At 55.1% G+C, this 54,457-nt stretch carries 77 protein-coding genes and 4 tRNA genes (2 of these 81 running past the window's edge); 4 read left to right on the forward strand and 77 right to left on the reverse strand.

What is annotated here, in order from left to right:
* The 20 genes from V5G20_RS17720 to terL form a co-directional block, all read right to left on the reverse strand.
* Positions 1-1,013 carry the 5' portion of a baseplate J/gp47 family protein gene (locus tag V5G20_RS17720; protein WP_338461535.1) on the reverse strand. 43 nt of this gene lie to the left of the window's left edge, so the window shows 1,013 of its 1,056 coding nt (coding positions 1-1,013); the start codon lies at positions 1,011-1,013; its stop codon lies off the left edge, out of view.
* A gap of 2 nt (positions 1,014-1,015) precedes the next feature.
* Entirely contained in the window at positions 1,016-1,435 is a 420-nt protein-coding gene (locus V5G20_RS17725) for a DUF2634 domain-containing protein (protein WP_338461537.1), read from the reverse strand.
* Positions 1,416-1,874, reverse strand: a complete 459-nt coding sequence (locus V5G20_RS17730) for a DUF2577 domain-containing protein (protein WP_338461539.1) — start codon at positions 1,872-1,874, stop codon at positions 1,416-1,418. Before V5G20_RS17730 ends, V5G20_RS17725 begins: the two co-directional genes overlap by 20 nt.
* Entirely contained in the window at positions 1,840-2,895 is a 1,056-nt protein-coding gene (locus tag V5G20_RS17735) for an XkdQ/YqbQ family protein (RefSeq protein ID WP_338461541.1), read from the reverse strand. The genes V5G20_RS17730 and V5G20_RS17735 overlap by 35 nt, the downstream gene beginning before the upstream one ends.
* Positions 2,892-3,548, reverse strand: a complete 657-nt coding sequence (locus V5G20_RS17740) for a LysM peptidoglycan-binding domain-containing protein (protein ID WP_338461543.1) — start codon at positions 3,546-3,548, stop codon at positions 2,892-2,894. Before V5G20_RS17740 ends, V5G20_RS17735 begins: the two co-directional genes overlap by 4 nt.
* A 137-nt stretch (positions 3,549-3,685) precedes the next feature.
* On the reverse strand, positions 3,686-4,021 hold the full coding sequence (locus V5G20_RS17745) for a PH domain-containing protein (protein WP_338461545.1): 336 nt from the start codon (positions 4,019-4,021) through the stop codon (positions 3,686-3,688).
* Positions 4,022-4,083: 62 nt separating this feature from the next.
* On the reverse strand, positions 4,084-5,940 hold the full coding sequence (locus V5G20_RS17750; RefSeq protein ID WP_338461547.1) for a phage tail tape measure protein: 1,857 nt from the start codon (positions 5,938-5,940) through the stop codon (positions 4,084-4,086).
* Between the two features lie 170 nt (positions 5,941-6,110).
* Positions 6,111-6,476: a phage tail assembly chaperone gene (locus V5G20_RS17755; RefSeq protein WP_338461549.1), complete on the reverse strand. Its 366-nt coding sequence runs from the start codon at positions 6,474-6,476 to the stop codon at positions 6,111-6,113.
* A gap of 63 nt (positions 6,477-6,539) precedes the next feature.
* The gene (locus V5G20_RS17760; RefSeq protein ID WP_338461551.1) at positions 6,540-6,980 is read right to left on the reverse strand and encodes a phage tail tube protein; all 441 of its coding nucleotides are present in this window, start codon (positions 6,978-6,980) and stop codon (positions 6,540-6,542) included.
* 16 nt (positions 6,981-6,996) lie between these two features.
* On the reverse strand, positions 6,997-8,046 hold the full coding sequence (locus V5G20_RS17765; RefSeq protein WP_338461553.1) for a phage tail sheath subtilisin-like domain-containing protein: 1,050 nt from the start codon (positions 8,044-8,046) through the stop codon (positions 6,997-6,999).
* A gap of 41 nt (positions 8,047-8,087) precedes the next feature.
* On the reverse strand, positions 8,088-8,438 hold the full coding sequence (locus V5G20_RS17770; RefSeq protein WP_338461555.1) for a hypothetical protein: 351 nt from the start codon (positions 8,436-8,438) through the stop codon (positions 8,088-8,090).
* A gap of 117 nt (positions 8,439-8,555) precedes the next feature.
* Positions 8,556-8,975 (reverse strand): HK97 gp10 family phage protein, encoded by a 420-nt coding sequence (locus tag V5G20_RS17775; protein ID WP_338461557.1) that lies wholly within the window; start codon positions 8,973-8,975, stop codon positions 8,556-8,558.
* Between the two features lie 12 nt (positions 8,976-8,987).
* The gene (locus tag V5G20_RS17780) at positions 8,988-9,356 is read right to left on the reverse strand and encodes a hypothetical protein (RefSeq protein WP_338461559.1); all 369 of its coding nucleotides are present in this window, start codon (positions 9,354-9,356) and stop codon (positions 8,988-8,990) included.
* 16 nt (positions 9,357-9,372) lie between these two features.
* Complete coding sequence (locus tag V5G20_RS17785) at positions 9,373-9,762, reverse strand: hypothetical protein (RefSeq protein WP_311068301.1); 390 nt, start codon at positions 9,760-9,762, stop codon at positions 9,373-9,375.
* Positions 9,763-9,797: 35 nt separating this feature from the next.
* Entirely contained in the window at positions 9,798-10,019 is a 222-nt protein-coding gene (locus V5G20_RS17790) for a hypothetical protein (protein ID WP_338461562.1), read from the reverse strand.
* Positions 10,020-10,070: 51 nt separating this feature from the next.
* Positions 10,071-10,982, reverse strand: coding sequence for a major capsid protein (locus tag V5G20_RS17795; RefSeq protein ID WP_338461564.1), 912 nt, complete (start codon positions 10,980-10,982; stop codon positions 10,071-10,073).
* 56 nt (positions 10,983-11,038) lie between these two features.
* Entirely contained in the window at positions 11,039-11,629 is a 591-nt protein-coding gene (locus tag V5G20_RS17800) for a hypothetical protein (protein ID WP_338461566.1), read from the reverse strand.
* A gap of 75 nt (positions 11,630-11,704) precedes the next feature.
* Positions 11,705-12,535 carry a phage minor capsid protein gene (locus V5G20_RS17805; RefSeq protein WP_338461568.1) on the reverse strand — a complete coding sequence of 277 codons (831 nt, stop codon included), beginning with the start codon at positions 12,533-12,535 and terminating at the stop codon, positions 11,705-11,707.
* A 70-nt stretch (positions 12,536-12,605) separates the two neighbouring features.
* On the reverse strand, positions 12,606-14,081 hold the full coding sequence (locus V5G20_RS17810) for a phage portal protein (protein ID WP_338461570.1): 1,476 nt from the start codon (positions 14,079-14,081) through the stop codon (positions 12,606-12,608).
* 5 nt (positions 14,082-14,086) lie between these two features.
* A complete protein-coding gene (terL, locus tag V5G20_RS17815) occupies positions 14,087-15,424 on the reverse strand; it encodes a phage terminase large subunit (protein ID WP_338461572.1) in 1,338 nt (445 codons plus the stop codon).
* Between the two features lie 228 nt (positions 15,425-15,652).
* Here terL and V5G20_RS17820 point away from each other — a divergent pair, with 228 nt between their 5' ends.
* On the forward strand, positions 15,653-15,856 hold the full coding sequence (locus V5G20_RS17820) for a hypothetical protein (RefSeq protein ID WP_338461574.1): 204 nt from the start codon (positions 15,653-15,655) through the stop codon (positions 15,854-15,856).
* 254 nt (positions 15,857-16,110) lie between these two features.
* Positions 16,111-16,665 (forward strand): recombinase family protein, encoded by a 555-nt coding sequence (locus V5G20_RS17825; RefSeq protein WP_338463480.1) that lies wholly within the window; start codon positions 16,111-16,113, stop codon positions 16,663-16,665.
* Between the two features lie 141 nt (positions 16,666-16,806).
* On the opposite strand, the gene V5G20_RS17830 is transcribed toward V5G20_RS17825, so the two are convergent.
* From V5G20_RS17830 to V5G20_RS18005, 37 genes are all read right to left on the reverse strand, one after another.
* Entirely contained in the window at positions 16,807-17,187 is a 381-nt protein-coding gene (locus V5G20_RS17830) for a phBC6A51 family helix-turn-helix protein (RefSeq protein WP_338461576.1), read from the reverse strand.
* Positions 17,188-17,621: 434 nt separating this feature from the next.
* Positions 17,622-18,527, reverse strand: coding sequence for a hypothetical protein (locus V5G20_RS17835; RefSeq protein WP_338461578.1), 906 nt, complete (start codon positions 18,525-18,527; stop codon positions 17,622-17,624).
* Positions 18,520-18,702: a hypothetical protein gene (locus tag V5G20_RS17840; RefSeq protein ID WP_338461580.1), complete on the reverse strand. Its 183-nt coding sequence runs from the start codon at positions 18,700-18,702 to the stop codon at positions 18,520-18,522. Before V5G20_RS17840 ends, V5G20_RS17835 begins: the two co-directional genes overlap by 8 nt.
* 172 nt (positions 18,703-18,874) lie before the next feature.
* Entirely contained in the window at positions 18,875-19,669 is a 795-nt protein-coding gene (locus V5G20_RS17845; protein WP_338461582.1) for a hypothetical protein, read from the reverse strand.
* A gap of 360 nt (positions 19,670-20,029) precedes the next feature.
* Positions 20,030-20,560, reverse strand: coding sequence for a hypothetical protein (locus V5G20_RS17850; protein ID WP_338461584.1), 531 nt, complete (start codon positions 20,558-20,560; stop codon positions 20,030-20,032).
* Entirely contained in the window at positions 20,557-21,351 is a 795-nt protein-coding gene (locus V5G20_RS17855) for a hypothetical protein (protein ID WP_338463481.1), read from the reverse strand. Before V5G20_RS17855 ends, V5G20_RS17850 begins: the two co-directional genes overlap by 4 nt.
* Positions 21,348-21,752: a sigma factor-like helix-turn-helix DNA-binding protein gene (locus tag V5G20_RS17860; protein WP_338461586.1), complete on the reverse strand. Its 405-nt coding sequence runs from the start codon at positions 21,750-21,752 to the stop codon at positions 21,348-21,350. Before V5G20_RS17860 ends, V5G20_RS17855 begins: the two co-directional genes overlap by 4 nt.
* A 14-nt stretch (positions 21,753-21,766) precedes the next feature.
* Positions 21,767-23,035, reverse strand: coding sequence for a DNA cytosine methyltransferase (locus V5G20_RS17865; RefSeq protein ID WP_338461588.1), 1,269 nt, complete (start codon positions 23,033-23,035; stop codon positions 21,767-21,769).
* 673 nt (positions 23,036-23,708) lie between these two features.
* Complete coding sequence (locus tag V5G20_RS17870; protein WP_338461590.1) at positions 23,709-23,936, reverse strand: hypothetical protein; 228 nt, start codon at positions 23,934-23,936, stop codon at positions 23,709-23,711.
* Positions 23,933-24,736 (reverse strand): site-specific DNA-methyltransferase, encoded by an 804-nt coding sequence (locus V5G20_RS17875; RefSeq protein ID WP_338461592.1) that lies wholly within the window; start codon positions 24,734-24,736, stop codon positions 23,933-23,935. Before V5G20_RS17875 ends, V5G20_RS17870 begins: the two co-directional genes overlap by 4 nt.
* Complete coding sequence (locus V5G20_RS17880; RefSeq protein ID WP_338461594.1) at positions 24,736-25,332, reverse strand: hypothetical protein; 597 nt, start codon at positions 25,330-25,332, stop codon at positions 24,736-24,738. The genes V5G20_RS17875 and V5G20_RS17880 overlap by 1 nt, the downstream gene beginning before the upstream one ends.
* Entirely contained in the window at positions 25,332-26,483 is a 1,152-nt protein-coding gene (locus V5G20_RS17885; RefSeq protein WP_338461596.1) for a hypothetical protein, read from the reverse strand. The genes V5G20_RS17880 and V5G20_RS17885 overlap by 1 nt, the downstream gene beginning before the upstream one ends.
* Before the next feature lie 86 nt (positions 26,484-26,569).
* The gene (locus tag V5G20_RS17890) at positions 26,570-26,854 is read right to left on the reverse strand and encodes a 3D domain-containing protein (protein WP_338461597.1); all 285 of its coding nucleotides are present in this window, start codon (positions 26,852-26,854) and stop codon (positions 26,570-26,572) included.
* A 110-nt stretch (positions 26,855-26,964) separates the two neighbouring features.
* A complete protein-coding gene (locus V5G20_RS17895; protein ID WP_338461599.1) occupies positions 26,965-27,516 on the reverse strand; it encodes an SAM-dependent DNA methyltransferase in 552 nt (183 codons plus the stop codon).
* A 39-nt stretch (positions 27,517-27,555) separates the two neighbouring features.
* The gene (thyX, locus tag V5G20_RS17900; protein WP_338461601.1) at positions 27,556-28,344 is read right to left on the reverse strand and encodes an FAD-dependent thymidylate synthase; all 789 of its coding nucleotides are present in this window, start codon (positions 28,342-28,344) and stop codon (positions 27,556-27,558) included.
* Complete coding sequence (locus tag V5G20_RS27140; RefSeq protein ID WP_422387977.1) at positions 28,344-28,622, reverse strand: hypothetical protein; 279 nt, start codon at positions 28,620-28,622, stop codon at positions 28,344-28,346. The genes thyX and V5G20_RS27140 overlap by 1 nt, the downstream gene beginning before the upstream one ends.
* Positions 28,623-28,833: 211 nt before the next feature.
* A complete protein-coding gene (gene dut / locus V5G20_RS17905; RefSeq protein ID WP_422388004.1) occupies positions 28,834-29,358 on the reverse strand; it encodes a dUTP diphosphatase in 525 nt (174 codons plus the stop codon).
* Positions 29,359-29,743: 385 nt separating this feature from the next.
* Positions 29,744-30,067 carry a hypothetical protein gene (locus V5G20_RS17910; protein ID WP_338461605.1) on the reverse strand — a complete coding sequence of 108 codons (324 nt, stop codon included), beginning with the start codon at positions 30,065-30,067 and terminating at the stop codon, positions 29,744-29,746.
* A 13-nt stretch (positions 30,068-30,080) separates the two neighbouring features.
* Positions 30,081-30,365 carry a hypothetical protein gene (locus tag V5G20_RS17915; RefSeq protein ID WP_338461607.1) on the reverse strand — a complete coding sequence of 95 codons (285 nt, stop codon included), beginning with the start codon at positions 30,363-30,365 and terminating at the stop codon, positions 30,081-30,083.
* Positions 30,366-30,582: 217 nt separating this feature from the next.
* A complete protein-coding gene (gene nrdJ / locus V5G20_RS17920; RefSeq protein ID WP_338461609.1) occupies positions 30,583-32,892 on the reverse strand; it encodes a ribonucleoside-triphosphate reductase, adenosylcobalamin-dependent in 2,310 nt (769 codons plus the stop codon).
* Positions 32,889-33,092 carry a hypothetical protein gene (locus V5G20_RS17925; RefSeq protein ID WP_338461611.1) on the reverse strand — a complete coding sequence of 68 codons (204 nt, stop codon included), beginning with the start codon at positions 33,090-33,092 and terminating at the stop codon, positions 32,889-32,891. Before V5G20_RS17925 ends, nrdJ begins: the two co-directional genes overlap by 4 nt.
* A gap of 91 nt (positions 33,093-33,183) precedes the next feature.
* Complete coding sequence (locus V5G20_RS17930) at positions 33,184-33,396, reverse strand: hypothetical protein (protein ID WP_338461613.1); 213 nt, start codon at positions 33,394-33,396, stop codon at positions 33,184-33,186.
* Positions 33,396-33,923, reverse strand: a complete 528-nt coding sequence (locus V5G20_RS17935) for a crossover junction endodeoxyribonuclease RuvC (RefSeq protein ID WP_338463482.1) — start codon at positions 33,921-33,923, stop codon at positions 33,396-33,398. The genes V5G20_RS17930 and V5G20_RS17935 overlap by 1 nt, the downstream gene beginning before the upstream one ends.
* Positions 33,910-34,515 carry a 3'-5' exonuclease gene (locus V5G20_RS17940; RefSeq protein WP_338461615.1) on the reverse strand — a complete coding sequence of 202 codons (606 nt, stop codon included), beginning with the start codon at positions 34,513-34,515 and terminating at the stop codon, positions 33,910-33,912. The genes V5G20_RS17935 and V5G20_RS17940 overlap by 14 nt, the downstream gene beginning before the upstream one ends.
* Positions 34,515-34,730: a hypothetical protein gene (locus tag V5G20_RS17945; protein WP_338461617.1), complete on the reverse strand. Its 216-nt coding sequence runs from the start codon at positions 34,728-34,730 to the stop codon at positions 34,515-34,517. The genes V5G20_RS17940 and V5G20_RS17945 overlap by 1 nt, the downstream gene beginning before the upstream one ends.
* Positions 34,730-35,692: a hypothetical protein gene (locus V5G20_RS17950; RefSeq protein WP_338461619.1), complete on the reverse strand. Its 963-nt coding sequence runs from the start codon at positions 35,690-35,692 to the stop codon at positions 34,730-34,732. The genes V5G20_RS17945 and V5G20_RS17950 overlap by 1 nt, the downstream gene beginning before the upstream one ends.
* A 17-nt stretch (positions 35,693-35,709) precedes the next feature.
* Entirely contained in the window at positions 35,710-37,836 is a 2,127-nt protein-coding gene (locus V5G20_RS17955; RefSeq protein ID WP_338461620.1) for a DNA polymerase, read from the reverse strand.
* Between the two features lie 62 nt (positions 37,837-37,898).
* A complete protein-coding gene (locus V5G20_RS17960; protein ID WP_338461622.1) occupies positions 37,899-38,489 on the reverse strand; it encodes a hypothetical protein in 591 nt (196 codons plus the stop codon).
* A complete protein-coding gene (locus V5G20_RS17965) occupies positions 38,486-38,905 on the reverse strand; it encodes a hypothetical protein (RefSeq protein ID WP_338461624.1) in 420 nt (139 codons plus the stop codon). Before V5G20_RS17965 ends, V5G20_RS17960 begins: the two co-directional genes overlap by 4 nt.
* 2 nt (positions 38,906-38,907) lie before the next feature.
* Positions 38,908-39,306 (reverse strand): group I intron-associated PD-(D/E)XK endonuclease, encoded by a 399-nt coding sequence (locus V5G20_RS17970; protein ID WP_338461626.1) that lies wholly within the window; start codon positions 39,304-39,306, stop codon positions 38,908-38,910.
* Positions 39,264-39,533, reverse strand: a complete 270-nt coding sequence (locus tag V5G20_RS17975) for a hypothetical protein (RefSeq protein ID WP_338461628.1) — start codon at positions 39,531-39,533, stop codon at positions 39,264-39,266. The genes V5G20_RS17970 and V5G20_RS17975 overlap by 43 nt, the downstream gene beginning before the upstream one ends.
* A gap of 18 nt (positions 39,534-39,551) precedes the next feature.
* Positions 39,552-40,340, reverse strand: coding sequence for a hypothetical protein (locus V5G20_RS17980; protein ID WP_338461630.1), 789 nt, complete (start codon positions 40,338-40,340; stop codon positions 39,552-39,554).
* Positions 40,341-40,401: 61 nt separating this feature from the next.
* Entirely contained in the window at positions 40,402-40,563 is a 162-nt protein-coding gene (locus tag V5G20_RS17985) for a hypothetical protein (RefSeq protein ID WP_338461632.1), read from the reverse strand.
* Positions 40,564-40,956: 393 nt separating this feature from the next.
* Positions 40,957-41,169 carry a hypothetical protein gene (locus V5G20_RS17990; RefSeq protein ID WP_338461634.1) on the reverse strand — a complete coding sequence of 71 codons (213 nt, stop codon included), beginning with the start codon at positions 41,167-41,169 and terminating at the stop codon, positions 40,957-40,959.
* Positions 41,170-41,186: 17 nt separating this feature from the next.
* Positions 41,187-41,744, reverse strand: coding sequence for a hypothetical protein (locus tag V5G20_RS17995; RefSeq protein WP_338461636.1), 558 nt, complete (start codon positions 41,742-41,744; stop codon positions 41,187-41,189).
* Positions 41,741-41,890: a hypothetical protein gene (locus tag V5G20_RS18000; RefSeq protein WP_338461638.1), complete on the reverse strand. Its 150-nt coding sequence runs from the start codon at positions 41,888-41,890 to the stop codon at positions 41,741-41,743. The genes V5G20_RS17995 and V5G20_RS18000 overlap by 4 nt, the downstream gene beginning before the upstream one ends.
* Positions 41,891-42,102: 212 nt before the next feature.
* On the reverse strand, positions 42,103-42,708 hold the full coding sequence (locus V5G20_RS18005; RefSeq protein ID WP_338461640.1) for a hypothetical protein: 606 nt from the start codon (positions 42,706-42,708) through the stop codon (positions 42,103-42,105).
* 175 nt (positions 42,709-42,883) lie between these two features.
* Here V5G20_RS18005 and V5G20_RS27145 point away from each other — a divergent pair, with 175 nt between their 5' ends.
* Both V5G20_RS27145 and V5G20_RS18010 read left to right on the forward strand, forming a co-directional pair.
* A complete protein-coding gene (locus V5G20_RS27145) occupies positions 42,884-43,084 on the forward strand; it encodes a helix-turn-helix domain-containing protein (protein ID WP_422387978.1) in 201 nt (66 codons plus the stop codon).
* A 104-nt stretch (positions 43,085-43,188) separates the two neighbouring features.
* The gene (locus V5G20_RS18010; protein ID WP_338463483.1) at positions 43,189-43,353 is read left to right on the forward strand and encodes a hypothetical protein; all 165 of its coding nucleotides are present in this window, start codon (positions 43,189-43,191) and stop codon (positions 43,351-43,353) included.
* Between the two features lie 101 nt (positions 43,354-43,454).
* Here V5G20_RS18010 and V5G20_RS18015 read toward each other — a convergent pair whose 3' ends face one another.
* The 20 genes from V5G20_RS18015 to V5G20_RS18110 all read right to left on the reverse strand — a co-directional run.
* Positions 43,455-44,435 carry a toprim domain-containing protein gene (locus tag V5G20_RS18015; protein WP_338461642.1) on the reverse strand — a complete coding sequence of 327 codons (981 nt, stop codon included), beginning with the start codon at positions 44,433-44,435 and terminating at the stop codon, positions 43,455-43,457.
* On the reverse strand, positions 44,419-44,706 hold the full coding sequence (locus V5G20_RS18020; RefSeq protein WP_338461644.1) for a hypothetical protein: 288 nt from the start codon (positions 44,704-44,706) through the stop codon (positions 44,419-44,421). The genes V5G20_RS18015 and V5G20_RS18020 overlap by 17 nt, the downstream gene beginning before the upstream one ends.
* 65 nt (positions 44,707-44,771) lie before the next feature.
* Complete coding sequence (locus V5G20_RS18025; RefSeq protein WP_338461646.1) at positions 44,772-46,121, reverse strand: DNA helicase; 1,350 nt, start codon at positions 46,119-46,121, stop codon at positions 44,772-44,774.
* Between the two features lie 252 nt (positions 46,122-46,373).
* Positions 46,374-46,589: a hypothetical protein gene (locus V5G20_RS18030; RefSeq protein ID WP_338461649.1), complete on the reverse strand. Its 216-nt coding sequence runs from the start codon at positions 46,587-46,589 to the stop codon at positions 46,374-46,376.
* Between the two features lie 197 nt (positions 46,590-46,786).
* Positions 46,787-47,566, reverse strand: a complete 780-nt coding sequence (locus V5G20_RS18035; protein ID WP_422387979.1) for an ATP-binding protein — start codon at positions 47,564-47,566, stop codon at positions 46,787-46,789.
* Between the two features lie 292 nt (positions 47,567-47,858).
* Positions 47,859-48,011 carry a hypothetical protein gene (locus V5G20_RS18040; RefSeq protein WP_161785235.1) on the reverse strand — a complete coding sequence of 51 codons (153 nt, stop codon included), beginning with the start codon at positions 48,009-48,011 and terminating at the stop codon, positions 47,859-47,861.
* An 82-nt stretch (positions 48,012-48,093) separates the two neighbouring features.
* The gene (locus tag V5G20_RS18045) at positions 48,094-48,507 is read right to left on the reverse strand and encodes a hypothetical protein (protein ID WP_338461652.1); all 414 of its coding nucleotides are present in this window, start codon (positions 48,505-48,507) and stop codon (positions 48,094-48,096) included.
* Positions 48,485-48,838 carry a hypothetical protein gene (locus V5G20_RS18050; protein ID WP_338461654.1) on the reverse strand — a complete coding sequence of 118 codons (354 nt, stop codon included), beginning with the start codon at positions 48,836-48,838 and terminating at the stop codon, positions 48,485-48,487. Before V5G20_RS18050 ends, V5G20_RS18045 begins: the two co-directional genes overlap by 23 nt.
* The gene (locus V5G20_RS18055) at positions 48,813-49,256 is read right to left on the reverse strand and encodes a hypothetical protein (RefSeq protein ID WP_338461656.1); all 444 of its coding nucleotides are present in this window, start codon (positions 49,254-49,256) and stop codon (positions 48,813-48,815) included. Before V5G20_RS18055 ends, V5G20_RS18050 begins: the two co-directional genes overlap by 26 nt.
* Positions 49,249-49,599: a hypothetical protein gene (locus V5G20_RS18060; RefSeq protein ID WP_338461658.1), complete on the reverse strand. Its 351-nt coding sequence runs from the start codon at positions 49,597-49,599 to the stop codon at positions 49,249-49,251. Before V5G20_RS18060 ends, V5G20_RS18055 begins: the two co-directional genes overlap by 8 nt.
* On the reverse strand, positions 49,596-49,859 hold the full coding sequence (locus V5G20_RS18065; RefSeq protein ID WP_338461660.1) for a hypothetical protein: 264 nt from the start codon (positions 49,857-49,859) through the stop codon (positions 49,596-49,598). Before V5G20_RS18065 ends, V5G20_RS18060 begins: the two co-directional genes overlap by 4 nt.
* Positions 49,795-50,205, reverse strand: a complete 411-nt coding sequence (locus V5G20_RS18070) for a hypothetical protein (protein WP_338461662.1) — start codon at positions 50,203-50,205, stop codon at positions 49,795-49,797. Before V5G20_RS18070 ends, V5G20_RS18065 begins: the two co-directional genes overlap by 65 nt.
* A gap of 582 nt (positions 50,206-50,787) precedes the next feature.
* The gene (locus tag V5G20_RS18075) at positions 50,788-51,447 is read right to left on the reverse strand and encodes a hypothetical protein (protein ID WP_338461664.1); all 660 of its coding nucleotides are present in this window, start codon (positions 51,445-51,447) and stop codon (positions 50,788-50,790) included.
* 18 nt (positions 51,448-51,465) lie between these two features.
* Entirely contained in the window at positions 51,466-52,215 is a 750-nt protein-coding gene (locus V5G20_RS18080; RefSeq protein ID WP_338461666.1) for a DUF3102 domain-containing protein, read from the reverse strand.
* Positions 52,216-52,396: 181 nt separating this feature from the next.
* A complete protein-coding gene (locus tag V5G20_RS18085) occupies positions 52,397-52,894 on the reverse strand; it encodes a helix-turn-helix domain-containing protein (RefSeq protein WP_422387980.1) in 498 nt (165 codons plus the stop codon).
* A 72-nt stretch (positions 52,895-52,966) separates the two neighbouring features.
* A complete protein-coding gene (locus tag V5G20_RS18090) occupies positions 52,967-54,010 on the reverse strand; it encodes a tyrosine-type recombinase/integrase (protein ID WP_338461668.1) in 1,044 nt (347 codons plus the stop codon).
* A 180-nt stretch (positions 54,011-54,190) separates the two neighbouring features.
* Positions 54,191-54,267, reverse strand: a tRNA-Arg gene (locus V5G20_RS18095).
* A gap of 6 nt (positions 54,268-54,273) precedes the next feature.
* Positions 54,274-54,347 (reverse strand) — tRNA-Cys (locus V5G20_RS18100).
* A 4-nt stretch (positions 54,348-54,351) separates the two neighbouring features.
* Positions 54,352-54,427 (reverse strand) — tRNA-His (locus V5G20_RS18105).
* Positions 54,428-54,449: 22 nt separating this feature from the next.
* A tRNA-Trp gene (locus V5G20_RS18110) sits at positions 54,450-54,457 on the reverse strand (it continues 66 nt past the right edge of the window).

The raw sequence follows: 54,457 nt of genomic DNA on the forward strand, positions 1-54,457 counted from the left end.
GGAACCGTTAGATTTCCGGTGCTGCCGTTCACCTTGAGGTTCGCGTAGTCGATCACGCCGTCCACGTCGAGAATCATGTTCGCAATCCGCGAGATACGGATCACCGTCTCCTTAAACGCAATGGCCGTCAGGTACGCGGACAAGCTCGCCCGCACCGCGCTCGTCACCGTTGCGATAGAGGTTCCGGGCTTTACCGTGAGTGTCGCGGTTACGTTGATCGGTAGCTCGGTCGCAGCCGCAACCGTTACCGTAGCGCCAATGGGCCGGACGGCCTCGATATGGGCCGCGACCTCCGCCACTTTCGCCGGGGTGGGCGCGCGCTTGTTGCCGTCAATGACCACGACCTTGACCGTTCCGTTCCCGGCCCATAACGGATAAATGCGGGCCTCACCGATTCCGGCGACCTCCATCGCCCACGCACGGTAATGGTTCGCGTTGCCTGACGTGATCGGACGGCGGGCGCGGTCGAAGTAGCGTTCGCGGAGCGCCTCGTCCGTTTCCTCGTCAACACCGCCAGCGAACGGCTTTTCGTTGGTGACCGCCGTTACTCCGGTCAGGTTGCCGGTCGTCAGTTTGATCGCGCCTGCCGCGACGTTACCGTTCTTGCCGCCGACCTTGGCCTCCGCTGCCACCGTTGCCCTTCCGTTCGTGATCGTCACAGCCGCTTTTGTGACGAAATAGATCGGTTCGAGACTGTCCGTCCACACTTCGGTTCCCGCGTCAATGACCGAGCCATCCACGCCCGAGAACGTGACTTCGCCGGTCGCTTTAACGGCAGGCTTCCGTTCAAGTCCGAGGGCGGCCGCCACGCGTTCGAGGTATTCGCCGGTCGCGGTGTCCGGCATTCCCCGGTCGAGCGTCACGTCCAACTCCATGTACGCTGTCTCAAACTCGACTGCGGCGGGTCCCGTTAAGTCGTACGTGACCGAGCCGGGCCGCTTGTCGATGTCCGCAGGGCTCGCGTCGAGCATCCGCTGGTGTATCACATCTTTCGTTTGATCTTCGTAAGCCACCGCTATACCGTCACCTCCTCCGTGATTGTTGTGCCGTCCGCCGTATCAACGAAAAAAGAGACGTACAGACCGTCTCCTTCGCGTGTGATCTTAAAGTTGTATACGTCAGTAATCCGGTCATCGACCAAAAGCGCTTCCTGGATCAAGCGCGGCATTTCTGCGTTGAGGAGTTCGATCGGCAGGTCTTGACCGATGAGGTCTTCGATTTCTGCTCCGTATAGATGTTCGTACCCGTATATCGGATACCGGAACCTGGCCGTCATAATCGCCTTGCGAATCGCCTGCCGGATCGCGGCCTCGCCGTCGATAATACCGCCGATCTCGCCCGTTTCGAAGTCAAGCGCGTAAGTCCGCGAGGGCTGCGGTGTGGGCGCGACTTCGACCGCGCGTTCTTCCGGTGGTTTAAGTGGACTCAGCGCCATTGTACGTCACCACCCGGTCTAAGATTACGTAGGATTGCCCGTCATTCATGGACGCAACGAGCACGCGGTCGCCCGCCTTTAGCACGTCTTCGAACTGGAGTTCAACGTACGAATATGTCCACGCGAGCGACCCGGTGCTATCGTTATCGCGCGGCTTCGGTTCCGTGTCGCCAACGTCGCGTTCCGTGTCCTGCTCGTGCTTGATCGTTACGATGCGTTTGTGTCGCGTTAAGTGTTCGGTCACTACGAGGTCGTCCGCTTCGAGGTCCAGCGCCATATTATCGATACGGATGCGGAGGTCGGGCGGCGGGGAGACGACCGTGGCGAGCTCGAACCGGTCGTAGTTGTTATAGCCGATCTGGCGGATGATCTGAACGAGTTGGCTCGCGCCGGAGCCTTCGATCCTATCCGATACCTTTCGCGTTGAGGATGAGGTCAACTTTGTCGTCCGCTCCTTTCCGTCGCTTCCGTTTTTCTTCCGGCGGCTCCTCGTATTCCATAACGGGCAGGTCGTCCGTAGCGCTCAACGTCAGCGACATCCGGTGTGTGCCGCCGCTAAACGTGTGCGAATCGGTTGAAACGTAGAATCCGCCGACCAGTCCCGTCATGGACTCACGGACATAGATCGCGGTGCCTGCGGTCACGTCCGGGTTGCCGAGCGCGTCAACACGGGCGGTATCGTCGATTGTGCCGAGTTCCGCGAGAAGTTGTTTGGCGCGCTGCTGCACCTGCGAGGCCGTCATGTCCGGGTCTACGTTTTCGAGGTGCTGCATGATGCCGAACCGTTTTATGAGCGCGTCGTCCTTCACTACCGCGATAATCGGTTTCTTGTCCGGGTCGCCGCCGATCACCTTAACCTGCGTCCGCATGTCCTCGATGGACTGCGCGTAGGACGCGTCGATGATGTTCCGGCCATTTTCGAGCACCCACCGGACGATCTGTTCCTTGCGCTCGAGGAGTTGCAACCGGCCTTCGCGCGAGGTAATAAAATAGCGCCTACCCGTCTGCTTTCGCGTGTAGGTAAGCGCCGTTATCATCATTTCCCACAACGATTTGTCGCGGAGGATCAACTTCGGCATCACGTAACCGGTGTTCGCGATCGTCCCCGTCGGAATCCCGAAGTCCGCGCACAACCGCTTGACGATCGCACTCGCGGTCATATTACGGAAGATGCGCGTATCCTGGTTGCGCGTCAGGTACGTGTTCTCGTCGTAAGCCGTCACGCTCATTCGGCCGCGCGCGTCAATATCGAACGCGAAGACCGGGCCGCGGAATAGCTCGCGCCCATCGTACAGGAGCCGGAGCTCTTTTCCGTGTTCAATCCGCCGGGCCTGCGTCCGACCGTCCGTTGTGTTGACGAGCGATACGTCGAGCTTACGCGCCGCCTGCGTAATGTCGCCCGACCACGTTACGGATTGGACGGGTAACGGGGTCCCCTCGTACAATACTTCGATATTCATGCGAGCACCAACTTTTGTCCCGGATAAATACGGTTAGGGTCCGGTCCGATAACGGACTTGTTTTTCGCGTAAATCTCCGGCCATTTCTTACCGTACCGGAGCGCGATCTTCGTCAGGTTATCGCCGGGCTTTACCGTGTAGGTTGACGGGACTTCGCGCGTGTTCGGTCGAGTTGCTTGCGTGCTGACTTTCGCCTTGTTCCCGGTAATCTCGACCTTATTCACATCGACGAACACGTACTCTTTCAGTGTAAGGTCGAAGTAGATGTCGCCGGGGTTACCGGCGCGCTCTGGCTCGTAATTGAACGAACGGATCGTGACCGCGACGTTAATCGGTGTGCCCGTGATGGTCAGGCGGATGGGGCGGCGCGACTTCATCCAGCGTTCGAGCGTTTCGACGGCGGACCAGGGCGCGGGTATCGCCTCGTACTCGCAATAGGACGGGTTGTAATCGCGCGGGAAGAACGAGGAAAAAGAAAAGTCCCGCAAGTTGGCGTCACCAATAACGGTGTATTCGCCTAGTTGCAGGACGTTGACTTCCTCATAGCCGTGCGAGGATGATACGGACACGGAAGGCGGATTTACTGGGAGTTGAAGTATCTCCGCGCCGTTGTTATAACTTAGCCAGAATTGAATGTTGGACAGAAAGATCACCCCCTACTCTCTTTCCGTGACGATTCTTACAAGGCTTACATTCAACTTCCTCGCCATCTATATTAACAATCACTATCTCAATACCTTTACGTTTTCCCATAGAGCCTTTAAGTCTCGCCACCTCCGTTGTTTAGCCTTCACGTGCAAATATGTTTTGTAAGAGTACGATAGAACTCGTTTGGATCGACGTCTTTTGCAAGGTGAATGTCGTACTCTCTCTTTTTCGTAACAATTGTAAACTCATGGCCGATCGAGAGTATTTTCCCCCGCTCCATTTCTACGGACTCGACATTATCGTAAGGGATTGAAATGATCGCTCGTTTATTTGATGAGATTGCCTTATCAACAAAGATTACTCGCTTATTTGTGAGGCAGATGAAATCTTGGACTAACTTATAGTGTCCAACAATTTCTTCACCCTCAAACAGAAGGTCGTTTATTTCGAGTTCAGCCTGTTTTTGTCCGAAGAACACAAAGCATCGCCTCCGCTGTCATTTTCTATATTTTAGCAATACGAAGGCGAATTTAAAAGGTTTCACGCCGTTTGTCCTCCGGCTCTGCTTATCTCTCTCGCAAGCGCTCGCGCGAACCGATCAATGTCCGCCTCTTCTCGCACGACGATTTGATCCGCAAGTTTTGCGATAGTAACTCCGCCACCACCGCTAGAATACCTCTCGTTTTCGCCGGACGTTAGCACGCGCTCTCCTTTGTGCAGACGCGCCACGTATCCGTCATAGGGCACGTACGAAAGACCGCCCGCATGCGACCCGTCAATATCGAAATTTCGCGCTTGGCGGAACTCGGTCATCTTCCGTTGTTGTACGGAGTAGTCCATCGCCATTTCCGGTATTTGAGGAATCGTAATACCTACGTGTTGGAGCACGTTGTTCATCGCGCTAATCATGCGGTTGAGATGGCCGATGACCCAGTTTACGCCCGTTGCAAACGCGTTCTTGAGCGCAACCCATAAGTCGCTCGCGGACTGTTTTACCGTGTCCCAATGCTTCACAAGGAGGTAGCCTGCACCAACAAGCAACCCGATTCCTGCAATGACAAGTCCGATGGGGTTTGCCATCATCACGATGTTTAATGCTGCTTGTGCTGCCGTGATCCCTAGCACAGCCGTTCTGTAAGCCAACCATCCGGCAGTAAGACCGCCCACCAACGGACCGACCACGGACAGTACGTTTATAAGCGTGCTTCCCCACTCCTGCGCCTGCTTGCTCCCGAGCCACTTATTCAACTTCTCGGTTAAATCAGCCGCTGACAGCGCAAGGTTTTTAATCATAGGCATTAACGGAGTAAGGGCGGAAATAACCAGTGTCTCCATCGCGCCCTTAAACTGCTCGATAGCGCCTTTCGCGTTATTCATCTTCTCTTTCGCAACGTCGAGCGCAGACACTTTCGTCATTTCCGCTTGGAAGTTCCGAACACCTGCCGCTCCCTCGTTGAACAAGATCGTCGCCGCCCGGATAGCATCCGCACCGAACATCGTTTCGAGCGCCATCATACGTTGTTGATCCGTTAAGCCGCTGAGTGACTTACGCAAGATTCCTGCGATTTGTTCGAGGCTTTTCAGTTTGCCTTTCGCGTCGAAGAACGCGTTCGCTCCCGATTGCGTCATCAGTCCGAGCTTCTTAAACAGGGCGATCTGCTCTTTCGTCGTCGGCTGCAAGTTCGACAGCATTGTTTTCAACGACGTACCGGCGTCCGACCCTTTTAACCCGTTGTTCGCGAACAGACCGAGCGCGGTATTCGTGTCCTTGAACGACATACCAACGCCCGCTGCGACCGCAGACACCATCGCGAGTGAGTACCGGAGTTCCTGAACGCTTGTCGCGGAGGCGTTCGCTGTTCCCGCGAGAATGTCCGAAGCCTGCGCGGCTGTCATGGCGTCTCGTTTAAACGCATTTAACGCGGTCGACATGATCTCGGCGGCATCCGCTAGGCCGAGTCCGCCAGCCGTCGCGAGGTTTAACGCTGCTTCCAATCCGCCCGCACGGACTTGCGCAGGCGTCAGACCGGATTTTAACAACTCCTCGATACCTTGCGCGGCTTCGAGCGCGCTGTACTTCGTTTGTGCGCCCATATCCAATGCCAGCTTCGACATCTGCCCCATTTCCGCACTGCTTGCGCCGGTCAGCGCCTTAATGCTGGACAATTGCGCCTCGAAGTCCATCGCTTTGTTCACGGAGGCGAAGGCGGCAGCTACCCCAGCTGCTGCCGTTGTGACTACGCCTAAGCCCGCAGCAACCGCCCCTAGTGCCGCAGATACTCCGCCAAAGGACGATCGGCCGACGCGACCGGCTACCGACATCTGATTAGTAGCCCGACGAAGGGGCGCGGTCATGTTGTCGACAAGACGCAAGCGCGCGACAAGATCGTACGCCATTCGTTACCTCCTTTCCGCCTGCTGACGTGCTTCCTCTTCTTCCTCAAACGCAAGTAACATGCTGGCGTACATGAACGCCCTCGATCCTCTAGGAGCGTTGTATACTTCGTGTGGCGGAATGCCGTGGCGTTGAAAGATCGCGTGGATTAACAACGCCTCGCCCCCGCCCTTTATGAGTTTTTTGCCTTAGCGATGAGGTCTTCTTGATCGAAGCCGGAAATGGCCATGATTTCGTTTACCAACTTGACTTTTTCTCCGGGCAGTAAAGCCTTTTTAATGACGGTCAACGGGTCATCCGTTTGAAACTTAGCGAGCAACTCGCCGTTGGACCAGTCGACATAAGGGGTCCCTTCTTTAATGAGCAGGAGCGTCTGCTTTTCCTCGTCAACTTTCTTTCCAAAAGTTGCGCGTTCCGTAATTTTCTTAATCTCGTCGTCGTTCAAGGCACGAACTCGGATTGTACCGAGACCTTTTACCTCAACATCTTTCTCCGGTTTTGTATCCCGATCAAGCAGCGCTCGCAGCAAATCGTCCATCTATCTCATCCTCCATAGGGTTGTTTTCGAAAGGAAAGCGAAAGGCGGCCGAAGCCGCCAGAATTATTCAGCCGTAATCGCATCGAGCCACTCGACGCCGTCAAACACGAATGGCCACTCTTGCTCAACCATCGAACCGTGTTCGAATTTCATGATGTCAATTTTAGTGAACTGAACGCCCTTTAAGCGTACGCGTTCGTAACCATACGCCTCTGGATCGTCGAGTTTCATGACCAACTCGCACACGAACGCGCCTTTGCGATCGTCAGTAACTTGCGCGACAGCCCTCGCTAAGTCAGAGGTGATTTTGTAGCCGGAAATTGTACCGGAATACTCAATGCCCACGACCTTGTTACCGTCGGCACGTTTGCCGGACCGTTTAATCTTTTCGTACTGGAGGTCGGCGGTAGCTTCAGCGGTATGGAAGTTGCTCAACCACTGTCCGTCCATCCAGATTTCGCCGAATTTACCGTTTATGGTTCGTGTAGAATCAAGTGGTGCCATCTATCTTCACCGCCCTTTATACGTTAACTGTCAGGAAAATCCGCTCGATAGAATCGACGTGCGCGAACGAGATCAGCAGGTACACCGAATCGCCCACGGAGTCATATTCGGGATCGAGCATTACAACCGGCCCCATCAGGACGTTGCTCGCCTCCAGCCGCTCAAGGTACGCCTTGATCGCGGAGATGAGCGCCGCCTGCCCGTCCGGGTTATTATCGATCTTGCCAATGTAAGCGTCCGCCGCCGTCTGCGTAATGTCGGTCGCAATCGCCTGCCGAGCGCGAATCACTCGGATTTTCTTACCGGAAGTTACGAGGCCCTGAACGACCTTGACCTTTTCGCCGTCGTTAATCAGAATGAGCGACCCCGCCTTGAGTGCATCGCGTACCTGCGTCGGCGTCAAGCGCTTGTTAACGTCGTTGAGCGCCACCTGCGCGTACGTGATCGACTTGTTGATCGCCGTCCCAGCGATAAGGCCCGCGAGGTAAGGCGCGTATTCTGCGGACGTGTACGTTTTTCCACTCAACGTTCCGCCGACGATCAGGTTCGCGATATAATCGTGCTTCAAACGTGCTGATCGCGCGTTCCCTTGCGCTGGGTCTGCGTCTTCGTCCGCCGATCCACCCGCCACAAACATAAAATGCTTACCCTCCGTCCGGTTCCGTTCGACCCATGCTTTCGTCAGGTCTTGTTCGGACGCGTCCGCCTCCTGGTCGAAAACGAACACGTTGAACGGACGCGAATCGAAAGCATCGCGCATGTCTACGTAGTCGGTCGGTTGAGGATCGGCAGGCATCGTATAGACGAGCACTTCTTTCGCGCCGCCCATAAGGACAAGCCGGATAGACGCGATGTTGTCCGCACCGAACAGGTCCTGCGCCTCTTTCTCCTTGCTTACCGTGTAAAACTGCTTGACCGCCGCGTTAGCCCCGTACTTGAGTAACGGGATGGCGACGATACCTCGCGCTCCGCCCTTGATCGCAGCCGCCGCAGCCTCTACGAAGTTAATGTATAGACCGGGTTCAATCGGCAGGTCAGTCGGACTCCACGATCCGCCTTGAGCCATCTACGAATCACTCCTCGCTAGAAAATAAAAAGGCCGGGCTTTCACCCGACCGGAATCCGCAATTCATAGCGCGGATAAACGTGCATGATCTTGTCGTATTGCTCTTGCGTCCGCGCCTCGCGCACCTCCGTCTGCAACACGCCCGCGCACGCCCATAGCCCGCTCTCCGTCCGAAACGCCGCCCCGTACCCGAAGCCGTTCGTCCGGATATACCGGAGATTCCCCGCAATCGGAATCAGCGTCGTCCTATCGTTGATCTTACGTGATACCGCGTCCATCCGTTCGATGACGGTCGGCGAATCGGCGCCGTAGATCACGACCTGGTACGTACGATCAACACGATAGTGGTACGCCGTCTCCGACTCGGTATCCGTCGTGAGCATGCGTACCACTACGTTGTCCTTCGTCGGTTGCGTCGGCACCTCGTACTTGAGTTGCGCGTTTGACGGCAGGGCGGACTTGACGTACGAGCCGACGGACGCGAGTTCGTTCATAAGCGCCATCGGCCGTCACCATCCGTCCTTTTTGAGCTCCACCTTGATCTCGTTCTCGATGTCGCGCGCCCACTTCTTTCCGTACTTTTTGGCGGGAATCTCGAGAAACTTCGCTTCGGTGCCGGGCGTGGTCGGATTCTGGATCGCGCCTTTTACTTCGTGCAGGTAATAGGCGTAATTGAACCGCCCGCGTCCGGAATCCTCGATAGCGACGGCGCTAACCTCACCGACCATATCGAGGCCGTCTCCGTCAATCCGCGTATCAATTCCGCGCCGGAGTGTCCCTTTGTCCAGCGGAGCTATGTCGGTCGCTTCCTGCCGCCATTCGTCCAGGGCGTCGTGCATGCCGCGTTTGGCTGCGCGGAAGACCGTCTCGGGCGCCTTTTCGAGCGCCTGCCGGAACTTCGCGAAATCTACCGTTAGTTCAAGCGCCATTTCTTCGCCTCCTCACACGTTTACGACCGTCAGGATCGCCTTACCGTTCAAGCCCCGTTTGATCTCGATTGATATGGGCGTATAGGTACGGGCGGCTCCCGTTTCGTCCGTGAACGTAATGGTGTCCGTAAGTCCGAGCGCACTTCCCGTGGCGGGATCAACCGGAATCTTATCGAAGTAGATTTGCGCGACCGAAACGACCTCTTGCGCGGTGACGCCGTGTACGCCGCCTGCACCACTTGCCGACCGGACCAACTTCGTGCCCTCCTGGATGCGGCAACGCAATTGGTACGGCGTGCCCGGAATCGGACGGTCCCATTCGTCGGTGCCGCCGGTCGCTGGCGTAATCGTAACGGTGTTCTTCAACGGAATTAACGCCATGCCGCAACACCCCGCGTCATAGGACGGTCCACCCTACGCGCCGTTTCGCCGGTTTCGGCATGTCCGGGTTTTCCTCCGCAATCAAATCGAGCGCCGCCTGCGGGATCAAATCGACAAGATCACGCGCGGCCTCACGGAAGTTGAACGAGGCGACGCCGGACAGCGAGAACGATTGGACGCCGCGCTGTGCCTGCACCATCGTATCGTTGAACGCGGTCGCGAACGCTGCCGCTGTTTCGTACACGGCCGCGTCCGGTATCACGTAGGTCGGGTACTTGACGGAGAGCGTACGAGAGGCGACGTTTAGTATCCGTTGTTTTTTCGCATCGTCCGCGTCCGTCCAGTCCTCGTTATCTACGACCCACTCCGCGATATAAGCGTTCGCGTCCGTTACATTCACCGCCATTCGCGGTCACCTCCGTAGATTCCGCCGTCAGGCGGTTATTTGCCGGAGGATTTGCGCGGGGCCTTCGGGGCCGGGGCGGGTTCCTCCGTTTTGGGTTCGGGCGTATCACCGGTCGCGTCAATATATCCGTAGTTGTTTACGAGTACATTTCGCGTCGCTTCGTCCTTCACTTCGGCGACTCCGTTCACGAACGGAACGCCTTCGGTAATGCCGTTGTACTGCGCGTTCGGCGTTTTAATCGTGTAGATCGTAACCACCTCCGAAAATAATAGGGGCGATCATAAGGACCGCCCGTTATCTACCGTTTATTACGCCTTTTTGAGTACGCCCTTCAAGCGTGCAGCCGCTCTCGGGTGAAATACGGCCATCCCCGCATACCATTCGATACGCGTACGGAATACCGGCTTTTCATCCAATTCACCCAGGTCACGAACGCTTACGCCCCCGTTTTGGAGTCCGGACACATATTGCTCCGCACCGAATTTCACCGCGTAAATAGAACCGGTGTTAGAGGCGGTTCCTTGTGTCTCGTTAAACCCGATGATCTCGTTACCGATATTGTCCGTCTCGATAACGCGGATCGGGATTCCGCCGTAAGTCATGACCGGACGGCCGAACGCATCATACTGCGACTCGCTGTAGCCGTTGTGTCCCTGAATCACGCGCTTAATTTCGCGACGCATCGCCTTGGAAACGAACAGTGCGTCAGGCTCGCCCTCTACCGCGTCGATCAATTCATCGAGCATCGTGATAGTGAGTTCTGCGCCGTCAGCTCCGGCGGAAATTACTTGATTTCCGGTCAAACGCTTTTTCAAGCCGTCGAACCCTTTCGCATTAACGGCCTGGTCTCCGTTAAAGTATTGGTTCGTGATAGCCAGCGCAAGGGCTTTCGCTTTCATGTCCGTATGGATCGCGCGAACCTCGTTCACGTTGGAGCGAGTCTGGATGATAAAGCGGTCAACGTCAACGTCGCCACCCGCGATGTACAGGCGTTCGGACGCCGGGTTGATTACGCCCTCAGATGCTACGTATCCTTCATTAACGTCACGAAAACCAACGCCAGGCAGCGCGCCCTCAACGTTATACGCGTACGCGTTCCCGCTAATCTCCATCTGCGGAAGCATTTCCAAGAAAGAAGATGTGCGTGCGAACGTTTCGATTACTCCGCGTTGCAGGGTATCTTGCGAGAGTTTCGCTGCTTCGGTAAGAGTCAATGCCATAGTTAAATCTCTCCTTTAGGTTTGATAGAAAATAAAAAGACGCCAATCAAGGCGTCTTATTTAGAGCCGTATCCGGCCATAAACAACTGCATGGGATTTAAACTGTTGAGATCAACCTTTTGTTTATCTGGCGCGTTCGTGTCGTCGCCAATTTGTTGCTGCGTTTTTTTCGCGAACAGACCTTTTTTCTCTGCGGTCGCGATCCATTCCAACTTTTGCTCGACCGTAAAGTTTGCGGGAATCAAGTCGCGGAAATCCTCGGGAATATTTTCGAGCTTCGCATCCAGTAATTGAGAAATGACGCTTTCAAGCTGCTGTACCCGTTGCTCGGTAGTCTCTGCCTTTGTCTTGAACTCCTCGGCCTGCTTTGTAGTATCTTGGTAGAGTCGCTCGTATTCGCCGCGCTTCTCAGCTTCCGCCTTTTCGCGATCCTGCTTCTCTTTTAGCAACTCTTCAAGCTGGCGCTGAACATCCTTAAACTTCGTATTTACCTCATCGAACCGTGTTTTCGGAATCATAATTTCGGGCTTCTCGGTCGTTTCCGTTTGTGTTTCGGTGTTTACCGTCTCCGCAGACGTTTCGGAATCTTCCGCGAAATATTGAATGTCCATAGGGAAACGGAATTTAATCGACTTTGTTACAGTCATCTCGATACCTCCATTCGTTTTTAACGAGCTACGCCTCGGTATTTGCGTCTTTTAACGTCTTACGCCAGGACACGCCTACTCGACCGGTTTCCTCACCGGCGTTACTACGTGTTTGCAATTCGGGTGAAAGATTTCACGTCCGCCCCGCAAATCTCCGAGATACGGGTAATTGCCGGGAGCGTCCGGGACTAACTTTACGACCTTGCCTTCCCAATTCCGGCAGGCGTCCGTCGCCCCATGTCGCGAGATCACGCCGTAAAACGCCTCGCGTGCCACGCCCTCGTTGATCGTCGCCTCCATGTGTGCCTCCATCGTCTTCGTTCGCGTCACCATATCAACGTAAACTTCCGGCCTCCATCGCCTACCAGCCGCGTCAACGATCCCGGTATTCACGGAGTCACCGAGTTTCTTCCGCAGTCCATCGAGAATATCGCGACTGATAGTACGCCGCCCGTTAACACCTCGCGCCATGTTCGCACGCATCGAATCAGCGGTGACTTGCCGGACAGCCGCGCGGACCTTGCGCTCGACGTTTTGTGTTACCGCGAGCAAATCCGCCTGCGTGTCCGCGATCACTGCGTCAACCATCGCTCTATTCATGCGGTTAAATTTCGCTATTGAACGGGCCTCCTCGAACGTTTCCGCGACACCTAGCGCGAAGATTGCCGCTGCCACTCCGTCCGTCGCCGCCTTCGGGATGTTCGCCGCGACCCACGCCGCTGATTCTTCGTTCAAAGACGCGAGGATACGGGCGACCTCCGCGAGTGCCGCTTGCGCTTGGGCACGCGATATGTCCGTCAGGTCCAGCCGTTCGAGTTCACGGAGGATGTCGGAGACGGCGCGTTTATAGGCGGAGACGAGGTGGGCGATTTCGTATTCGTAATCCGGACGGGGGATTTCGCGCACTAGCGGTCACCGCCCCGCCTTTGCGTTGTACCATAAGACAATCGCGAGGGATAACGCGATGGCTACGGCCTTAATCCGTTTCATTCGCGCCACCTCCCGGCTCATTAAAAACGGACGAGTCGACGAACTCTTCTTCCGCCGTGATCCGTTTCAATTCTTCCTCGACCTGCTCGTCCGTCAGTCCATCGAGAATCTTGATCGCCGTACGTTGGCTAATAGTTGCCTTTCCGCCTGTCCTTACGCTCATGATGTTCGCCATCTCCATGTCATCGTCCGGCAGTCCGTCCTTGAAGTTGATTTTCGGCCATGTCGGCTTGTAATCGAGTTTATTTGGCGATTGGGCGTGTTCCAATAACTGAGCGATGTAAAGGACGTTCTTTAGCCCCTTGTCGTAATACTGGCGCTTGCGATTAATCTTCGCGAGCAGACTATTCATCCGCCACTTGATCGAGAGACCGGAGGCCCCGCTTGTGCCCGAATTGTCTTTGCCGAGAGCTACGGCCGGTAGTTCAGCAGCAGTCAGTAGTAAGTCAATCAAGCGCTCCAATTCCTTGAAAGCGGCCTCTAGTTGACCATCCCAGGTGATGTACTTCGGTGGGGCATCTTCCTTGCCGTCAACCTCGAACACTTTCATCGAGCCAACGTGGAAAAACGGCCTTCCGTTCTCGTCGACCTCCATCAATCCGGAAGGAATCGCGATTGCAGGGTCCGCGTGCTTATCGAGGATAACCGCGATCTGACTCAAGCGATTGTTGATCTCGTCAAAAAGCGAAATATGCTCGGTCAAGTCGTCTACGCCTTCCCATGAATCATCGAACGCGAAATTCGGCACGTGAACGACTAGCGGATACGGAACACCCGTTTCAACTTCTTCCCGCGCCTCCGTGACTTCCGCGTAAATCTTCCATGACACGACTTCGCTATCCACGTCCGTATTTAACGCCGTCATACGGAACTGCCGCTTTACGATCTTGCCGGGATAATGCGACTCCACTCGCAGAATCCATTCAAGGTTACGCTCGTCACCTACCGGAATAGGGATCGCGATGTGATACGCAACGATACGCTTCTTGTTCCCTGGCAATGTTTCCGGAAAAACGTAACTTGCGTCCTGCACCTCGATAACTGGACGGAACGGATCGACCGTTTCCGGAAGCTGTCCGCGCCAGGTCTGCGCCCACTTGATCTTGTAAAACGTGTCCCCGCGATAGGAGTTGCCGAGTGCCGCCTCGTAGTTCGTAATGTGGAGGTCGTTCTCCTCGATCAATCGCTCGATTGCAGCTTGCTCTGCCGAACTCTCTTTACCTGCGGAAATGGTCGGCGTTTCTCCGAACAAAAAATCCGCGCTCTTCTTAGCGATAACGCCCGGAAGATTCGCGGAGATATAGATAAGATCACGCTGCGTTTTCGATAATCGGTTATGAACTCGCTCGAAAACGTCGTGATGAAGTCCCTGCGCCAGCTTTTTATTGTCGCGGTAACGCTTGATCCGCTTTTCGTGTTCTAGCGGCGGGAAGTATTCCCCTATCGTAAACAGTCGTTCCACCTCCGTTATAGTCCGTTTGGTTTCGTGTAGAAGGCGCGTCGTTTCGGTCGTGTTCCGCCTGCTAAATCGACCGCTCCCGCAAGTGCGTCCGGCAGGTCATCGTACGTACCTCCGGGGAAATGTTCGAGTTGTTCGATAAGCAATCGGTGGCTACGGTTAAAACGCAAAAAGCCGTTTTCGACCAACGGCTCAAGCGATTCGATCCGCTCCTCTTTTTTCTTGCGCGAGATAATAGGCTTTAGGCGCGTTCCGTAAATCCGTTCGCGACCTAACCGCTCCTGTAATTGACGGTAGAGGTCGTGCTGCGCTTGGACGGTTTCAACGCCAAACGACCGGTGACCGAACTCCCTGATCTTCTCGACCGCCTCCTCCAACGCTACGTGCGCCGGGCACCTCTTGGCCCACGCGTCCAGTACGTAGAGGATGCCGGTTTTCCTGTCGCGACCTACCGAAACAATGGCGTTATAGTCCGCCCGCTTCGATTTCCCGAACGCAATGTCCCAAAACGCGTAAACTTCGAGTGATAGACCGATCAAGTCCGACTCGTCGTAATAGCGGAATTTGTCCGGCACAAATATCTGCGATTCTTCGTCGATTGGCGTGTTCTGATACTCGGTCGAGAACGCCTTCGAGCCGTTGTCCCACTTCCATTTCATCAGTTTCCACAACGGCTGAACGTCCGGCCACAGTACGGAAGCACCGCGATCCATTTCTGCCTTGTTTGCGTGGTAATATGCCTCCGCATCGTCCGCTCGGTTAGGGTTTTCCGCGTTGAGATAGATGTCGCGGCACTTCTCCCACAGGTCCATCCGCTCCGGCTCGTCAATTAACGCTTTGAACAAGCGCGATTTGAAGTCGGCACGATCCAGTACGTACCGCAAGAGCGACTCCGCGTGAACCATCGTTCCCATGAATACGATAGCGGTCTTCTTTCCGGCCGGGTCGCCCAACGGCATGACCGTCTGCGTAAACCAGTCACGCATCTCTTGGCGGAGTTCGGCCGTATTCGTATTCTTCTTCGACTCTAGGTCGTCGCATATAATCAAGTCCGGACGGTATCCGTTCCAGTTCCGACCGCGAAGCGCCTGTCCGGTAGATGCCGCCTGTACGAGCGTCAGGAGCCGCTGCTCATCGTTATCTCGTGCTTCCCACGCGATGAACTCGGACGTGTTATCCTTCGGATTCACCTGCTGCTTCGGGTGGAGCAACGGACCAAAATCCTCGCGGAGTTTCGCGTTCGATTTCAACTGATTCGCGAGCCAGTCGAGGTTTGACGTCGCGACCGCTGGCGTCTCGGAGATGATAATGATGTACTGACGCTTGCGGAACACGATCTCGTGCAACGGGAACGCCTTCGACAGATACGACGATTTGGCGTGCGAACGTGGCGCGGCCCATCCGATTTTCGCGTTGAAATCTCGGGTGGATACCGCGCTCATAACGTCGCATAGTTCGTGGTGGAAGGCCGGAGCCTCTTCGATAGGACACGGAATCCAGTTACCGGAGTTGTCCGGGTTGTACATTTCACCGAAATATTCGTACGCGAAGTAGAGGAGGTCGACCTCGGCGCGGTGAATACGTTCGAGACGTTTGATTTCCGTAATCCAATCGCGGAGTCGGACGGCTTCGTCCGCCGTTATCGTGCCCGCTTCGAGTTTCTTGCGGAGTTTATCGCGACCCAACCGCAGGGTATCGATCATTTCCTGGCGCGCGTCACGTCCGATCCATTTACCGTTTACCCACGCGATGGGACACCGCTCCTTTCTTTAGCGTAATAAAGTCAAAGTTAATTTTTGATGCGCGGATTTTTCCGGCGCCTGTCGCCGGGGCAAAGAGGGGGTGCCGGGGGTGGTGGCCCCAACCGTTCCGAAAACGGTCGTTTATGGGAAACCGCACAGCGTCGCGCTTGCCCAACGGTTTTATCGCATTCTTCCCATCCCATAACCCGTTCCAAAATCAAATTCCCGATATTGAACGACGACACCGTTTATGGTACGATTGGAACATAAAGGAAACGGAGGCGATCGCGATGATCTTCGGCTATGCCCGCGTTAGTACACAGGACCAGAACCTCGACGCGCAAATCGACGCGTTGAACAAGTACGGTGTCGACCGGATATACCACGAAAAGATGACCGGTAAAACGAAAGAACGCCCGGAACTAGAGGAGCTTCTAAAGGTTCTCCGCCCAGGCGATAAGGTTGTCGTGTACAAACTGGATCGAATATCACGCTCAACGAAACACTTGATCGAACTGGCCGAGCGATTCGAGAATGTCGGCGTCGACTTCGTTTCGATCCGCGACAACATCGACACATCCACGGCAATGGGACGGTTCTTCTTCCGTATGATGGCGAGCATAGCCGAGTTAGAACGAGACATCATCGTAGAACGCACGCACGCCGGTCTGGAAGCAGCCAGAGCGCGCGGTAGAAAGGGCGGCCGCCCGTCAAAGAGCGCGGATAAGATCGCCCTCGCGCTCGACATGTACGCGAGCAAACGGTACACTATTGAGCAGATAACGGAAGCGACCGGTCTCAGCAAGACGACACTATACCGATATATCAACGTAAGGGCTCAATGACGGGCCCTTTTCGTTTGGCCCCGAAAATTTTCGGAGGGGGGTCGCGCGTCAGAAGCATGCAGCGGACGAAATTGCGCAAAATGTAAAGTAACGTAAACCTATTTCTCGCGAATTCCTACATTATATGACCGTAAAATCACGCTACTTTACATCGTCCATTTCCGCGACCATTCGTTTAAGTTCCTCTAAATCTGGAACCTCCGTTGTTTTCTTCGTCTCCACTTCGAGTTTATCCGTTAACATACCGGCCACCTGCAGGATTAGTTTCGCGGCCGCAGCATTCTTATCAACGAGACTCGTTTCATACATCGCGTCCAATACGTCCGGAACAAGTTTGCTAACATTCCGCGCAGTTTGTCGCCTCAATTCCGCATCGAAATCCGGCTGCCTCATCCAGTCATACAAAGTTTGGCGCGATACCTTGCACTCTTTAGCGATCTCATCCATCGTTTTGCCGCCACGCTTAGGTTGCGACAAGTAACCAATCGCCACTTTTTGCTCGGGCGTTAACTCTCTAGCCATCGGGACCATCCGACCTCCTCTCGTAAAATAGAAAAGCGCGGAACCGGTGCGGCGCCGCGCGGATCATGTTCGTATATACTTCTTCGAGTATGCTAAAGAGGAAATACCTTGCGCCCGGCCTTCGGCCTTGCGCCCGATCCGGCTCTCGCCGTCTCGGTGTCAGCTATCCTTTACCGCGTAATATTTTACTTGTAACTTCTTCGCGAAGAATAGATGATGGTGCAAGGCGTCAGCCGTGCACTCGGCGTTAGCCGATTGGTACGTTTCTTCTGCGTTTGTCCTCTTAAAGACTAAGAATAAATTTGACCCCCTAAAACGTCAAAACCCTTGCGGCTGTAAGGCGGAAGGCCGTTTTTTGAGCCTCGCAAAATGCCCGATAGATGCCCGATTTTCCTCGCAAAATGCCCGATAGTTTTGTTCACAAATTCGGGGGCCTACCGTTTGTGCCCCCGAAAGTTATTCCGAATACTGAACATCTCGCGAAGTGTCGGATCGGGTACGCCATTCTTCCGGTAGAATACAAACGGGTTGATCTTGTAGTACTTCGCGTTCCCGTGCGTTACTTCCGCGAACACGCATTGATCGCCGAATTTTAATTTCCGCAGCTTGCGGTAGACCGTCTTTTCATCTACGCCAGCCAGTACAGCAATGTCCGCTTTGCTCATCGGAATGGTCTGCTCGACTTCCTTCTCGTATGGATTCGCGCATATCGTATTCGTTTCGAGGTGAACAAACGGGAGCAGCTTGTAGATGAAACCGAGGTCTTTCGCATTTACCTCGTTATACAGCGCCTTAACACGCGCGACAAACGATTTGACAACGTTCGTATTCTCGGTCTTCCCCTGGAAGTGATAGCGCGGATTCAACCGGTACCTAACGTCTGCCGCCGTTTTGTCTTCGTGTATGATTTCGTGCGTAATCATTTCGCGGAGGAACTCGTTGAACGCCGTATCCTTCAAGCGCAGCGTCCGCATCATGTCCGCTTTGGTCATCGCGGTATTATCCGGATTTTCCAGTATTGCGTCGTAGTTAACGTAGCATTGCAAATACAAAAGGTACCCGCAATGCTTATCGGATACCTTCTCGATAACTTCCTGTATATTATCCATGTGGGCGAACGTAAACTCGGGTGAGCGACCCTTCTCGGCGATTTCCTTACGCGCTGCCGCCTCTATCTGGCGTTTGGACCGGACGACGTGCGTGTCGGTCGGAACGATCATGACGTCGCGCCCGGCTTCGTCTTTCGTGAAGGTGACGCCATCGTACCGTTCCTGCGTCTGCGTTTTCCGCTCGATCAGCTTTCGCGCCCACGTTAAGTCGCGTCGGCTTTCGTTACTCATTCGCGGTCACCTCCAGGCGTAGGATTCCCGCGATCTCTAGCGCAGTGGATTCGGTTACTTCTACCGTATCAAACCACGTTTTATTGTCGTACGTAACCGACAATTGCTCGACGGAGTCATCTTCCGTCACAATATCGATAATTGTCCCCTTGTAGAGTACCGCAAAATACTTCATCCAATCGCTCCCCTTCACGATATTTTCCCGACAATGATAAAAGCACGGGCGCAGCGAGTGTCGGGGATATCTCGCGTTCGACTGCGCATGTCTAGCGCCCGTTTAGCGTAAGGACAACGCAACCTAAATAAAGCCCCCAACCGTTAGGTCAGGAGCCCTCGTTTAGCCTGCGTTATTCTCGCGCAACCAGCCGTACATAGCACGCGTTTTTCGGTAGATCAACGAGATTCGCGCCCTCGTCGAAGATAACCACGGACACGCCACGGAATAGACCGCCTCGCCGCGCCTCTTCATCCGTACATACATGCGGCATATCGAGTTCGCGCGCGATATACTCCTTGACCTCCCGGTATGGAACGACCAACATCGCCGATTCAAACGTCTTGACCGCTGCAACTGCGCTAGTCGTCGCGCCCTCACAGCGTTCGTATTGTATCGTGGAGTTTGTGCGGTTGTGCAGCGCATTATATACCGCGTCAAACACGCGGAGATTAATGTCGCGCTCGCGGTAGTATTTACCGGTTATCTCGCGTACGGCCGCGATATATCGGTCCCATTCCGATGTGCTACCGATGATTCCCCGCCTTGCCGCCTCCTCCAACGCCTTCAACGCGCGCACTGCCGCATCAGCTTCGCGTCGTAGCGCCTTCAATCCCGTTAGCGCGTCCGATACGTCTACGTTGAGGCGGAGCGTGATGTCTCGTCCGGGACCGACTCCGGTTGTTGGCGCGTTAAGGCCGCCGTTGTCAGGCGCGATAATCTCGGCTACCTTCCGCGCCCATTCGCGGTCTTTCTCTTTAACGTCCTCGTCCAAATCGTTATACGGCACCCAATACGTTTCCCATCTCTTTCGACGGTCTTCGGAAACTTCGGGGGCTACCGCTTTTGACCACGCTATCCACTGTTCGTGTTCAAGCGCAGCCAGGGATTCGATTAGTTCGTTCGACTCGCGCGGATTTTCCGCCATGTCATAACGCTCCTTTATCGTTTATTTGGCGCTAGGAATCCGCGCCCTAACGTAAACAAAAAGAAAAACACCGGTGCGCGACCGATGTCCTTCGTTATGCTTGCGTAAGTTAAGCGCCATTGATTGGTGCTTGCGGCTCAACAGCGCGGAAAGCCGGGATCAAAGACTCCGTCAGTTTGCGCTCAGTTGCGCGGGGCGCTACGGCCCGTGCGCTGACGGTCGCATACGTGTGGTGACCGGCGGATTGCTCCGCTAAGGTACGGTAATTTTGCGCCAGTAGGCCGTAGCCGACCGGCGCTGTATGAACTACGCGCCTCCCCTAACGGTTCATCGGCGCGTCCTCTTGCGGAATTCTCACCTTTATAGCGCAAAAATATCGGGAATAGTCGTTAGTTCTCGTATGTTATACGAAACGACTTCGCCCGGACGCGTGTCCTTACGATACTGTTCGCGCCGTTGCTTGTTCCGCGATTTCACCGTACGATCCATGAACGCATTCTCTTTCGGGCTCCGTTTTCTTCGCGCAGGCTTGCGGTAGCACTTGCCGTCCGTGGCTTCGAGACTGGCGGCCTCTTCGCGATCGTCGCGGTTCGTCCGGCGCTCGATCTGAATCTCGCTAAAGAACGGGTATTCCGCGTGTTTCGCTTTCCAAACGGACGGGTCCGTCAACTCCTCGTACAGTACCGCATCCGCCAACCGTTCCAACTCGGCCGCGTCCGGTCGTTCGCCCGTTGAGGCGACGTATTCGTCCGTCAGGGCTCCGATGATTCGCATTCGCTCATGTCGCGGAATGGGATTGGCGCGGTTGGATGCAATTAGCTCCGTGACGGCTGCGGAAAAGGCCGCTTTGTAATCGGGATTGCCGCGAAAGTGTTTTTTGCGGTTGTTCATTCGGACGCCTCCCCGGATTCGTCGTAATTAACGAAGCACCCGCACCCGCCGATATCTTGCATGTCGACCGGATTCTTCCGTTCGATGTCTTCGCGTAGTTCGCGAAGAGAATACGGACCAGTTACGCCTTTTCGCGTCTTCTTCAAGATGGTTACGTCCTTTCCGAGGTATTGGCGGATGGCCTCCTCGTTGGCTTCGCACTGAGCGAACCTGTCCGGCAACTGTTTGAGTAGGTTCGCGAAGTGGCCCTGTCCGGCGCGACAGCAGAATCCGCCGCAATTGTTGTGTACAAAGCCCATCTCATACAGTCGCGGACGCCTTATCCCTAATCGCTCTAGCTCCGTCAACATCTCGTCTTTCGTCACGTAAGGCTCCTCGGCCATCGGGAACTTGACCGTATACGGTAGCCAATTCTTTGTTGGTGCTGCGATCCGGTGCGATTCAGTCCAGTCGATGCCGAGATATAGGACGCATTCATCCGGAGCAAAATGTTCCTCGATCCACTTTCGCGCCGGTTTTTGTTTTAGTTCATGCGAGCACGGTGCTAGTCGGGAGTTTCCGAGAAAACGCTCGTCTCGATAGACCTCCCACGGAGTACGCCCGTCAGCAATCCGGACGAGTTCCACGCCCATTTCAGCAGACGTCTCGTCTAGGAAGCGATACAGGCCCTCATCCTCAATTAGCGTATCTGTAAACAGGAGGATGACGTTCTCCTTACCGTGCGCCTGGATAACGCGTTTTGCTGCCGCCCAACTTCCGATTCCTCCCGAGTACATCACGATATGTTTCAAACGATTGCCTCCCCATCGGTTGTTTCCCGTTCCCACATTTCGTTCCGCGTCAACTCGCCATAATTCCACCGGCTGTAAACCGCCGCAATCCGATTCAACCCGGTAATAACGAGCCGACTCGCGCGCTTCCGTCCGCTTTCGAGGCCCATCCGTGCGCCCACGTCCTCTAACGTCAGGTCCTCGACGTAATACAAGCGCAAGGCCTCCCGTTGGCGCGGCGTTAACCCGGCCGCCTCGATCGCGCTGGCAAGGTCGATCAGGACGTCGCACGCCGCGTAATCGCCGCGTTCGAACCGACGCGCGCCCAACCGGTGCACGTCCGAGAGGAGCGCGTCGACGCCCTCCCGGTCGTTTAACGCGTACTTGACCGCTAGTTCGCGGTGGCCTTTCGTTGTGTCCACGCGACAGACGCCCATTACGCGCTCACCTCCGTTCTCAAGCGTTCGCCTATTACGCTTGAGCGGAGTTGTTCCGCCAGGGCAATTCCGAGCAGATACGCCACTCTCGACGCCACCCCGTTGCCGACGATCCGATATTGCGCGGATAACGAAAGGTCGTCCGGCAGCACGTACCAGTCCGGCACGGATTGGATGCGGAGGCACTCGCGGACGGTGAAACGGCGTGGCGCTTGCGGGTGAATTTCCGCGTGATCCAATCGGCAGGTATTGACGGTGCGGCCCGGTCCGTCCATATCGGCAACGTACCCGCGTTGATTGGACAAACGTTGACGCGGTTTCACCGTTGTTGCCCGCGTTTGTACGTGGTTCGGCGGATAGAAACAATTCGCGCCGCCCGGCACGCCGTGAACGCCAGCGACTATTGCCTTTGCTGGCTCATCGAGAGCGGATGCGGTGTGTCCGGGATACTCTTTCGCGGGGACGCCTCCGGTGTGATTCGTAATCTCCACCGTCTGACAACGGAACTGTGTCGTCACCGTCGGCCCCGGCTCGTTCATGTCCGCGACACGTTCCACCTTCTTCACGTTTTTTCCGCACGTGTCGGATGGCTCCGGCAAATCCCCGATCACATCGCGCAGCACTTGCGTCCGGTAGTCCTCCGGTCGCGGTTCCGGAAACTCAAACGCAAATCCTAGATCAGCGCGGATGCCGACGATAAACACGCGTTCCCTCTTCTGCGCTACGCCGTAGTCCCAGGCGTTGATCAGCCGCCAGGACACGCGGTAGCCGATTTCCTCGAACTTCGCGAGCAACGCGTCGAACGTCGGGCGGTGCTTCTTCGTTATCAGACCCTTTACGTTCTCGAATATGAACGCTTTCGGCCGCTTGGCCTCGATAATCCGCAGGTACGCCCACACGAGCTTGCCGCGCTCCCCGTTTTCGCCCGCGCCGGTTCCCGCGACGCTGTAGTCCTGACAAGGCGGGCCGCCAGCAATTACGTCAGTGTCCGGAATGTCAGCGGGATCAATCGCGGTAATGTCGCCGTGTACGATATGGTCGCCGAGGTTATGGCGATAGGCTTTCACCGCGTTCTTATCGAAGTCGTTGGCCCATACGAGATTGTAACCGGCAGCACGTAGGCCGACCGCCATTAGACCGCCCCCTGCGAATAGTTCCGCGACAGTTATGTCATTGGACGGGAGTTGTGGTGTTACGTCAAACGTCATGTACTCGCTCCTTTCGATATAAGAAACTGGAGGAAGCGCTTGACAATGTGTTGGGTTCATAGTCGCGCTAATAGTCCCGGCCGGTCCATCCCATTCAGCTCTTGAGTAAAAAGCCGGGGACTTATACTTTGTGAGATTATCGCGAATCTTCCTTAACCTGTCTGGTAGTAATTCGTAGGGTACATCCTTCCAGTTACCGCCATCGGGCACAAATCTAGCCACTTCGGAATCTACAAATGGAAGAGGCTGAAATACGTGATTCGGAATATGAGCCAGTCAAACCGCCCCCATTCGTCATATTTCGTGTTCCATGCGCTAAATGTCGCGCTTATCGTGCTTGCATGACCTGCGTTTTTTCGCGTATAATGGCAGATAATCGTTAGATGATCGGAGAGTGTCCGTCTTATGCCGTTTATACCGTATAACTTTCGCGCGGGCGACGAGCTGCCCGCCATTACCGTCGATAAATTCGGGCGCCTTTATCTCAACGCCGTCATGCGCGAGAAACTCGGAATTGTGTCGGGTCAACCGTTCAAGTGTCACGTTGCGTACGACCCGGACACGGGCAACATCGGAATCGCGCGGCCCGGCGAAGTCAACGTCGGCGACGAGGTGAGTCCGGCCTCCTTCGACGGCAATCGTTACTACGCGTCTGTTCGCGGGTTCATTCGTAAGCATAACGTTAGGATCGGAAAATACGTTTATATCGAACGCTCAAACAATTGGTACGCGTTCAGGCACGTTGGCCTCGATAGTCCTGACGAGATAATCGAACTGCTCCCGAAGAGGAAACGGAAGAATCAGGCGAAGGCGTAGCCGTCTCTATGCGTTCTAACGGCGTCCGATCATCGTATGGTTTTCCGTTAAGCGCGTCGAGGCGGCCGTAAAAGTAGCCCATTTCGTACCAATAGCGGAGGTCGTCGGTGGTGGCGGAGACATTTGCGCCGCGAGAGCGGATCACTCGGTGGCCTCCTCGGAATGTACGGCTTCCAGACGTTTGTTAGCGATCTCGATGTACTCGCGAGAGATTTCGAACGAGATGAAATTGCGATTGAGCCGGGATGCGGCCACGCACTCTGTGCCCGATCCGCAGAAAGGAACTAGAACGATGTCACCAGGATGAGTGTGAACCTTAACCAAACGCTCCGCTGCCTTTTCTGGTTTAGGCGTAAGATGCTTACTAGCAAGATTGTTTTTACTTGTGTTAAAGGTCGCCTCAGAAATGTCTGTCCAAACATTAGCAAGGCGCTTGTACTCGCTTTTGATGTACTCGTCAGCTCTCTTTCCGTTAGTTAGTTTGTAGCCGTAGCTGTTCTTACCTCTCTTTTCGTCACTGTATTGAAACTCCTGAATCCACTTGAACTTTTTGTTATCTTTCACGTACCACAGAAGCTCTTCGCGAGTATATAACCAACCCTTCCTAGTCCCCAAGCCTCGTTGTTTTTTCCAAGTGATCACGTCCTTGAAGTAGAACTTTGTATTGAGTTTAGGGATAAAATCAAGGAGACTCTGCGATTTCTCCCCGATCCCACACCATACATAAATGCTTGCTGAGTCTTTGCACACACGATAGAACTCTCGAACAAGCTCTTCTGTAAACGGGTTCGTTCTGTCCCACTCAGCATTTACGACGTTAGTATAAGGTGGGTCCGCGATAATTAGATCAATGGAGTTGTCGGGGATCAGTTTCACGCCCTCAAGACAATCGATCTGATAAATCCGATTCAATTCGAGACTTCCGAGCAATTTCTTTTCCGCCACTAAACCGCCTCCTTCCGCGATATGTCCGCCATGATCTCATCCACCTGCGCATACAATTCCGCCAGGCTCCCGTTATTGTCGATCTCGTAATCGACCGCGAACGAATCGACGTGCTGCTCGGTTTCGTGCGTGAGCGTATCGTCATCGAACGTGTCGCCCGCGTCGATCATGCGCTGGATTCGCGTCTCGTCCGAGGCGTTTACGCGGATGATGACGAAGCCTTCCGCGCGGAGGCGTGCGACTTCGTTCGGCTGCCTAACGTCTGTGATTACGATTCGAATAGGATTAACCGACTCACCGATGGCGCGGTCATAATCGGCTAGATCGTTTTCTAGCGCGATGTGATCGCCTATTTTCCGCATGGTCGCGTTGATCCACACGTCCGGATCGAACGCCCGCATCGCCTGCCCCACGCCTTGCAAAAGCGCGCGGGGCTTTCGGTCATTAGCGAACTGATCCGGAAACAACTCACGGCAGACCTTACGGATGCCGTCACCGAATGCGAACCGGACGAATCCGTATTGTTGCGTTAGGTGGGCGGCCACGGCGTCCTTGCCGGAGCGCATCCGGCCGGTTAGCGCGATTTTAACGGACATTAGGCGGACACCTCCTCGCGTGAGTCGTCGATTACTTTGACTTGGTTCACTCCGAACCATTTTCCGCAAGTCGTTTTGTATCCGATTCCGTAGCCTTCGTCATCACGGTGCGGCGCGCGATTCCCTGTAACGAACGTCTTTCCGGTCAGTTTACTTTCTACAACGTCCCCAATGCGAATCTCCGTCGGCTGCGGCGCGCTCGTATATTCCGTTGGCACCTCGAGTCCAAGCGCTCGGCGCAACGCGATTGCGCGTCCGATGTGCGAGTTGAATACGTCGCCGGGCGCACATTTTGCGATCCCCTTAAACAGCGTCACGCCGCCTTTCGTAAACGTACGGTAGCCGTTAGTTGGACGTACCAATGCGACAACAGTCCGTTTATCGCGGTTCACTACGAAGTCAACTCTATAGAAGTCACCGCGTACGTTCGCGGACCCTTCGAGCAAAACGTCCTCATCCGTACCAATCGCAGTCAGTTCCGCCACATCCGCCTTCGCCCGTTCCACGATCTCATCGCGCAATTCCTGCGCCGACTTCGATTTCGGATGCGCGACCGCGAGCTTACTAATTTCCGCCTTCACCGCGTCCGCAACCGCCTGTACTGCGTCGTCCATTGACGCAACGGTTACGTGAATGGCCGGGATGGTTATCGTGATTGGGGCGGATGGTTCGGCGACTGGCGTAAGGACGACGTACTCTTTCTCGAGAACGGTTCTACCGACGTTTGAAACAGGAAGACCGACCAATCCGTAACGCACGATAGTAAGAACGTCCCCTTTATCGTATTTGCCGTCTGTCGTGCTGGGATTGACGATCAACACACGCTCACCAACGCGCGCCTTCCGTTTCTCTTCGCGGTACCGCACGCCGTCGACGATGACGGTCGAGGTCGGTTCGAGGACAACGTACTCTGCTGGAATTGGCGAGGCCGCAATATATCGCTCCTGAACGGCCTGAACGCGGTCCTCCTTCACTGATTTGACCGTTAGAACCTCGCCTTTTCGAACATCTGCCGCGACAAGGTGCGCGCTCGGAATCCAATCCACAATCTTAATCCGTTCCCCAACGTCAGCCCTACGCTTCACTTCGTTATACTCACGCTGCACACCGTTTTCATCCGTCAATACCGTCACATTCGTTTGTTTCGCCATTACCCGATCAACCTCCGATTTTTTTTATTTGCGCTCGTTGGCGCTATCATAGAGATTACCGTTTGCCCTCGACTGTTCCGCGCACCCTACGGCAATTTTACGGACACTAACGCCTTCTTCCGACCGAACCGGAGCGCCTCCGAACGGTCCGCGATATACACGTCGAGCCTACGCCCTTTGATCGCGCCACCACGGTCGAGGCACGTTCGCTCACCAACGCCCGCAATGAGGACGCGCGTCCCGAACGGGAGCTCCGGCGGGCAGGCGGCGGTTACGCCTTCGCGGACTCGTGCGCCCGATGCCGTGATTCCGTATGCGGGATGGCCGGGCGCCTTACCGGTTGATTCCGGCCCGGATGTGTACGCGGTCACTTCGTACGTTTCCGCCAGTGGGACGGACGTTGCGACCGAGAATGCGGTGAGCAATGCGTGGATTAGCGTGATGGTTGCGATGGTTGCGCGCTCCTTTCGTAAACATTTTGTTAAACTGGCTTTGCCAGTACTCGGTACCTCGTATCGGTTTGCCCTTTAATCCAAACCGTCCAAAGGACTTCCATCGTTGGCGCGCCGCCCTTCTTGCCAAAAAGGAAGTCTGGCCGCCATGTCAGAGGCAGGACCCACGTTGGTGGGTGATCTGCAAACAGCTTGGCTCGTTTGGCTGCGTGCCAATATTGTGACTTGAGCAGCATTGCCACTACCTCTGCCCCCATACCGATAGCATGCCGGATGAACGCTTCGGACTCCTGAAAGGGTGGGTTTGTTATGATTACCGGAGCCAGCAGCTTGTCCTCAAGTAGAAAGTCCCTGCCGCCTATTCCGTATCCCGTTTCGCGAATATCGGTTGATACTACACGATGTCCGTACTCTGCGATCACTTTCGCCATATGACCCTCGCCGCACGCGCATTCCCATACGTTATTGGATTTAGGGAGTTCTAAAAACTGCATCAACGCATGTGTTACTTCTGGCGGCGTTGGGTAGTAGTCCAGCTTTCTCCGATCTTTCGCGCTGCGGTTTGCCAATACATCAGTCATATTGATTTTCCCTCCCCATTTAACAACTGTTATCTCTTGTTAAACCGCGTCAAAATACGGTTCCGTCCACGGATCGACCGCGACGACTGCCGCACGGAGTTGTTCCGCCAGTTCCGCGATCTCCCACTGAGCTCCGCGCCCCTTGCGCCGTTTACCGTAGAAATCGAGCAGCGCACGGAGGTTCGCCGTCATCGTCAGGTTGGTTGCGGCGGCGTTCGGAAGGACCATACGGGCGTCTTCGGCGGGGACTCCGGCAGCACGCAATTGATCGTACGCGGCCTGGATAAACATCATCGCTTGCATGAACGCATCCTTCGCGGTGAGCATTTCGCTTACTTGCTTATCCTCCGTGACACTCGGCGGCACCACGTAATCGAACCCGCCCGTCTTATCGTCGCTGCCGAACCGCACATACCGCTGGCTCTGTACGCTGAACGAGAATCCAACGCGGTGACGTGTGAGTTGCGCCAGGAGCGCGCGGCTGACGCCTTCAATCGCGAACGTGTACGTGATGTGTTCGAGCGTTGACGTGTGGCCGCTGCGCGTGATGTGGCGGAACAACCGGTCGGCTTCCGTGCCATCCTCGCCGTCTGACGCGGATTGACGGAAATACTTATCGCCCTCTTTTTCGAAGATTTCCGATGGTTTACCCGCGCTGTAGCAAGTACGGATCGCGGTAAGAGCAACGATTTGGCCGTCGGTAGCTTCAAGGTGCTTGCCGTTAACCGTAAAATTATACCGCAGCGCATCGATCTCGTTTTGAGTCGCGAAGTCTTCGCTTAGTTTCGTATGCGCGATCAACGTCACGGACATTTGCGTTTCGGCCATTAGCGCGCCTCCTTTACGTGTTTCCACGTTCTTCTGTGTTTGATCTGTTGTATAGCCTTCTTCGAAACACCGTAATCTAGGGCGATGTGAGTATAGGGGCGAGTGTCTTTTAGGATTTCTCTAACGTCGTTCTCCGTTAATTTTGCCGATGGAACACGCTCTCCTACGGGTTTACGACCCTTTCGAATCATATCCTGAGTGTTATCTTTTGGGGTACCAGCTTGAAGATGGTTAGGGTTAATACATTCTGGGTTGTCGCAGAGGTGCATGATATACATTCCCTCGGGTATCTCTCCGTGTTCTTGTTCGTAGATATATCGGCTTAATCGATAGAATTTCCCGTTTCTCGTTATAACAGGGTAACCTCCGCGATGCTTCGGTTTAGCATGACTCGTGCAAATCCAACAGCCGTTCTCATCGATTACGTACTTTATGGATTTTAAATGTGAGGTTCGTTTTGGTGGGGTATATTTCTCTTGATACACAAACTCAGGACACTCCGGTTGACCCAAACGAGCCTTCACCTCTCTCTGTCTCTGTCAATTCGTCTGTTACGATAAAGGACGCTCTCGGAACTTCCGCAATAATTCCCTGCGCGATGCGGTCGTATTTGCGGACGATATATGATCCGAATGGGTATTGGTCATCATCGCTAATCTCACTTCCGTTTACGGTGCGCAGGTAGTTCGTCCACGGGTCTTGTGAGTCATCATCTTCTTCCGTGTTCTCTATGAGTACGCAAACCTCGCCGCGAAAGTCAGCGTCTACCGTACCCGGCGCGTTCGCCACCCGCAGTTTCGTCTTCGCGCTAACCCCCGAGCGCGGCCGAATCTGCAACTCGTAGCCAGGCGGCAGTTCAAACGCGAGGCCCGTGCGGACCTTCACCGTTTCGCCCGGCGCGATGACCACGTCCTCAACCGCCACAAGATCGAAGCCAGCCGCTCCCGCCGTCGCGTATTGCGGGATCACCGCGTCGGGGTGCATCCGTTTTACTTTTACCGGTAGATTACGCATAAGCTCCCTCCGTTCGATTTCCGCAAGTCTGCGGAATGTTTGGTGGTAACGTTCCAGCACGTTTGCACCCGCTTGTTGAAAGCGATCGCCTCCGCGTAATTTCTCGATGAGATCGCGTTGTTCTTGCGTTAGGCCGTACGACATTGGCGTGCCTCCTTAAAGTTGTATCTTTTCTAGGTACTCTACACGCCAGATGAGAAGATAGGAAAACAGGCCGATCTTCGTGATAGATTCAAGCGCGACAGTGAACGTATCGTACGTTTTCTTCGCGGTATCCCTAATGTCGCACTCAGACTCGTGGATTAGTGATGGTAAGTTTCGCTTAAAAACGCACGAAAACGTTTGATACACTTGATGGTATCCCGTTCTTGTCGTTGAAACCACGTTACTGTCCGATCTCTTTCACAACGAAAATCTTTCCGCGCTGTCCGACGATTTGGTACTTCGACGTGTCGAACTTGGACATGTCGGTGATCTGGACTTCGTGATAGGTTTCGTCAAGTGAACCGGAGAAACATGCGTAGCTTATAGCGATAACGAAAGTCGCAGATAAAGCGCTGATTGCCCCGCAAATCGTGCCTCGTACGCGCTTTTTCTCGACGAAAAAACCCCACGCAAGTAAACCGAGACAGAGCGTAAGCATAACTGCAGCAACCACGAGACCAGACAAATCTCCTATCGCTTGTGTGTACGTATTCAAAATTTCCACGTTACCACCTCCGTTAATGTTTCGGCCGGAGCCGGTAGGAGCGCGTGGGGCGCTCCCGGTTTAATTGCGAGTGTACTGACGTTTTAATTCCGCGGCCTCTTCGTCTGACATTCGCTTCGGCCCCCTGCCTTTTAGAGCGCTTGTTCCACATGAACTCGATGAGATCGCGCTTGATTTCGAAATATGACATCGCGTAGGTGAACAACTGGTCGTATACATAAAATCCGAGCCAGCCGATTCCGCCAATTCCAACCGCAAACACAATCCAGAACGCGACGGTTTTCGCTATTTCAAACACGGTTTCGCCTCCTTATCGCTTTTCTAAAAGAACGTCCCCGTCGTCCATTCTTATATCAATGTCTGTCGTCATACATCCAGCGTCGTAGCTTTCCCATACGAAAACGCTGGCATCTTGCGGTAAATTGCTTAACGCTTCAATTAACTCTTTGACCGTCAACGCAACCACCTCCGTTATGATTACGGCCGAAGCCGGTGAGCGCCGGGTGGCGCCCGCCTTATCTAATCGCGCAAGCCCCGCCCTCGCACGTCATCGCGGAGACTTCCTCTTGCGCCTTCTCGTACGTTGCTAGATCGCCCTCATACCGTTGCAGCACCGCAGGATCAAACGGTCGCATCCGCGCCTTCAACTCCTCGTATTGATCTTTCGTAATCGCCTCGTACGGTGCGAGCTGATACGTTCCGCCGTCGAGCGCCAGGAACGATACGCCAACGAAATTGTCCCAGTTATCGTACACGATCCGTTCGACCTCCGGCCATTCATGCGGGCGCACCGTAATCGTGTTCGACGAGTTGTGCTCGGTGTAATACCGCTGGAACCGGAAGTACGTCTCGAACTGTTCCGCTGCGCTCACGTCATCTTTCGTTCGCGTTGCGCCGGACGCTACCGGGAAGTCAATGACGAGCGTTCGCGCGTTCGCCATCCGTTCTTCTTCCGTTTCGCCTGGCGTTCCCACTTCGGGATGGACCGGCCATCCGAGATCGATCACGGCGCGCGCCAACGGGTCGGCCGCGTTGATGCGGATGCGGCGGATGTAATACGGCGAGTGCGACCAATGGAGTCCGGACGATACTCCGCCCGCGACCTGCGACAGCGTGCCTTCCGGTTTGACCGTCGTTACGAGGAGTGGCGCATTGACACGGAGTTCCTTCGCGTATTTGTCCGCCTCTTCGCGTGCGACTGCGCCGAGCAATTCGATGAGATCGCGCTCTTGGCGTTCGGAGAGCCCGGCGGCGGCTACCGCATCCTTGACGCCGGTTAGCGACGTACCGAGCAGTCTATCGCGCTGCTGAACCGCGTCCCAATGCGGAATTTCGAGCGTAACGAGCGTCATGCGGAGGCCAGCGCGGGCGGAACGGCGTTGCGCGTCAACGAGCGCGGGGATGTCGAGGTATTTTGCGCCGCCCTCTCGGTCGCGGACGAATTGCATCAGGTTAACCGTGGTCAAGTTGCAGACTCCGTATGAGTCGAGGAGTATTTCCGCACATGGGTTAAGCCCTTCCGCGTTTGGACGCCTTCTCCGCGCTTCTTCGAGGTTGATGAATCCCGGCTCGCCCTCGCCCTTCATGATCTCAAATACGAGGTTTAACGTCTCACGGTCCGGCTTCGCCTCGAACGCAATCGAGTTGTTACTCATCCGGCGATGGTCGAGTCCCCAGCGCCCGTCTCCGACTACGTTTATATCGTACATCCAGTCCGGACAAATTCCGCGCTCTTCGAGCATGTCGCGAACCTTCCGGTGTTGTGCGAGCTGCTCCTCCGTCCAAATCCCGTTAATTCCGTACTTGGCGAGCAGACACTCGTAATCGTCCGCGTCGAACAGGAAGATTTCAGCTGTCCTGCGCACGCCACCGACCACTACGTTCGCGCCGATGAGGTTTCCGATATCGAGCACGTGGATCGGACGGACGCGGTGGTAGCCAGTAAAGTCACGGTCTTCGTAACGAACCGCGAGTATTCCGTATTTGTCCGGGTATGCGGGTTCTAATGGCTCTAACGTCGGATCAATCTCGTTTTTTAGTACGCGGTCGATGCCCGCGAACATCTCCGCGAGTGGTTCGTGACCCGACGCCGTGCCTCCGAACGTATTCAGGCGCTCACCCTTCGGTCGGACGGAGTTGTATGAGATTTTGACGGTATGGACGTGTTCGTAACGTGGCTCCGTCAGGACGTCGAAGTAGTAGCGCAGGGCCTCGACCCACCCCTCTTTCGAGTCACCGACGTAGATTTTCGCGTATCCGTTATCGAGCTCGGTGATCTTCGTCCGTTCCAGGCGGCGCTCCTTCGGTACCGGCTCATACGGTGCGTTAATCAGCGTCACATTTGTGCGGATCGGAGCGAGTCCTGCCGCCATCTCTCGCGTACACTTGAAGCCGACGCCGGTGCCGACGAGTAGCAAATAGAACAGATCGCCCATGTCCGCCCACGAACGGATATTCACGAACGAGCAGTTGAAGTTCGCCAGTGGATATTTCTCCGCGACTCCGCCTTCTGCGCCGCCAACCCACATCGTCCGTCCGCTCAAGAACTGGCGGAGATTGAACATGTTATCGAACAGCGCTTCCGCCTCCGCCCGCAGTTCCTCGTACGGCACCGCGAATCCGATTTTATCGTAATGCTTGGCGGCAAGCCCCACGTTATACTCGACCGCCCTCCGGCAAGTCTCGCGCCAGTTCTCGCGCCGCCCCTTATCCGGCAGCCATCGCGAGTACGTTCGGTAGTACACGAATTGAGCCAACTCGTTCATGTGCGGCGGGGCATCCGGATATTTTCCGATAAATTCGTCCGTCAATAGTTGCGTAATCATTCGTTCGCATCGTCTCCTTCGCGTATATAGCGTTCGTTATCGTTAATCGCGTCGATCAGCGCGTGCCTGCGCGTCACCAAGTCGAAGTACCTCCGCCTCGCCTCCGGTATCATCCGCTCCACTTCCACCAGTTCCTCGCGCAGATACCGGAGATTGCGGACGGCGAACGGGGCCGACCAGTCGTCATGTGGGCGGGTCACGGCGTGGCGGGCGCTCCCGGCGGAAATGGTCCGTCATCGTCGCGCTCGAATAGCGTCTGCCACCACAACGTAACCGCCAGCATTAACGCCTTCATTGCGCTGCCCTCCGGTTCAGTCCGCTAAATGCTATCCGGCTGATTACACCGAGCAGCACGACGGACGCGAACGCCTGCCAGAATCCGAAATTGACCGCGAACAGGAACGAGACGAGCGTCGATACGAGCCACGCCGTGATTGAAACGCACGCGAACCATAACGCGATGGTTACGGCGACAATCGCGAGTCCTGCGAGAAATGTACGCATCACTCCGCCACCTTTCCGTCAATCAAGTTTTGTCCGATAAGCCATGCGAGAATCACCGCCGCCGCATCGCTCTCATCATCGGTCGCGAAACGGTAATCCTCCGCCAGCCCGAGCAACTTCCGCACGCCCTCCGCCACGTCCGCCTTTTCCGCCTTGCCGCTACCGGCTATGCGTTTTTTTACGTCGGTCGGCGAAATCACGTCCGCGACCTCAACGCCATACTTGTGCAGTCCGCGATCCACCGCCGCCCACGCGCCGTAGATCGTCTGCGGCAGGCGGGCGTTACGGGATGGCGGGAACGATTCGCGAACGACCGCCCGCACCGGCCCCGCCCGCAATTGCTCGCGGATGAACAGCGTCGTGAACGCCTCGATCGCCTCGTACCGCTGCGCGTAATTCTCGTCCGTGCCCGTCTTAACGTGTGTTGCCGCGAGCAGGCGTGGCTTGCGGTTGCGGACGGAGACGGCGGCGAATCCCGGGCTGGCGAGCGAGAGGTCGAGTCCGATGTATACGTCATCCTTCGCGATTGGCGGACACCTCCACGACTTTCGCGTTAAACGGAACGAACGTCAGCGGCCGTTCCGGTGAGTTTACGACCACATTCCGGTACTCGATCCCGCGAGCCTCCGCAATTGGCGCCAGCTTACGAAACACTTCGATAGTCGCGAGCACATCGTTCATCGCGCGGTGGTGTCCGGTCAGGTCGATGCCGTGACGGGCGCATACGGCTGCGAGCGATGCGGATTCGGTCGGCTCGACGAGTTTGGCGAGGGCACGGGTGCAGACGAATCGTTGCGGCCAAGTCTCGAACTCGGCGAGGAACGCAAGATCAAACGGTGCGTTGTGTGCGACGAACGTAGAATCAGTTCCCGCGAAGAAATCGATCATGACCGACATGTCGTGCGGATGGATGCCGCCAAGCAAATCTTCCGCTGTGATTCCGGTCAATTTCGTTATTTCTTCCGAAAGCTCTCGCCCATGATTGAGATGAACGAACGTTTGTAGCCGTCCGTACTCGCGAGTCAGGTCCGTCCTGACCGCCGCGATCTCGATAATTTGATCCGTCTCGTAATCGAGCCCGGTCGTTTCCATGTCAATGAACGTATAGATTTCGCTCACTATTCCGCCTCCCTTCGGTATATCCCCGCGTCCCGTTCGAGCGCCTTCGCAATGTCCACGAGTGCATCGTAAATGCTATCGTGATCTTCCGTGTGGAGCGTTGCGGCAAGCTGGCGGAGGTCGTCGGTGGCGACGCGGACGGACGTTCGGAGTTCGTCGTATTTCTCTTCGATTTCTTCCGCGCGGTCGATGAACTCGGCGGATACCTGCGGCATTACGCCGCCCCCTTCTCGCGCACGCTCTTGATAAACTCGTACGCGTCGTAGTATTGCTGCTTGCGCCATTCCGGCAGCCGCGATTTTAGCATCGCCCGCACCTGACCGCCAATCTCCGCAAACTCCTCGTCCGATAACGAGAGGGCGCACGCGGTCTTGTACGAATTGAACGTCCACAGGTCGAGGTCGAGTTTCGGGGGTGTTCCGTCCTTGACCGCACGCACAACGCCAGCCAACTCGTCGAGCAGCGCCATCCGATCATCTTGCGTGATCGTGACGTGGAAGGCGGTCAGGTCCGGACTCTTCGCGTATTCCTCCTCCGTCATCGCCCATGATTTTTTCGCGGCATTAACGTAGACGATCAGGTAGTCGTCGAGGGGCTCCGCCGCTGTGCCGTACATTTCCGAGTAGCCGACCGTCTGCGCGACGTGCTTGCCTTCGGCCTCGCGCATGGAGCCGGTCTTGCTCGCGGTCGTCTGCTTCGACTTGATTTCGAGGCCGACGCGACGCCCGTCCTTATAACGGAGGATTCCGTCTGGCTTCCCGTAGAGGGCGAACCGGTGGCCGCCGTGCTCGACGATATGGAGTTTCTGCGCGAAGTTCTCCCACATTGGGAGCCCGTCCGCCGTCCGCTCGACCGTGAACGGGGGCGCCTCGCCAAATGTCCGCTCGTAATGGCGCTCGATGAACAGGAGATCGCGTTGAATCATATCGCCAATTGCCGTTCCCAACCGTGTCCAGCGGCCTTGATGCGGCGGCTTCGGTTGGACATCGCGCTTGGCTCCGAGCAGTTTGACGTAGAGTTCGCGTGGGCAACTGTTAACGGACGACGGCGAGAAATACGGCTGCGCGCGGAAGTTGAAGAACGGGCGCTTGCGGAGGGCTTGCGCGTTCTGTTCGTGGATGAGCGCGTCGAGATCGTTGTCCCAAACTTCGGGCGCGGAATGCCAGCGGTCGAGCATCGTCAGGAAATCCGTGGCTAATTGTGAGATAAGGCATCGTCCTCCTCGTTATCGAACCATTCACGTTCGTCTACTTTTTTCATCCAACGCTCCGGATTTAACTCGACGTCGCATCGGACTGGACAGCGTAATTTAACCGCGTTCTCCATCGTCGTCCGGATATGGTCGAGCGCCTCCTGCGTAATATCGCGCGGGCAATCGAATAGCAACTCGTCATGTACCTGTAGGAGAATATGAGCGTCATATCGCGGCAACACGTCCGCCAAGTCTACGATAGCCTTCTTGAGAATGGAGCCCGCGCTCTCCTGGATCGGAAAGTTACCGGCCTGCCGCTGCGCACCGAACACGCGGAATCTCTCCTCCGACTTGACCTCCGTATGCAGGCGGCGTTTCCGTCCGAAGATTCCCGTCACGAATCCGTCCTTCATGACGCGGGCGTGCTGCACGTCCATGTAGCGTTTGATTCCGGGGTACCCACGGAAATAGTCGTCGATGATCTTTTGCGCTTCCGCCTTCGTGATTTCGAGCGTGTCCGCCAGTTTACCCGCGCCCATGCCGTACACAATACCGAAGTTGACGATCTTCGCTTGCTTGCGGAGCTTTTGACATTCGTGACCGTCCGTATCCTTTTCGCGCTCCACGTCACCGTACGTATACTTCCCGTTACTAATTAGCGCGGCCGTGGTCGAGTGGATGTCGCGGCCAGCCTCGAACGCTTCAATAAGGACGGGCTCGTTCGCCATGTGCGCCAGGACGCGGAGCTCAATCTGCGAGTAGTCAATGGACACGAGGATACGGTCGGGACCGGTCGCGAGGAACAGGTGGCGAATCTCCGGTCTCTTGGCCGGAATCTGCTGCGTGTTCGGATTGCTACACGTAAACCTGCCGGTCGCCGCGCCCCACGTATTGTGCCACGGGTGGATTTTGCCGTCCGCCTTCACGTTATGCGGCAATTTTGACGTGAACGCCTGCCGCAACTTACCGACCGCGCGATAATCAAGAATTAACGGTATGACCGGATGGTTCTTCTTGATCCGCTTGAGCGTCCGGACACCCGTCGAGCCCTTATCGTGGTCAGGCAGCCGCAAGTCCCCGTACAGCTTTTTCGAGAGTTGGATCGGAGAGTTCAAATTGATCTTCTCGCCAAGGTGCCGGTAAATCTCCGCCTCAAGTTGCGCCTCCTCTTCCGCGAACTTTGCGTCCAACTCATACGCCATCTCCACGTCAAACCGGATACCCCGCAAATCCGACCGGATGAACTGTCGGCACACCGGCATTTCAATATCGAATACAAGCCGCTCGATCTGCCGGAGGTCTTCGCGCTTTGCGTACCATCCGCGTATCCAATCGTAGAGCTTGAGCGTCTTTTCCGTATCGCCAGCCGCGTACACGAGCGCCACATTCAGCGGAATCTCGTTGAACGGCGTCTTTCCGAAAAGCTGGTCGAAGTTATCGCCCGGCAATTTGAGCCAATCCGCGCATAAGTCTTTCAACCGGTGGTTCCGGTTCTCGTCGAGCGCCATCGCCATGATTCGGGTGTCTGCGTGGAGAGCGTCAATGATGTCGAGCCCGTACTTGACGTAAAACCACTTGCAATCGAACGGGGCGTTGTGCATGACGATCTTGGCGTTCGGAAGTACCTCGCGCATCTTATCGATCACGTACGCATCGTCCAGCGCCTTCTCAACGTGATTTAACGGTACATAGAAGCTCTCGTCACGTGTCGATACGCTAAACCCCGCCATCTTGCCGCGCCACGGATCAAGTGCTCCGTCGTCTTCGCCGAACGTTTCGCAGTCGACCGCGATAATGTCGGCCGCCTCAATCGCGCGAACCATGTGCTCCAACGATGCGACGTCGGTCACCAGGCGGTAGTGAGGCGGAGTGTTCCGTACCATCTCCGCCAACTTGTCCGCCTTCTGCCGCTCGTTCAACTCCGCCCATAACCGGAGCGCCTCCGCCTTGCTAAACCGCTTGCCGTCGGTCGGGTAACCGCCTATTTTACCCGACTCCATGGCGTGTTTGACCGCGAGTAAACGCTCCTGATCGGTGGGCGAGTTTTTCATCGAAAGAATCCGTTCCCACGCCTGCTCGGCGGTTTCTGCCGCCTTTGCCGCCTGCTTCCGCTCGGCTGCCGCCTCCACCCGTTTAGAGACCTCTTCGGCCTCCGCCGTCGGGGAACGGAGGTTCAAACGGAGGGTTACGTTCAAGCTACGTCACCGCCGTGCAGGTTGACGACGGACTCGACGGGTGCGATAAGCTCAAGTGCCATGTGAAAATACGTTTCTCCGTTAGCTTCGATGAGGTGAGAATGATCTGGTTCCCACTTGGCTATTACTCCGATTGTGCCTACCGGGTGCCCTCCGACTTCTTGCAGCGTTTTAACAACATCGCCCCTCTTAAACTCGCCCACCTTACGTCCGATTGCGTGCCATTTCGCTTCGAGTTCGTGAAGTCTGCGTTTCTCTTCGAGTTTTCGTTTGGCCTCCGCAACTTCTTCGTCGGTGGCGCGGACCAGGTCGGTTGCTTCGTACCATCCCGTGTATTTGCCGTCCATTCCCTGGGTATTATACGGAATATCTGAATCGTCAACTTTCGTGATTTTTACGATCTGCCCCTTGGCGCTGAATCCTGCGGTCGGTTCAACGACCTTCGCATAATCCCCGACCTTCAACGGTTGGGCCTCTTCGATTGCCTTCACGAGTTGGTCGGGATTCGCGAAACCTACCTTTCCGTAGTCGGTAACGAGTTGGACTTTCGTTCCGTCTGAATGACCAGTATGTTTCGGATTCATCACGGTATATACCCGTCCATTTTCGAAACCGAGTAACGGGTACGCTCCCCCCCACCGCTTACCAAACGTACTTTCTCGCCAGCCGAAAATTGGTCGAACGCCGCGTCTCTGGCCGCCGCCAGTTGCGCCTCCATTTCGGCCACCTTCGCTTTCATCGCGGCCAGTTCGGATTCAAGCGCGTACAGGTCGGCGGCACCTACCTGTTCGAGGACGACGTATTCTTCTTCGATAAGGATTTTATCGCCTTCATCGTCAATAATCTCCGGGTCACCGTACGAGTCAATTCCGGTAACTTTGTACACCTTACCGGAAGTTAGAAAGCTATACGGAGCCTCTTCGAATAGGAGGAAATCGCCAACCTTCGCGTCACGCGCAACCTCACGATACTGCACGCCATCAATCGTATGAATCTTCGCCATTACTAAACCGCCTCCGCTTCGTTCATATTTACGGTCAGCTTCCGCCACTTCTCGTCTATCACGCCCGCAGCCGCCCAATACTCGCTCTGCCCCGTACACGGCACGAGATAGCACACGTCACCCGCCACGCCGACCATGAAGTCGACGTCGGGCGGCCCGTACGCCACACCGTTATTCCGCGTTCCGTTCAGTACGTAGTAGCCGCCGTCGCCGCCCTTGTCATCGCGGTATCGCAACGTCTTGACCTGGAACGTCCGCCACTCGCCCGTACCCGGCTCCTTTGCGACAAGATCGTACGATTCCGCCGCGACCGGCTCGGCCACCTCGTAGCCTGCCGCCAGTAACGCAGTCATGGCGATTAGTTCCGCGTGCGTTCCGATGGTTCCCGTTTCTGACGCCATTCGGTCGCCTCCTTCTCGTAATCTTCCGGGTCATACGCGAACCCTATCGCCTGCGTTGACGAAGGATCGCCGCCGACCGCCGCGTTCACCGCGACCGTAATGTCCACGTCATACTCACGCATGGGATCGACCGTGCCCAGGAACGACGCGATATGCTGCGCCGTTTCCGGGAGGTCCTCCGCCTTGGCTGCGTTTATTGCCAGCGTGATTCTGCGCTCGTGCGCCATGCGACCGCCTCCCTTCCGTTAAAACTGCGGCATGTCATCGTCAGATTGCGATGTGCTTTCGCTGGCGGCGTCCGGTTGCGCGGTGGCGTTTGCGCCGAGCGACAGACCGAGGATTCCGATGTCAAATCCGGCCACGACGAGGTTCTTGATCTGCTCCGTCTCGTCCGCGATATAGAGGCAGTCTTCGAACAGGGCGAAATCGAACGCTCTCTCGCCGCACTTGGCGAAGTTGGCGCGCTCGGCATCCGTCAGGTCTTCGTCCATGTCGAGGATCGGCGTGAGCGTGACGGTCGTGTCCGTAGAGGAACCGGACTTGGACAGCTCGAACGCGATCTTGTCGAGTTTCTTCGCGTACTTCTGGATGGCGGCGATGATCGTTTTCGCTTGCTTGGCGGACAGGTCGACCACGATGTCCTCGCCGGTTTCGAGCGATCCGAAGCCCATCAGATAGCGCGGTTTCCCTTTGAAGAGGTACGCGGCATCCGAGTATTCCTTGGCGGCCGCCTCGTCCCCGGCTTCGCGCGCCTGTTTCGCGAGCCCGTAATAATACTCGGCCGCACGGTCCCATACCGTCGGATTTCCGGTAATGAACCCTTTCGCGTTACGTTCCGCTGGCTTTTCGGGGACGAACGTATTTACCTTTTTGAAAATCGAGTAGCCGTAATATTCGGCGGAATCCTCGGCAGACTTCACGCGCACCTTGAGCGTCGTACCGGACGGGAACGCAACCAGGGCGCTACCGCCTCCGTCTTTTTCTGCCGTTGCGGACGCTACTGCTTCACTACCGCGCTTCGTAAAAATACTCATCGTACAACATCGCTCCCTTTACGTACTGTTTTCGTTACCTTCGTCAAATGCGTTAAACTCGTCAGCTATAATCGCGCAACATCCACGTCATCAGACGGTCGCCGAGCGGCCCGTCCGGCACGCCATTTACGCGGAACACCTGGAACATCTTGAACTGCGGCGGCTGGCGGTCGGGGCGGCGGCTCCTGCGGTTTTGGCCGTTTCGGCCCGTTCGTTGGCTCATCGTTACATCGCGCTCCTTTCGTTATTGATCGTTCGGACACCGGAATCTCCCGCGTCCGCGAGACGGTACTAACCGGAAGCGGATCGCCAGCTATTCGCCGTACAGCCGGGGGCCATAGCCGATATAGCCAGGTCGCTTCCATACCGTTGGTACCGCCTTGCCGACGCACAAAGCGCCGGGAACTATTGTAATATGGTGGAAATTTTTGTATTATCTAATGAGGTACATGCTCCTCCGCGATCTGGGAACCTCCCGGACTGCCGCCGAAAGGCGAGAGAGGAGGTGTTCGCGTATGAAATGGCTACGCCAACTGCGCGACACCGGGGTGCTGGACTTGATCCAGACCGTCCTGGTGGCCTTAACCCTGCTGCGCTAACACAGGCGGCGGGGCTTTTATTTTTTCTCGCCCACAAAAATCCGTACGATAACTGCTACGACTCGAACAGGCCACAGTAGGATGCAGACGGGAAAGTACACTTTTGCTAGTAGTTCCTTTTTCTCCACTGGAGACTCTGTCAATTTGCGCTTGAACCCGTCTGTATCAACGTCGATCCGCGCAAATGCCAATCCGATCAGTAAGTAGGTCATCAACCAAATAACCAACATATACTCGCTCCTCCTTTTTACAGATACGCCGCTACCGTTTTCGCGACCGCTCGTTTTTCGTGCTTGACCGCGAGTAGGTCCGCGTCAAGTTGCGTGAAGTATTCGTTAATCGCGTTGATTCGCGCTTGGCACGCGAGGCGGGTCGCTTCCGACCTGGCGCGGAGCATCTTCAATTTTAGGATCGCGATCTCTACGTTAAATTCCGCCTTAATTCGTTCGTTTCGTCGACGCAGTTTCGTTTCGGCACTCTCAACCTTTCGTAACTCTCTTGCTAAGAGATTCTCTACTCGGTCGCGCAATGTTGCTCCCGGCCGGGCAGGGTACACCGTAACAATTGTAACGGCTTTCTCGTTCGCCCTTACTATAAAGCAGATACGGTTGTAACCGTACATGTCGCTGTGCTTCCGGTCAAACCCCATTACCCTACCGCTGATGAACATTGCCTTCCTGGCCGTTTCCGCGACCCAACTAGCCGCCCGAGACGGTTCGATTCCGAAATCTTTGACGGCTTCTTCCGCAGCATGATCGGTCACACATAAGCGCCTACCGTTAAGTACGGAAGCCAGCGTTTTCATCCGATCCTCACCGCCTTAACCGAGACGTAGTCGGCCGGGTCCTCGTACGGCTCGAATCCGCCGTCGTAATCGTAGATAGTGCGTCCGTTATCGTCGAAAATGCGTGAAACTTCCGTGTTCAAATTGCGTATAATATCGTATAGCATCGTAGTGCCTCCGTTCATTTCGTTGTATTGGTGTAAATTGGCGTCACAAATACGCTTGACAAAGTGGTGCCAAACTTTTAGACTAGTAAGTGTGGTTATCCAATTTGGAAAAAAACGTCAACGGTTGATTATGTTTATCAACGTTGGTTATACTTATGGGTGAGGAAGGAATTACGGCACAACGCCTAAGTACCGTAATCCCAGAGCTCAATCTAGACCGCTAGGTAATCCTGTGCGTCGCCAAAACGATTGCCGTCGTAGTGGCGACCCAATGACCTTATCTTCCGGTCTACTGCATTCCGCGATAATCCTAACGCTTTGCCGAGCGAATAGAGATTTTTATGTCGCGGAAACTCTTCGATGATTGCCGTCATCGTTGAGTCTAAATGAATCTTGGCTGATTCGAGGAGGAAGTCGATGAGTGCTATCTTATCGGCTTCTTTCTTTTTACATATCTTTGCTATCACCTCTTGTTCTAAGCAATAATCTGCGGCTAGGTACTTCGCCTCTAAGGAGCTATCGTGTTCATCTTCGTAACTAGAGTTAATCGCGACCTCCCTCCGTCGACGTACGCTTCTTCGTCTAGCTAAGTCAATCCTAGCGTTCTTAAAACTAAAACTGAGAAGGTTGACGAAATCGCCGCCATTGAACCGAAGGATAACTCTCCAGAACACCTCGTTAAAGATTGAATGCTCGTCCGGCTCGTGCCTGCCTACATTCCAGGCAGCACACACCCCTTTATACAAATCTTCGAGTACTGATTCAGCCTTTGTTTCGAGGTACCTGACTGCCAAACTATTTAGTTTTTCTTTACTCACCGGAACACCGCCTTTTTTGCTGTATACTTCTTATAACGCTCGTCTTTTAAAAGTGTACATTGATTTTTGAATTTTATTTTGAAACTATTTTATTTTCTCTAGTATAATAGAAGTATATTCCAAAAATACACATCTGTGAATATGGATAACTTAATATCTACCGGAGGGATTGCGATTGATTAGTTACGATCCCCTCTTTAGGACCATTAAGCGAAAGAACTTACTTCTGATCGATCTTGTCAGAGAATGCAAGCTCGCACCTGCCACGGTTGCAAAATTTAAAAAGAACCAGAGCGTCACCATGGATACTATCGACAAGGTTTGCTGTTACCTGAATGTCCCTATCGAGGAAGTTGTGAGCATTAAGCAAAATTAATAACATGAGGTGCCCCGATGTCTTTTAAAGTCGGTAGGTGCCTACTCGCTCGAAGGTTACGGGAGGCAAAGATGACGCAACAAGAGCTTTGCGAAAAGCTCAACATGCCTCCATCGCAAGTCTCTGATTGGGCAAACGACGTAAAAAAGATGTCACTCGCAAACGCAAAGACCGTTGCACACGCACTGCAAATCCCAATAGACGACCTCTACGAATGGATTCCAGTCAAGCCATCTGAAAGAAAGCGAGTACGGCACCGAAAAGAGTAGGTTTTATTTCCTACTCACCGGCTTAATTACTCTTTAAAGAGTAATGACCGTATTTCAATTTTACCAAACATTGTTGAAGCATCCTCCCGAATAATGTCGACTTATTGCGACAAAACCGGAAACATCTTCCAAGGCTTCGCACCCTCTACGATACGCCTCACCCCCTCTACCGATTTCACCTCGTTCATGTCCTTGTATTCTCGCGGTATCTCCACGTCAAACAATTCGCAATACCCCGCCATCTTTTCGACCACCTGCGCCTTCAACCGCTCGCCAGCTTCGTCATTGTCCGTAGCGACAAGAAGCTCCTCCACCGGACTCTTCCGTAGCAACTCCGCCTTCGCATCGCTAAACGCGCTCCCACCGACAGCAACCGCTGGCACTCCGGCCGTCCATAGGTACATCGCGTCAATCTCCGCCTCCACGAGGACAAGTCGCCTGATCGCTCGCTCATAAACGATATGTAGTCCGTACACCATCTCACGGATCGGACGGCCGCCCTTTTCGTACCAGAACGTTTTTTCCGTAATTTTTCGGTACTTGACGTTGCCTAGCGTGCCATCCGCGTTGAACCACGGGATGGTTACGGCGCGCTGGCGTGGTGAAAAGCCGGTGCCGAACATCCGTTGCACCTCCTCGGATATTCCGCGAGAGGAAAGGTACGGATAATGCACGTTGTACTCGTCCAGGATGACGGCGTCCAGCGGTTTGTACGGTTCGGCTGGCGGCCGCAAGGTCAGCGATAAGTCAAGCGTAAGTTCGTCGGGATTAGCCGATAGCTCACCGCCGTAACCGTAATTGTCCCGAAGATACTCACGCGTCTCCTCTTCCGTTTCATTGCGGAGGAAAGCGAGGAGTTTGACGATGCCGCCGCGCTGGTACTCCGGATCGGACGCGCCATAATCCTGCCAGTATCCGGCCCTTGCGTTGGCTACCGGATTGTCCCGGAGCCATACATAGAACGAGGGCGTTCGGTCATAGCGGAAAGGGCTCGCGGCGACTAGCTTGTCCTCCGTCCAGGTGGCGCGGGTCCACACAAAGTCTCCGAGTAGCTCCTTAACTACATCAGACCTTGTAATCATCGAGGTTTATCTCCTCTCCCTCCCCTATGGCTCTGGCATACGCCGAGTTGCTGTCGGCCTTGTCTAAGCCCATCTCGCCCTCGATGTCGTCGATAGCGGCTTTCAGTAACGTTGACACAAGCTTAGACTTTGATAACTTTAACTTTTTCGCTATGAACTCAAGCTTTCTGTCATCAATTTCATCGACGGAGATCGAAAATCTTACTTGTTTCCCGGTCCCTTCGGCGTTTGACATCAGATGCCGAATAGTCTGCCTGACATTCGAGCCCATAAGACACCTCCTTCTGCTTGGTTCAATATTACACCACAAATGAATCACTTGCAAGCATAAATTTCCTAGAAAGTTACTGAAAACTGTTCTGCAGCTTCCGCACCCGTCTCCATCTCACGAACGATTCCGTAGTTCGGTAGATACACGAGTTCGACCGTAGTCCCCTCGCCGCCGTTCCGACCCTTCCCGATCTCGATAACGCCAAGCCCGTCTGTCGCGACCGTATCAATCCCGAGCACGTTCGTCGCGTCTTCGAGGACGGCCTTCGTCTTCTTGATCTCGGCGCGTTGTGGCGGACGTAGCTCGCGGTGTCCGTCGTCGTTCTTTTCGTCCTTCACCTCGTCAGCCTGCGTAATGACGTGGAGGACCGTTCCATACTTGCCCGCCAACCTACGCAATTTCTTCGACGTTTCCGCCGCGTCACCGCCCGTTGTTTTGCTCGTATTCGTTTCGTAGTCCATGTAGTAGAACGGATCGACCAGCACGACATCGGCACCGGTTGCAACAATGTCCGCCTCTAGGTCGCGCACCTTCCGCGAGTCAAAGTCCTGGTCGTCTACGGACCGGATGATGACTGTCCCCGGCATTTCTTCGGCCACACGCGCCAGAAACGCCTTGAATGCGTCCTCGAACTCTTCCGCAAGCTGACCGCGCAATAACGCCAGATTATCGAAGCCAGCTTTCTGAATCACGCCATCTATCTCGGCGTCACAAACGCCAAGGCGTGCGGAGATCGACGTATAGGCGCGCGCCATCCACTCATAACGCGACATTTCCATGATCCACGCGAGAACGATTGCGCCTTGGAACGCGGCTTCGATAACTTCCTCCGCTGTGATAACGGACTTGCCTCGGCCTGACCGCGCGTACCACGTATACATACTACCGGACAGGTAGCCGCCAATCTCGCGGTTAATGGTCGGAAACTTGCTCCGCCATATCTTGAACGAGCGCCCCTCTTTGCGCTTGCGGTATTCGTCGAGGAAGGCCGCCGTATCCCGTTTGATGTCCGTGCCCACCTTCGTTCGGCTGGCGGTCCCGGCTTCGATCTCACCGAGTTTCCCTCGGACCCACTCCGCGAACTCCTCCGGCTTCATGGTCGTATATTTCTCGCTGAACTCCCGGCTGGTGAAAAACGCGTGCTGCCGGTATTTGGCCGCGCCCTCCTTGACCTTCCGCGCCAGCCACTCGAACGAATCGGCCACGTCCGGCCTGTACGTAAAGCCCGCAACCTCGGCCGCGACCGTTCGATAGTCCGGGGCCTGGCCGTTCGCTTCTGCATAGTCGCGGATAAACCGGTAGGCCTGGCGCTCAGGCTCCGTGAGGAAATGGTCCTCGCGGATGTCATGGCGGATGAGGGCGGCCGGGTCGTTTACGTCGAGGACTTTCGATAGGAGCGATTCTCCGTATGCCATTCGTACTCACCTCCGTTAATGTACGTTAACAAAATGATCATACTTTACGGAACGTTTGTTCTCTTTTTTGTACAAGTACATTGTACTTCCGTTGGTACATTTTTGCAACATTCGACAAAAAATTCCGCCATTCGAACTACTTCCTCGTCAAATACCACGCGAGATAATGCCGGTCCCACAAACGTCGTGCTCTCGCTTCCATCCGCGCAGCCCTCCGCAATTGCCAGCCGTGATACCACGTCAGCAATCGCCTCATTCCGTCACACCCCCGCGAACCAGCAGAGTGTCGTACCATTCCGTCAGCTTCATTTCGCAGAAAGCGTAACGCCCTTCGCTCAATCTTCCGCGATAGAAACGATCCTCCAACGCCTTGTCGTACTCATTGATCTGCGCGTCGCAGTACGCGAACTCCTCCACTGACAATCCGCGCTTTTGTGTGCGGCCACGGGTGCGTTTCGGTTGTGTCATCGCGATTCCTCCTCAATGTATCGGTATTGGCGACCAATCCATCGGACTACCTGTTAATAGCGAAATCAATCCGCGCCAAATTAATACCGGCAATGCTATCGGATTTCCCCCAGCGTAAATAATGACGAACTCTAATACGAGTAATCCGAGCGCAAGGGTATTGAGAATTGACATTACTTGACGCATCAAAAAGCGTATCACTTCCGCATCCCCCTTTTTGATTCGCCAACAAACGGAACCACCGCGCATTGATCCCGGACCCGATCCGCCAACCGAGCGTCAAACACTTGCGCGAGCTCCTCGATCGACACGTTCGAAGTGTATACGGTCGGCAGGCGCGACGTAACCCGCGCGTTAATGATCGCGTGCAGATCGCCACGGAACGCCTCCGTCGCATCCCGTACGCCAATATCGTCGAGCACCGCGAACGGGGCCGCCTTGGCCGCATCCATCGCGCGATAGTACGATGCCGACGCTGGCTCCGCGATATGGTCCGGCACACGTGGCCGGTTGAATGCGTTAAATTGCGTCTGCCACTCGTTCACGTCGAGGAAATATACCGGTCGCTCAAGCGGACGCCTATTCCGCTGAAGGCTGCCGATATAATGCGTGATGAGATACGCGTTGGCAATCGCGGCGGCCGTCGTCGTCTTTCCCGTGCCGGGTTCGCGCGAATACAGGTATAGCGACTTGATACGGTCGGTCTGCGGCGATTCGTCGAATTGGCGTTCGAACGTCGCCACGTACGCATCCACTATCGCGTACGCCTTCGGTTGGTCGGCGCGTGCGACCGAGGATGCGACCGTGACCTGTCGGTAGTCGGCCGGGATGCTCGCGGCTGCTACGCGTCCGCCCGTTCCGCTGGCGCCGTGGACGGCGATGAAGTGCGGGCAGAGGCGGGTGCAGGCGGCCGGATCGGTGGACGAGCGGCAGGGTTCGCGTAGGATACAATGTGAAGCGTTAGTGCTTTGCGTCAAACGCGATCACCTCCGTAGAGTAATGTACATCAGAAGGGGAAAATCACACGGTCTTATCAGAGTAACTATTGTGGTTAATTATTTTTGAAGAAGTACCTATTGCAACGTCTGCAAAAATTAAAGGATGGGTACTTCACCAACTCATGTCCTTTTACAGAACAACGAAGTAAGATAAACCAATACCTTAAGAGCAGGAACGGATACAGAATAATGACCATTATTGTGAATCTCTTTCCACCAAAATCGTTCCAACCGATCATCTAACGCACCTCCCTCTTATCTGAATAACTATTTAGTAAAACTCGACTGGCGACCAATCCATCGGGACACCCAGTATCCAGCTCTTTATTGCCCTCCATATCAGGACTGGGAGGGCGATTGGATTGCCGCCAGCCTCCATGATTGCGAACATGAAGATCACCAGCGCTACCAATAGGCCTGTCATTATGTCCTCCAGTGTCTTAAAAAGAAACCTTAGCATTTCCCTCAAGGCGACCCCCTCTTATCTCCCTACACATTGCGTTCAATCACAGCCAATCGACCAATTCTTCCGCTGTCATTTCGTTTGCCGCGTTAACTTCGTATAACTTACGCTCTTCAACCCGCTTCTCCTCCGCCAGCACCTTCGGTAGCACCCGCCCCCTCATATACGCGTACATGAACGTGAAGTTCACGCCAGGATAATCGCGCGTCGGTCGGTACTCCCGGAAGCACCCGTCGACAAACCGGCGCACCACCTCCGGACCGTGCTCGGTCACCATCCGCTTTATCTCGCCTTGTTCCCGCCGCCATCCGCCGCGTCCGGGCACGTAGGGGATTCCGTAAAGCTCGCGGTGGCGGTCGCGGAGGTATTCCGTGAACGAAAGCGCGTTCCAATCGGCGATGTCCCGTTCACGCCAAGCTTTCGCGGGCGGGAGTTTAGTCCGTGGACTCTTTTGCATCCGCGATCACCCTTCCCCACGTCTTACCTCCGTCATTGGACGCTTCGTGAATCTCGTTTCCGTCAATGTCAGTCCAAATCACGTACCGCTCCTTCCGGAACATGTTCATTACGCTCGAGGCGTAAATCGCTCGTTCGCGAAGCGCCTCATTAGCTGCGCGGCGTAATCTTTCTACTTCGGATTCAAGTTCGCCCATCTTTTCGCCGACCTGCTTCAATATGGCTCCATTGCATTCAAGCGCTGTTTTCATACGAGCGTTATGGTCCTCCAGTTCCGCGATCCGCGCGTTCAGCTTCGCGATAAGTTCAGCGGTCGATTTGCGCTTGGTCATCGGTGGTCGCCTCCTTTCTCAACGCCATTTGCGCCATTTGACGCAAGGAATGCGGGGACTCCACGAAGCGAAATATCGGGCTGACCGCGAAGTATTCGAGAACCCCGCGCAACCGCTCGACTTCCGATTCGGCTTCCGCCAGCTTACGCTCGGCCGCCAGCGCCCTCACTCGAAGCGCGTCCGCTTCTCGTTCAGCTTCAAGGGCGCGCCCAATAGCGTGAGGCCATCCGGTGCGGGCTTCGGCGATGAAACGGGCATCGTGCGCCCCATCACCGAAGCTGTCCGTGGAACAAATCACGACCTGCTCCGGGATGCTGACGATATCGAGCGAGTATCGACCGTCAGGTGACGTCCGCCAAGGGCCCGCTGTAGCCGCGTTGCATATCGCTAGGTCGGCGTGCAGGTCTCGTCTACTCATTCCGCATCCCCTCCAATCGTTCATTTACGCCTTCATGAAAGTCGTACCACTCCGTGTATCCAAAGCGATACTCACCTTCGTCATTCATAACCCACACCAGTCGGCGCAGCCGCTCAATCTCCGCGAGCAATTTCGGAATGTCCTCGCGGGCGTGCGTGATGAACTCGGCGTCCACGTCATGCGCGCAGTCAGCCACGATAACTCCACCGCCCCACGACGGAACAGTTACGGCCTCAACGCACGGCCTGCGCGACTCGTCATCGTAATCGAGCGCCCACGGCCCCGGCGTCGCCCTCTCCGCACGCTCGCGGATCGCGACGAGTTCCTTTTGCGTAATCGTCATTCCAGATTCGCCTCCACCATCGACATCATTACGTCGGCCTGCAGATGTCCGATCAACTCCATCCGCTCGCCCCCATCGGCGTTCGCCCACACGGTCGCGACCGAACCGTCAGCGAGATTTACCGCGCCAATGAACGAAACCGCCCGGCCGGACGCTTCCAGTTCGGTTATGTCGCGAATACTATCGCTAATGGCACTAGCGTTGGGAAAGCGTATGATTTGCGCCATGATTCGCTGCACCTCCGTGTAGTTTCGCGGCATACTGCGCCTTTTTGGTATGGCTGAACGGCGCGCCCACTCGGATACATTCGCGGACAAATTCGGGATCATCGTCCATGTGCGGGATTCCTTGCGTGAATAGCCGCCAATGTACGAGTTCATGAAGCAGGTTGCCGAGTACGTATTCTCGCGTGAATCTCGCGTTTACCTTCCGACTCATACGAATTTCCTGCACGCGCTTGTCCGTGGTATGAGCGAAGCACGCCTCTCTTCTCCGCCAATTTACGTTAGTCAACCGGATCGTTCCCGTATAGTCAACGCCCCACCACTTGCGGCACATTTCGTTGGCGGCCGCGTACAATTCGTCTAGCGTGAGGTTACCGTCCATTTCGTTACCTCCTCGTTATCGCCGTGTAGATAGCGTTATTTGACGTTATTTTTCGGTGGCTACCGAATACCTACCTCGTATGAGAACGTGGCTAGAAACGGCCTTCCCGTTCGTCTACGAGCGTGTATTTTCGTTATAAGCTAACGCGTCGCGGGCGTCTTGGTACGTGAGCGTCCGCATCTGACTATCGCGCATGACGATGGCGTTTCCGGTGCGTCCGCGATTCTTGTACCACGTCATTACGATGTATCCGGTGTCGTCGCCTTCGAACGGGACGAATCCGATGGAGCACGGACCCATATCGTCTCTGTGCGTGTGTCTCTGTATCTCCGCAATATTGCGCAGAGCGTTCATTGTCGCGCAATTCCAGTTATCGGGCGAGAACGTTTCCCTTTCGAATGCACAGCGCGGTTCGTCGCCTGACCACGGCTTACCGCGTTCGACGCATAGTTTGCACGGCATGCTATCGTACTCCTTTCGTGTTATTTACGGCAAATGCGTAGAGAAGGCGCAGCTTAGTGGCGCGGGATAGGGTGCGCCAGGTTCCGGTGCGGATTCGCATGGTGGCGGGCTCCTTTCGGTTTAATGGGCGGCAAATGCCGGGTTCAGGCGAAGAACCACGTCTGGCTTAGATGCAGATGTCTTGTTATTTAAAAAATCTATCAGTTCCTCACCTACTCCGTCCAAAATGACAGTCATCAACTTGGTCTTATGCTTGCTTCCGAACCTCGGGTGGGACGAGTCTCGGCTTGGGTAATACTCATACTCATCTGCGAACTCTCCGTAAATCGTTCCCCAAAAAGCAGCCATCGCCTGAGAATCAAGCACATTGACCCCTCTAATTATTGCGTATTTTCGATGAAGAAGAATCAGTTTGGTGTACTGCTCTCTCCACAGATTTATTTGCTCATCTGACGGACGGCCGGGCTTTCGTTTAGGCACGACTACCTTCTTGGTCACATCGGTAATTGGTGGTGCCTGGTATTCTTCCAACTTCCTTGCTAGAGCAGTGATGATTTCCTTCATCTGCAAGTTCTCTTGTACAAGCCACTCGAATTTTTCGGACACGTAAGAAAGATGCGTTTCAACTTGCTTAGCGATCCCATTAAGAGTGTGGATTTCCGTCAGATCGCCGTTTACGAGCGCGTTCGTAATCAACATCATTTTCTCGCGGTTTTCAGGTGTGTTATCAAGGAACATTCCCAGCTTTTTTCCATTTCCTGCCGCTCTCAAGCTCAACATATCAATTCCTCCTCTGATTTAACTGACGTTTATAATTACGGGCTTTTTGCCGCGTCTTGCCGGAAGTTGCTTGGACAACGCGTCCAAGAAATCGTACATGGCGTCGACCGCCGAATCGTACTCTTTCGCGGTCAACTCGTTCATCGCCGCAAACTCCGCGTCATAATGCGTGAGATACGCGTATTTCTTGATGAAATCACGCACCGCTGCGGAGAATTCGAGCGATCTGCCGCCTATCTCCGTGCCAGCCCGTACTTCGCGGAATGGTTGCGACTGTTCCGCGATGGATTCGAGCGTATCGCGGAGGACTTGCGCCGATTCTTCCGCCCGTTGCCGCGCCTCGCGCTCGCGTTTCAACTCCGCCTTGACTTCGCGAAGCTCGCGGACGGTCATCGAGTCGACCGTTTTGGTTTCGCCAGTGGACGGGATGGTGTGCGCGGTAGAGACGAACTCGGCGCGGTCGATGTCGGGTGGGAGCGCGAGCATCTCGAAGATTTTTCCGACTCCCAAACACGCAGACGTCTGCGCATTTCCAAACTGTTCGTATGCCTGAATCATCGCCTGCGCTGTTCTCGGCACGATGTCAACTGACCGCAACCACCTTTCCCACTCACCATGCGCCAAGTCGTTCTCCTTTACATGCTTCAATCTTCTGCCGATCTCGAAGATAGCCTCGCCCGCGACTCTCTTGTAGGCGTTGATCTCAGCCGTGATTACATTTAGATCGTTGGAGAGCGCGGCCTCTTGCTTGGCTTGTACATTCATCATTACCTCCCCTTTCTCGCGTATCTTTTATCTATCGCGCGACCATATCTTTTATATGACTGACCTCGCGAACGAGTAGTGAGCGATATCTTTTATCTTGTTAAAGATTAGTTATTGTTAAAAAGATTAGTTATAGTTATTGTGACGCTCGCGCCATGCGGCACTCATCCATGTTAGATGTACGTCACGTGGCTACGCCCTCTCCGCCAAATATCGCCAGTTGGCTGATCGGAAGCACCGTATACCGCGTCGTCCGCCACCGCCCGCCCTCGTCACGCTCCTTTATCGCGCGAATCACCTCCCGGCCCTGCCACCTATACGCGAGCAGCCGCTTAATCCGCCGCCCCGCCGTCTCCCGGCTGACTCCGAGCCTGTGCGCGATCAACTCTTGCGTCGGATAGCACTCGCCGCGCTCGTCCATGAACGCCGCGATCACGCAGAGCGTCCGCCAGTTCTCGTCGCCAATGTCCGCGAGGAGTCCGGAGTGTACCGCGTCGACGTACATCTTCACGAAGATGCGCGTCTCGCGACGTCCGGTCGTGACGGAATATTCCGACTGTGTTTCGATGGATACGAGGTTATGTTCGGCGGACAAGTTATCGCCTCCCTTTTCTGCTTTTACTCTTCTTAACGCACTAATCAGAGAATTGTACAACTCTATTTGAAATATTTTCGAGCTCAATTAGGTTACCGATATGTTCGAACAATCTCGCGCACTTTTGGACAAAAAAAAAATAACGCCAGCTCAAAAGAGCTAGCGTCTTTTACCGGCGCGAAGCCGCATGATTGGTGAAAATTGTGCATGTTGCGCCCGGACATTTTCGTCATCCATTTGAATATACTTCCGCGTTGTTGATATGTCCGCGTGCCCAACGATGCGTTGTAGCGTGAACAAATCGCCTCCGTTAAGAAGGTATGTCTTGCAGAAGTAGTGACGAAAGGTGTGCGGCGAAACCCGCACCTGATCCGCGATCCCCGCCTGCTCCCCGTATCGCGTCAACCGCTTCCTGACGGTATCCCCCGTTAACGGTTCGCCATATGCCGTAATAAAGATTCGTTCCGCGTCCGGGAAGAAAGCGCGGTTCTCCGTCATGAGCTCGAAGAGTAACCGCATGACTTCGGCCGAGACCGGCACAATGCGCGGCTTGCGATTCTTGTTCATCGCGGCAGGCAAATGGATGCAGCGCGATTTCACGTCAAGATGCTCGGGCGTTAACGCAAGCGCTTCTTGTATGCGAAGGCCGGTATCCGCGAGCAGCATATAGAGCGTGCGGTCCCGGAAACCTGCGAATGTTCCCGTATCAGGAGCCGCGAGTAAAAGGCGCAACTGATCGTCGGTGAACGCTTGAATTTCGTCCTCGTCCTCTTTCGGTGGCTTCAAGTTGGCGACCGGATTAATGTCGACCATTCTCTCGCGCGCCCAAAAATTAAACATCGTCCGTAACGTTCGCAAACGGATTGCGACGGTTGTCGGCGATAGAGCTTGTCCAACGATTTCGCGCCCCTCTACTCCCTCGTATTTGGTCCGGCCATTCGCCATATAGATGTAGTATTCTCGCGCAATAGACGGCGTTATATCGCCTAGTTCCGCGTTGGGGTAATTCTCGTCGATCCACTCGCGAAAATAGCGCCAGTGGGCCTTGTAGTCGGCGAGCGTGCGCTCTCGCATGCCCTCCGCCTTCTTAACGTTGTAGAACAGTTGAAAAGCGTCATCGAGCCCGTAGGACCTGCGCTCCTGGACCGTTGTTGAACGTTGGCCGCGAATCAACTTGCGGCCTGCGCGTTTATCCGTGGACATAACAAAAAACCTCCCGTGGACTAATTTTCTAGTCCGTAGGAGGTTTACGTTCTGACGGTGTGTTATCGAACGGTTCCCGCTTTCTCCCTGTTCGCAGACCGTAGGACCGTTGACCTTTCGGAGGGCCTGACGGAACCATTCACGTCTGACAAACGTTGATATGACGGGATTTAAAACGGATGGCGTCCCAGGAGAGATTCGAACTCCCGACCGACGGCTTAGAAGGCCGTTGCTCTATCCTGCTGAGCTACTGGGACGTGATATGGAGGGAGTACCCGGATTTGAACCGGGGGTGAAGGTTTTGCAGACCCGTGCCTTACCACTTGGCTATACTCCCATATTGGGGCGATCGATGGGACTTGAACCCACGAGTGCCGGAGCCACAATCCGGTGCGTTAACCACTTCGCCACGACCGCCATGTACAAAACCAAATCCATTTGGCAGGG

It is taken from the genome of Brevibacillus borstelensis, assembly GCF_036700025.1.
Classification (GTDB): domain Bacteria; phylum Bacillota; class Bacilli; order Brevibacillales; family Brevibacillaceae; genus Brevibacillus; species Brevibacillus borstelensis.

Coding starts and splice junctions, on each gene's coding strand:
- V5G20_RS17830 (WP_338461576.1), bottom strand. CDS start 17,187: ATGGCTAGAGAGTTAACGCCCGAGCAAAAAGTGGCGATTGGTTACTTG.
- V5G20_RS17970 (WP_338461626.1), bottom strand. CDS start 39,306: ATGGCGTCAGAAACGGGAACCATCGGAACGCACGCGGAACTAATCGCC.
- V5G20_RS18020 (WP_338461644.1), bottom strand. CDS start 44,706: ATGGGCTCGAATGTCAGGCAGACTATTCGGCATCTGATGTCAAACGCC.
- dut (WP_422388004.1), bottom strand. CDS start 29,358: ATGCGTAATCTACCGGTAAAAGTAAAACGGATGCACCCCGACGCGGTG.
- V5G20_RS17965 (WP_338461624.1), bottom strand. CDS start 38,905: ATGGCGAAGATTCATACGATTGATGGCGTGCAGTATCGTGAGGTTGCG.
- V5G20_RS17950 (WP_338461619.1), bottom strand. CDS start 35,692: ATGCTCGACCGCTGGCATTCCGCGCCCGAAGTTTGGGACAACGATCTC.
- V5G20_RS17975 (WP_338461628.1), bottom strand. CDS start 39,533: ATGGCGCACGAGCGCAGAATCACGCTGGCAATAAACGCAGCCAAGGCG.
- thyX (WP_338461601.1), bottom strand. CDS start 28,344: ATGGCCGAAACGCAAATGTCCGTGACGTTGATCGCGCATACGAAACTA.
- V5G20_RS17995 (WP_338461636.1), bottom strand. CDS start 41,744: ATGAAAACGCTGGCTTCCGTACTTAACGGTAGGCGCTTATGTGTGACC.
- V5G20_RS18055 (WP_338461656.1), bottom strand. CDS start 49,256: ATGAGTAGACGAGACCTGCACGCCGACCTAGCGATATGCAACGCGGCT.
- V5G20_RS17800 (WP_338461566.1), bottom strand. CDS start 11,629: ATGACTGTAACAAAGTCGATTAAATTCCGTTTCCCTATGGACATTCAA.
- V5G20_RS18070 (WP_338461662.1), bottom strand. CDS start 50,205: ATGGACGGTAACCTCACGCTAGACGAATTGTACGCGGCCGCCAACGAA.
- V5G20_RS17840 (WP_338461580.1), bottom strand. CDS start 18,702: ATGAAGTATTTTGCGGTACTCTACAAGGGGACAATTATCGATATTGTG.
- V5G20_RS17895 (WP_338461599.1), bottom strand. CDS start 27,516: ATGACTGATGTATTGGCAAACCGCAGCGCGAAAGATCGGAGAAAGCTG.
- V5G20_RS17990 (WP_338461634.1), bottom strand. CDS start 41,169: ATGTTGGTTATTTGGTTGATGACCTACTTACTGATCGGATTGGCATTT.
- V5G20_RS17985 (WP_338461632.1), bottom strand. CDS start 40,563: ATGAGCCAACGAACGGGCCGAAACGGCCAAAACCGCAGGAGCCGCCGC.
- V5G20_RS18045 (WP_338461652.1), bottom strand. CDS start 48,507: ATGCAAAAGAGTCCACGGACTAAACTCCCGCCCGCGAAAGCTTGGCGT.
- V5G20_RS17980 (WP_338461630.1), bottom strand. CDS start 40,340: ATGAGTATTTTTACGAAGCGCGGTAGTGAAGCAGTAGCGTCCGCAACG.
- V5G20_RS18040 (WP_161785235.1), bottom strand. CDS start 48,011: ATGACAGGCCTATTGGTAGCGCTGGTGATCTTCATGTTCGCAATCATG.
- V5G20_RS18050 (WP_338461654.1), bottom strand. CDS start 48,838: ATGACCAAGCGCAAATCGACCGCTGAACTTATCGCGAAGCTGAACGCG.
- V5G20_RS27140 (WP_422387977.1), bottom strand. CDS start 28,622: ATGTATATCATGCACCTCTGCGACAACCCAGAATGTATTAACCCTAAC.
- V5G20_RS17835 (WP_338461578.1), bottom strand. CDS start 18,527: ATGAGTAACGAAAGCCGACGCGACTTAACGTGGGCGCGAAAGCTGATC.
- V5G20_RS18075 (WP_338461664.1), bottom strand. CDS start 51,447: ATGTTGAGCTTGAGAGCGGCAGGAAATGGAAAAAAGCTGGGAATGTTC.
- V5G20_RS17850 (WP_338461584.1), bottom strand. CDS start 20,560: ATGAACAACCGCAAAAAACACTTTCGCGGCAATCCCGATTACAAAGCG.
- V5G20_RS17930 (WP_338461613.1), bottom strand. CDS start 33,396: ATGCGTACATTTCTCGCAGGACTCGCGATTGTCGCCGTAACCATCGCG.
- V5G20_RS18060 (WP_338461658.1), bottom strand. CDS start 49,599: ATGACGATTACGCAAAAGGAACTCGTCGCGATCCGCGAGCGTGCGGAG.
- V5G20_RS18000 (WP_338461638.1), bottom strand. CDS start 41,890: ATGCTATACGATATTATACGCAATTTGAACACGGAAGTTTCACGCATT.
- V5G20_RS18065 (WP_338461660.1), bottom strand. CDS start 49,859: ATGCCGCGAAACTACACGGAGGTGCAGCGAATCATGGCGCAAATCATA.
- V5G20_RS17780 (WP_338461559.1), bottom strand. CDS start 9,356: ATGGCGTTAATTCCGTTGAAGAACACCGTTACGATTACGCCAGCGACC.
- V5G20_RS18030 (WP_338461649.1), bottom strand. CDS start 46,589: ATGACACAACCGAAACGCACCCGTGGCCGCACACAAAAGCGCGGATTG.
- V5G20_RS17750 (WP_338461547.1), bottom strand. CDS start 5,940: ATGGCGTACGATCTTGTCGCGCGCTTGCGTCTTGTCGACAACATGACC.
- V5G20_RS17845 (WP_338461582.1), bottom strand. CDS start 19,669: ATGGCGGAAAATCCGCGCGAGTCGAACGAACTAATCGAATCCCTGGCT.
- V5G20_RS18025 (WP_338461646.1), bottom strand. CDS start 46,121: ATGGCATACGGAGAATCGCTCCTATCGAAAGTCCTCGACGTAAACGAC.
- V5G20_RS17785 (WP_311068301.1), bottom strand. CDS start 9,762: ATGGCGGTGAATGTAACGGACGCGAACGCTTATATCGCGGAGTGGGTC.
- V5G20_RS17880 (WP_338461594.1), bottom strand. CDS start 25,332: ATGTCCGTTAAAATCGCGCTAACCGGCCGGATGCGCTCCGGCAAGGAC.
- V5G20_RS18090 (WP_338461668.1), bottom strand. CDS start 54,010: ATGTCCACGGATAAACGCGCAGGCCGCAAGTTGATTCGCGGCCAACGT.
- V5G20_RS18010 (WP_338463483.1), top strand. CDS start 43,189: ATGCCTCCATCGCAAGTCTCTGATTGGGCAAACGACGTAAAAAAGATG.
- V5G20_RS17765 (WP_338461553.1), bottom strand. CDS start 8,046: ATGGCTCAAGGCGGATCGTGGAGTCCGACTGACCTGCCGATTGAACCC.
- V5G20_RS17755 (WP_338461549.1), bottom strand. CDS start 6,476: ATGGACGATTTGCTGCGAGCGCTGCTTGATCGGGATACAAAACCGGAG.
- V5G20_RS17865 (WP_338461588.1), bottom strand. CDS start 23,035: ATGAACCCAACACATTGTCAAGCGCTTCCTCCAGTTTCTTATATCGAA.
- V5G20_RS17885 (WP_338461596.1), bottom strand. CDS start 26,483: ATGGCGAAACAAACGAATGTGACGGTATTGACGGATGAAAACGGTGTG.
- V5G20_RS17760 (WP_338461551.1), bottom strand. CDS start 6,980: ATGGCACCACTTGATTCTACACGAACCATAAACGGTAAATTCGGCGAA.
- nrdJ (WP_338461609.1), bottom strand. CDS start 32,892: ATGATTACGCAACTATTGACGGACGAATTTATCGGAAAATATCCGGAT.
- V5G20_RS17725 (WP_338461537.1), bottom strand. CDS start 1,435: ATGGCGCTGAGTCCACTTAAACCACCGGAAGAACGCGCGGTCGAAGTC.
- V5G20_RS17945 (WP_338461617.1), bottom strand. CDS start 34,730: ATGCCGCAGGTATCCGCCGAGTTCATCGACCGCGCGGAAGAAATCGAA.
- V5G20_RS17775 (WP_338461557.1), bottom strand. CDS start 8,975: ATGGCGCTTGAACTAACGGTAGATTTCGCGAAGTTCCGGCAGGCGCTC.
- V5G20_RS17795 (WP_338461564.1), bottom strand. CDS start 10,982: ATGGCATTGACTCTTACCGAAGCAGCGAAACTCTCGCAAGATACCCTG.
- V5G20_RS17825 (WP_338463480.1), top strand. CDS start 16,111: ATGATCTTCGGCTATGCCCGCGTTAGTACACAGGACCAGAACCTCGAC.
- V5G20_RS17735 (WP_338461541.1), bottom strand. CDS start 2,895: ATGAATATCGAAGTATTGTACGAGGGGACCCCGTTACCCGTCCAATCC.
- V5G20_RS18015 (WP_338461642.1), bottom strand. CDS start 44,435: ATGATTACAAGGTCTGATGTAGTTAAGGAGCTACTCGGAGACTTTGTG.
- V5G20_RS18080 (WP_338461666.1), bottom strand. CDS start 52,215: ATGATGAATGTACAAGCCAAGCAAGAGGCCGCGCTCTCCAACGATCTA.